A 57,147-nucleotide genomic window follows, 5' to 3' on the forward strand; every position below is an offset into this window, starting at 1 on the left:
TGCCCCAAGCCGCGGCTTGGGGCATCAGCCTTTTCTGTATCCGCTTCTGTGCACTCAGCACAGGCAATCTCAATGAGCCCCGCGCGTGCACTCAGCGGCTTTTCGGAGCCCAGTGGGGTGGGCGGTCAGCCAGAAGCCGTTCGTCATTCGCCCCTCCGGCGCTCTGTCCGGACTCATTGCGGACCGTACGCCGGTAGGCTTCTTTGGCGGCGGCTATACGCGCCCGTCGCCGCTCGTGGTCAACCTCATCGCGGGTCGACTCGGCACCGGACGGATCGCTGTTTCGGTGCGGGGCTCCCGCCGATTCTTCAGCCACTGCGCGCTCAGTCCCGGTCGGCACCGGAGTCGTGACTGCTGCCGGTTTCAGCAGAATCATTGTTCCGGCCGCTGTCTAAAGCTCTGCCGGGCTGAGCTGGCTCGTCGTCACGCAGACCGGCGTCAATGAGATCGGCTTCGCGCAGCAAGCCCGTGTCATAGGCCGGCATAATCTGGTCTTCGACAGCTCCCTCGGGCAGGGCGGCGAGCGATGCCGCCTGCTCTGCAGGCGTCTGAGCCCGCTTCTTGACTGATCCAGACTGCGCACCGGCCGATCGCGACTGCTGTCCGGCAGCACCGGCCGACCCCGGACCGGCACCTCGACCGTCAGCGCCTTGACTGTCAGCACCGGCGGCAGCTTCAGCGTCTTCGGCAGCGCGGATCTCGGCAGCATAGCGTTCGGCCTCTTCGTCGGCCCTCTTGAGAGCCTCGGGGTCTTCGTCCGCGGCAATACCAGCCCACACCTGGTAGATCCGCTCGGTCTGTCCCTGCGGGTCGACAAACGCATCGGTCGACCACACGCGCAAGAACGTCCAGCCCCGGCGCGCAAAACTCAGCGGACGCAGCCGTTCGCGCTGCCGCAGCGACGGCGCGGTCGTGTAGTCAAGACCGTCCGCTTCGACAGCGAGCACCATGCGCGAACCCGCCTGCGAAACCAGCGGCACAGCCAGATCCAGTCCGCCGTAGTTGGCAATGGGCTCCAGACCCTTCGCCTCGACGCGGGCAGAAAGATCGGCCATGAGCGGTGAACGTCCCCGCTCCTCCTGCGACTTCTCAATAAACGACGAACCCGACCGAGCGGCCTCAAACAGCACCGGCAGAAGCGCCGCTCCGTACCGCAGCCGTGATCGGTCCAGTTCGTCCGGGCGCAGGCACGAAACAATCGTCAAACGCTGCTTAGCCGGTGTAACCGCAGCGGCGACCACCTTCTGCCCACCCGGCTGAGACAGTTCGCCGAAACTGTAGAGCACCCGCCCTGCCAGCGAGCGCCCCCAACCGACCGTGAAGATCACCGCATCGCGCGAAAGGGTCTGGGCCCTGTGGGCGTCAGTGATGACAAACGGCTCGTTGCCGTCACCGGTGAAGAAGCTCTTCAGTTCCGGATAGCGGGGCAGCTGCCGGGCAACCGCGAGCGCAATCCGCCGAGCGTGCCACTGCGTGAGTGCAATGACGCCCAGTGTCTGCTCCGGGGAGGTGCGCGCGTGTTCGAAAACCAGCCGCACCACCTCGGCGACCTCGACATCGGGGCTCTCCACCTGGCCGGTAGCCGAATCGGGGCTGCCCTCTCCCCCATCCACGTGGATGAACGACAGACCGGTGGTGCTTCCGGTGTCCGCAATCGGCAAGGACACGAGCTTGTCATCGTAGATGACATCGTTGAGCAGCCCCGCAATCTCCTGCGGAACAACCCGATGGTTTGTGTGCAGCCGCATCCTGGGCACAACCGGGGTGAGCGCCTCAAACACGCTGAAGCCTGCTGATTCCGGCTGTGTGCCTGCCCTGCGGTGGGCCGCTACGGAGAATTCCGTAGGACCCAGCAGCTTGTCATCTCCCAGTGCCAGAGTGTGCTTGGCCATTGCGATCGGCACGAGTGCTTCTGGGACGGACACCCGGGCGGCATCGCCGATGATCACCGTGTCGAACAGGGCGTGTGCCACGAGTGCGGGGTCCGTGCCGAACTCACCGGAGAACTCATCGTCGAAGCTGTCATCGCGGAAGGGGAAGTCCGCATCCGAGGCGCCGGTCGCCTTTGCGCGGTCCGTCACGGTGGACAGGGTCTGGCCGAAGGTGTCGGGGACACTCACCGGGCTCATCATCCACACCGGTGCCAGGGCCAGCAGAACGTGCGGCGCGCGGACGGCCAAACGGTTCAGGTTCAGCCCGTCGCTGAGCAGTTCAGCGCGCAGCAGGGCTGCTTCTTCCGGATATTCCTCAATTGCGCTCTCCCAGGCCTGGGCGCGCGCGTACTGCAGGCGGGAAGCACCAGCGGACACGAACGCCGCGTCAGTGCGCCGGAAATCAGCAGCCAGGCGGTGCAGAGCGTCGCCGTCGTGCTCACCGACCTGCGGATCAGCGGCGGCCATCTGCTGCAGAACCGTCGCCCAGTAGGCAAGGTCGAATTCGCTGCCGACCTCTTCTGGGAGAACACGACGACTGCGCAGATCGTCCATCAGCTCACGCAGACCCGCCGCTTCGAGATCACGGCACAGGGCGGTGCGGTGGGGAAGATCGCCCAGGGCGGCACGATCGTCAGCCATAGCGGCCAAGCGCGATTCGAGTTCCCCAATGTGCATAGCATCGAGGTCTCCCCCGTCCGGGGTTTCCGCCAGGATGAGGGCGAGGGCATCGATGTCCGCGGCCACGCGCTCGTACAGTTCCGACACTTCCGCAAGGTTCGACGGCAGACTGGGGATGCGCGGCCGGCCGGTGATGCGCTCGGCCTGCTTCAGCTGATCCCGCATCACTTTCAAACCGCCGTGCAGATCAACGTCAGCCAAGTCGCTGCGCACCAGGGAGCGGGCGTGGCGCTTGAGTTTGCTGCGTTCGAAAACACCCATATCGACATCGTGATCACGCCGGTATTCAACCGAACCGGTCGCATCGATCAGCTGGTCGAGGTCTTCGCGGTAGGACTCCGGCACGAAAGTGGCCATGCTGCTCTCAACAGAGCGCAGCAGGGCCAGGCTGTCGGCCCATTCGACCATCGTCCACCCGGGCGTCACACCGGCTTCTTCCAACGCTGTGCGCATCATGCGGGTAAGCTTGGGCAGTGCGTCAGCACAGCGTTCTGCCGTAACACGCGCTTTTTCTGCCTGCGCGGCAGTGTCGAAGCGCGCACCGAACCACACGGTGTCTTCGACGCCAAGGGTGAATTCGCCCAGCTGCGCCAACTGAATCAGCTGCGCGCGCAGTTCTGAGCGCTCCTCCTGCGACATCCGCATAACACCAGCGGGCAGGCGCACTTCCGTCCGCGGGCTGTTCTCTCCAGATGTCAGATCCGCCAGGTGCTCAATCGTGGAGTACACCGAAATACCCCACGGGCGCCGCGGTTCGTGAAGCGACCTGGCGTGCTTTGTCAGCTTCTTGCGCTGTTTGCGCAGACGCGAGACCAGTTCGCCGATGTCCGGTTCCGCGGCTTTTTCCACCTGCGAAATCATGGCGATCAGCTGCTTCTTCACCGCCGATTGGCTGCGGCGTGCATCCACGACAAAGCCCGCCAGCCCCGCAGAGGCGAAGCGGTCCCGGTAGTCATCGAGCGTGTCGGAGTCATTCGCCACAAAGAGGCTGGAACGGCCGACAAAGGCCAAACTCGTCGCCGCCGCAACAGCCACCTGGGTCGCCCCGGTGCCGGCGGGAGTGTCAACGGCTGCGGAAGAGTGCTCCATGACCGCGTTGACAACCGCCTGCTGGTCGCCGTCAACGTCAAGCGCGAGGAACTCTTCGCGCGGATCGCGGTCTTCCAGGGGTCGAATGTCGAGGCTGCGCGCAGTGCCGCGCGGGCCGTCTTCGGCTGTTCCGACCTCGGCTGAGTCATCCGGTTCCGGTCTGGAAGCCTCGGCACCCCGCTGCCCGGCAATGCCGACATCTTGGGCTCCTGCCGCGGCGGAAGCGCTCAGTGAGGCAGAGAGCGTGTCCGCGGTCGAGGCGGTGTCGACCGTCCGCGTCCGGCCTTCATCGTCGTCAGCGAAGGCCGAATCATCCGGGTTGACCCCGCCGTTGAGCAGCGGGTGCGTGTCGTACTGAGAAGAATCGTGCGGCTCTGTCCCCGCGGCATCGCCCCACGCTCCGAGGGCTTTGCCGACGTTGTGCTTCTCCGCAGCGGCAACGGATTCCCGGTCTGCCTTTTCGGCATCGAGAACAGCCTGCGCCATGCGGGCCAAGATTGGGTGCTTTCGCGGAAGGTCAACCGTCCCGACGGCAGAAGCGACATTGGCAAAAGTCGACACAAACAGGCAGTACTCAGCGCTCAGCGCCGGATAGTCAGCGACAGCGGCCCGCACCCGTTCCAAAACCGGACGGGCGTCAAAGCGACGCGGCCCGCCGGTGGACTCCAGCCATTCGTCAACATCAACTTCGATGCCCAGTTCAGAACGCAGATACGCGACAAAAGCAGGATTGATGACGATCGTGTCGTCAAGGGTCAGCTCAACATCGTCTTCGCGGCGGCCCACTGTGCGGATCTCCACCCGCCGCAGCACCAGCGGGGCGTGCAGCTGCTCATCCGGACTGGTAAGAGGCGCCGAAAGGCGCACCGCTCCGATGGCGAGGCAGGCGGCGGAAAAGCTGCGCTCATTGCGCAGCTCTCTGGCCTTCTCCGCAATCAAGCGGGCGCGTCGACCGGCGTCCTGACGCTGTTCATCGTCGCGAATGAGGCTGGCCAGCCGAGTGGGTCTGCCCGCCATGAGCTGCGCCATGCCCGAGGGGTGGGCGGTCGTCAGGTCAAGCGAACCGTCGCGGGAGTCTCGATAGCGTAGCATGGTGTCACGCCCGCCGAGCTTTTCGGCACGCGATATCCATTCAGCGAAGACGTCGCTGATTCCCCTCTGCGTATCTGCTTGATCTGCCACGCATCCACCCTAACCGGGCCGGCGCGGGAAACTTCCTAAGCCAAAGAGCGTGGCGGCTCTCAGCCGCGCAGCAGCACCGCGTATGGGATCAGGCCGCGCGGCGCCTGCGCACCGCGTCGTAGATGGTGCGCGCGAAGATCACGACGATAAGCGCACAGCCCACATAGCCGACAGTGCCGTAGACCTTGTCCACCAGGACGCCGAACGGCAAGAAGCCGCAGGCGATCAGAACCGCACAGATGGCGGCGGTGACCGCGAAGTTCCACGAACGCGGCGCAAACGCCATTGCCTGGTTCTTCACCACCCAGTACAGCGGGGTCGCTGTCGAATAGATGCCCAGCATGACGATGACGCCGAAGGCCACCCCAACGGCCGGATGGATCGTCTGCCCGAGGACGAGGGTCGGAACCTCCTTGTCGAGGGCCAGGGTGAAGTTCGTCAGGATGGCCAAGGTGATCATGAGGACGCCGACGCCCAGACCGAGTCCGCCGACAGCACCGGCGATCCCCGCTTCGCGCTTGCTCGTGGCCTCCTTGCCCAGCTGGGAGAAGAACACCATGCCCAACAGCATGTTGAAGCTGACGTACAGAACGGCCGACACCACAAAGTTGCCCGTCACCTGAACGTCTTCAACAGCAGCCTGCGGCAGGTTGCCGAAGATCGGCTGGCTGCCCAGTTGCCCGAAGTCGCGAACGAAGATGATGGTTCCCACAATCACCGTGAACACAATGATGATCGGGCCGATGGTGCCGATGATGTCCACCAGACGCTCAAGACCGGCCAGAACCGTGGCAAAGCCCAGCAGGCCCATGCCGACAACGCCCACCCAGTTGGGCAGGCCGGTCAGCTGGTTGAACACCGCGCCCGAACCGGAGACCATGATGACGGCAACAGAGAATGAGTACAGAACGGCAAACCACTCAAGCGCTGTGCCCAGAAACCGGCCGACGTAAGCGCTGAACACCTCGGAGGACAGTTCCAGCTGCAGTTCGTGGCCCTTGCGCATGATGAGCGCACCGACCACTATGAACAGCAGGGTCGAAATGACTCCGCCCAGCAGACCCACGATCCCAAAGGATGCGAAGAACTGAAGGGTCTCCTGGCCTGTCGCAAAGCCAGAGCCGATCAGGTACGCGATCGAAGCGCCCGCAAAACGCCCGACATTCGTCCAGCGCACCTGCTTAGACTCAGGCTTGACGGGCGCCGCGTTGGCGGTCGCGGCTTCGACGGTTGTCGGTTCGGGGCTATCGCCACCGGCACTGCCGGCAGAATGCGAACCGGCTGCAGGATCAGCCATGAGAATCTCCTTGCTTCACAGGGCAGGCGCAGAAACAGCAGCGCCGCACTCCGACCCCATAGCGTAGTCGACTGCAGCGGTCGGTGCTCTCAGTATCCCCATTAGGCGTTCAGCGACCGCGGTGTCATTCCCACCGGGCACGTCCGCTAAACTGTTCCGCGTTGCCCCCGTAGCTCAGGGGATAGAGCACCGCTCTCCTAAAGCGGGTGTCGCAGGTTCGAATCCTGCCGGGGGCGCCGAACTCTCACCAGGGGAAACTCCCAAACGCAGAAGACCGGGCACTGTCAGCCCGAAAGTCTCACATCCGGCCCACGAGCCGCGCCACCATCACCCAACGGGCTTAGCTGTCCTTTTCGGCGAACGGGTGTTCCGGCGTGGAGCACAGTTCGTCGTGGTAGCCGCGGCAGAAGTATTCTTTGCCCGGTTCGAGCTTCATGCCCTTGAACATGTAGCCGACTGGAACCAGGTAGAAGCCCCTGTCCTGCAGGCCGGAGAAGATTTCGGGCGAAGCATCCACCGTCGTCGGGTGGATGGCGTGCATGAGCACAATCGAGCCCGGTTTGGTGTTCGCCAGCGCTGCTTTCTTGACCCGATCAGCGTTACGGTGCTTCCAGTCGAGAGTGTCGACGTCCCACATGATGATCGCTTTTCCGTGCTCGGCCTTCTCACCGTCGGCTTTCTTGGCCTTACCACCGGCTGGGTCGCCCGATTCACCGCTGCCCTGCGCCACGGTGTCCAAGCGCTTGTTCGAAGCACCGTAGGGCGGGCGCAGCATTGTCGGATATTCACCGCCAGCGTCGTGAATGGCCTTGTCGGTCTTGTCCACCTCGGACTTCTGCTTGTCAGGTGTCAGCTTGCTCAGCACCGGGTGGGTGAACGAGTGGTTTTCGACTTCGTGGCCGGCTTCACGCAGCAGGCGCGAGTTCTCCGGCAGTGCCTCCACAATGCGCCCGATCTCAAAGAACGTTGCACGCACCTTCGCCTTGTCAAGCGCATCGGCCAAGCGCTTTGTCAGCGCGTCATCAGCCGGGCCGTCGTCGTAGGTCATAGCCGCACACGGCAGAAGAGCGCACGTGAAATCCGGCAGGTACGGGCTTTCCTCGGCCTCAATCGTCAGGTCCTCGCCCAGCACCGCGGCGAGGTTGTGCCCGGACTCGCTGAGAACCTCATCATCGGCATCTTCACCGTCGACAGTGATCTTGTCCCCCGCAACGGCAATCTCACCTTCAACGCCTTCGGCTTTGATCGAATCTATGGGCTTGGTGGCGTTGTTCTTGGTGTCGGTCAGAAACTGTCGGCTGGCAGTCTGCCCACCGGAGCGCACGTCGAGCTGAGTGACGAGAAAGTCGCCACCGGCACCGACGATGTGCGACTCGACGCTGCTGGCCTTATCGTCACCGCTGCCGGACTGCTGACCTTCTGCGTCCTCGCCTTCTGTGCTTTCGCTTTCGGGCGAGTGCCCTTCAAAAGCAAGATAGTCGGCCTCACCCCAGCGCTCCTTCGGCGGTGTGACCTCGGGCTGGAACGCCTTCCGCCCCTTGAAAGCACCGGCTTGTTCCAGGGCTTTGAGTGTGGCCTCCTCTAGGGTCTCGTTGAGTGAATCCTGCCCCGGAATGCCGAACAGGTGGACTGCCGCTTCCGGTGTCTGCACCGCGTAGCTGCGCAGCACCTTGGGAAGTTCGTCTTTGACCTGCTCAGCTGGGATCGTCACCTCACTCTTCGGCACGTGAGCTTCTGGTTTGTCATCGTCTTTGGCAGCGCAGCCGGTGAAGACGAGCGAAGCTGCAAGAATGCAGGCAACAGAAGAAAAGCGCACAGCGGATCCTACTGAAAAGGGAGGGTTGGGGTCGGAAGCAACTGTACTCCCGGAAGCTTAAGAGAAGCCGACCGGTGTCCACCGGTCGGCTTCTCTTCAGCTCAGAGTCAGTCGCGCTTGACGCTCACAACCATGGTCGGGCAGTGCGAGTACGGCAGCACAGACTGCGAGGTCGAACCCAGCAGGAGACCGGCAAAACCGCCGCGACCGCGGGTGCCGACTACGAGGACGTCTGCTGTATCAGAGGCGCGGACAAGCGCTTCTGAAGGCTGTCCGTCCAGCAGCATCCAGCCGGCTTCGAGGTTCGGGTGCTTGTCGCGCACAGCCTTGCAGGCAGCCTCGAGTTTCTCAGTTCCGCGCTCAACGAACTTCTTGAGCTCATCTGTGCTCGGCAGCCATTCCGGGCCGACAATCGAGGTGGTGATGACGCCCATAACGGTCAGCGGGGTACCGCGTTCCTCAGCGAGCTCCACTGCTTTCCACAGCGCGGGCGATTCCTTGCCCATGGCATCCACACCCACGACAACACGGCCAGCGAAGTTCGGCCCTTCGATCGTTTCGGAGTCTTCGTCGAACTCAAAGTGTGTAGCGGCGGAATCTGCCAGTGGGAACGACGAGGTCTGCTTGGGTGCACGCTCCTGGTCTTTTGACCAGCCCACGGGAACCACAATCGTCGGGCAGTGCGAGTGTGCAGGCAGAGCCGAGGAGACTGTACCCAGCAGGCGACCTGCGAAGCCGCCGCGGCCGCGTGAACCGACGACTGCGAGCGAAGCCTGCGCGGATTCGTCTACCAAAACACCCGCGGCATCGCCGATCTCAATGACTGCCTCTACTGACACTCCTGCGGCCTTGACCTTTTCAGCCGCGGACTTCAGTGATTCGGTGACAGCTGCCCGCACGGCAGAATCGTCAATCGGCACATAGGACACATCGATTGTCGCTGCGGCGACGGACGGGATGGTGTAGGCGCCGACCAGTCGGATGGAACGGCCCGTGGCCTTTGCTTCGCCGATGGCGAAGTCGAGAGCATTGAGGCTCGCTTCGGAACCGTCGATGCCGACGACGATGGCCTGGGCGTCTGCGACGTCCGGAAGATTGTTCTCAGGTGACACGGCAGGTCCTCTTAGATTGGTTGGCTCAGGCATGCGCCTGCTGATGCTTCGATTCTATCGGCCGGACAGACCGCGTGCGCGGTCGCTCACTATGCGACCGAGGTCAACTCACTGTGATCGGCGAGGTTGAGGAACGGCTGCCAAGCCGGCGCGGGCCTCTCGAGCTCACGCAGCCAGCAGCCCCGGTACTCCGGTGCCCGCGGCGTACTCTGCAGCTGCCAGCCCATTTCCTGCGGGGTCCTGTCCGCTTTGCGGTTATTGCAGTCACGGCAGCAGGCAACGAGGTTTTCCCACGTGTTCTGACCGCCGCGAGAGCGCGGAAGGATGTGGTCGATGGTGCCCGCGGGCTTTCCGCAGTATCCGCAGCTGTTGTGGTCTCTGCGCAGCACGGCTTTGCGCGACGGCTGCGCGATTCGTCCTGCAGGCGGGCGAATGTAACGAGTCAGGAGGATAACGGCTGGCTGTTCAATGTCGAGGTGTTCGCTGCGAACGCGGGCTCCAGAAGCTGCCAGGACCGTGGCGCGGCCTGCCAGAACCAGAACCACCGCCCGCTTAAAGGACACTACCGACATCGGTTCGTATCCGGCGTTGAGAACGAGGGTCTTCATCAGTTCCACCTAGGTTCAGGTCGTACTCGGCCAGCACGACGTGACGAAGACCACGTTACACACGCCACCGTCGGCGTCGACGACATCGACGTAAACGACAGGTGTCGAATAACCGCACAGACAGCAAAAACCCCGAGCGCGAGGCTCGGGGTCTGTGCTGAAGATCAGGTGACTGGAAACTCTGATCAGAGAACGCGAATGAACTGTGCGCCCTGCTTGGTCATCCAGTCGATGGAACGGTAGGTGGTGTCAACTGACGGGTTACCTGCGTCGTACATCATGCCGTTGCCAGCGTAGATGCCCACGTGGCCGGGCGACCAGATGATGTCGCCGGGCTTGGCTGCCGAACGCGGCACAGTGGGACCCGCACCCTTCTGCGCACCCGAGGTGCGCGGGAGGTTCACGCCGACCTTGCCGTAGACGTAGCTGGTGAAGCCAGAGCAGTCCCAGCCGGAAGGTGAGGTTCCACCGGAGACATAGGGCGTACCCACGTACTGCTTGGCGATGCTGATGACCTGCTGCGCCTTCGGGCCATCCGGCACCGACACGCTCTTGGACTCGCCGCTGGACTTCTTAGCGTCCTTCGAGGACGAACCGCTGTTCGAGGCAGGCTGGGCGTTGGCACCGTCATTATCGGAAGCACTGCCGCCCTGCGGAGCATTGGAAGGAGCCTCCGGAGCCTTCGTAGCAGTCACGGGAGCCGCGACAGCAGCACCGTCGACCGAAGCCTTCGAGTCGGCAGTGTCGACCGTAAAGCCGGACTGCGAAACGGTCTCGAGCGAATCCCCCTCCGTGCGCTCGTTCTGCGCTTCCGCATTGGCTTCACCGTCGGAATGCGACGGGATAACAGCGGCAACCAAAAGACCACCGGTGGCAGCCGCAATGGCTGCGCGCTTGCCGAGAGCACCCGAATTGGCGCTCAGAGCTTCTGTAATCTCAGTCAGAGGCGTCTTGACCTTGGTGTCGGCGGCGCGACGTCCTCGCTTCTTTACAGCCACGTGTTCTCCAAACCTTGTTCGCTGGCCCTAGCGGGCATTAGCTGGCACCTGTCAGACAGTAACGGACTTGCAACTAAAAGTCACGTTCAGATCACAGGAAGTGAAAATCTCTCAGGCTTTCAGCCCGGATATTCGGGCCTGTCTGCACTCTCTTCGCAGTTGGACGCGCGTCCTGAGAATTGCGTCACAGAACCCTGATGTAGACGGCATCGCTCATCCACGACGCCGAGGTGTGCACCGTGCCCTTGCGCTTATTGCGGGCGTCGACCATCTTGCCGTTGCCGGTGTAGATGCCCACGTGGCCGGGATGCCACATGAGGTCACCGGGCTTTGCCTGCGAGCGCGGCACGACCTTGCCCGCGCCCTTCTGCGCCCCCGAGCTTCGCGGCAGGTTCACACCCACCTGGCGGTAGACGTAGCTGGTGAAGCCCGAGCAGTCCCAGCCAGACGGCGATGTTCCGCCCCACACATAGGGAGTACCCACGTAGCTCTTGGCGATCGACACGACTTTCTGAGCTTTTGTACCCGACGGGGCAGCCACATTGCCCGAGGACTCGGAACGCTTCGACGAAGCCTTCTCGGCGGAGCCAGTCGAGTCTGTCGAGCCAGAACTGCGCGAAGAAGAAGCTTCCGAAGAGGAAGCGCTGCTCGACTCGCTCGAAGAGCTCGACGCGCTCGGCTCAGGTTCGGGTTCTGGCTCCGGCTCAGGCTCCGGAGCCTTCGCGGCGGTGACAGCTGAGACCTCCGCAGCGCCGGCAAGTGCGCCGTCGGCCTCACCTTCGGCAACGACCTTGTCCTGCGCCTTGAAGTCGTCTTCCACCGGAGTGGTGGAGACCGCCTCGGCCTCCGCTTCGCTACCGGCCTCTGACATCGTGGGAACAGCAACACTCAGAGCCAGTCCCGCACCGGCCGCCGCAACTGCGGCGCGCTTGCCGAGAACATTCGAGTCGGAACGGAGGAGGTCCGTCAGGTCAGACAGCGGGGTCCTGACCTTGGTGTCAGCCGCCCTGCGTCCGCGCTTCTTCTGAGCCACGTGCATCTCCCTGAATGGTCGAGAATCCTACTGAAGTACAGAACCAAACGTTACACAACTGAGACCCGAAAGTCACATTTAAGTAACGCGGGAGAGGCTGTGAGCTTGCTCAGAGCAGCATTTTCGCAGGTCAGAGTCTTTATAAAGGTCGTGTAATTCTTGTTACACAACGATAACGAGGACGTTTTCAGCCATTTCCGCAGGGAGATCCAGCACCTCGTCCGCCCCGGAGACGGCAAAGGTCACGTAGTCCCCGCTTGCCGAGACCGTCACCTCGGCACCGGGAACAATTCCCGTGCGCTCACACTGAGCCAACAGGTTTTCATCAACCTGCAGCGGCTCGGCAAAGCATACGATCCGCACCGTCTTCGCATCTGCGCGCAGTGCCAATTCAGAAGCCGGGACCGCGGAGTCCTCAAGTGCAACATCAGCACCGGGAATCGGATTGCCATACGGGCTGGTGGACGCATCCGGTAGAATATCGACGAGCTTTTCCGTCACTTCGTCGCTCATCACGTGCTCCCACCGGCACGCTTCGTTATGCACCTTGGGCCATTCCAGGCCGATGACGTCCGACAGCAGCCGTTCAGCAAGACGGTGCTTGCGCATAACGCTCGTGGCCAGCTCCCGCCCTTCGGCAGTCAGCTCCAAACGGCGGTCGCGGCCGACAACCAGCAGGCCGTCGCGCTCCAAGCGGGCCACCGTCTGCGACACGGTCGGACCCGAATGGTCCAGACGCTCAGCAATGCGAGCGCGCAGCGGCACAACCTTCTGCTCCTCGAGCTCCGTGATGGCCTTGAGATACATCTCCGTTGTGTCAATCAGATCCTGCATGATTCTCCGTTCACGGCTGTGTCCGAGGGGCTGGCAATACAAATATACGCACAGGCTGATGAATCACATCGGCAACGCCGCCTAGGGCTCCAGACGGGCAGTCGACCACTGGGAAGCATCCGCCAGATCGGCCGGTGCCCCAGAACGGCTGGTGAAAACACACCTGTCGTGCATTCGGTTCTCCATGCCCTGCCAAAACTCCACTTCGAACGGACGAAGCAGGTACCCGCCCCACGAGTCCGGCCGTTCAACCGGGCGGCCGGCAAGCTCCGCCTCGACATCCTGATAGCGCTGCTGAAGAACCGACCTGCTGCGCACCGGCTGGGACTGGTGTGAAGCAACCGCGCCGATCTGCGAACCACGCGGACGCTTAGCGAAATAGGCGTCCGATTCTTCCGGCGAGACCTTTTCGACAACACCGCGCACCCGCACCTGCCTGCTGAGTTCGTGCCACGGGAACACGAGCGAGGCGCGCGGTGACTGAGCAAGCTGCGCACCCTTGGCGGACGTGTAGTGGGTGTAGAAGACAAAGCCGCGCTCATCAAAGCTCTTCAACAGCACCAGACGGGCAGTCGGCCCCGTGTCGTCCGCGGTCGCCACGACCATCGCATTGGGTTCGCGCAGGTTTTCGTGGGCACAGTCGTACCACGCGGCAAACTGCTCAAACGGGGTGTCCTCAAGATGGTCAAGATCGTCAGCACCGTATTCAATGCGCTGCTGTGCGAGTTCGGCCAGGGAATCCGGGATGTCGATCATGGCTCCAGACTACCCGCGCGCCCACTGGCCTCCGGGGGCTGTCCGGTCGGCGGGCTGTGCCTGACTACGATAAAAGCGTGATCACAATTCCAGAAGAGCTGCTGCCCGCCGACGGCCGTTTCGGCGCTGGCCCCGCTCGCATTCGCCCCGAACAGATGACCGCCCTGGCAGACGCTGCCACAACCGTTATGGGCACCTCGCACCGCCAGGCGCCCGTGAAGAACATCGTCGGGCGCATCCGCGCCGGACTGACCGAACTGTACAACCTTCCCGAAGGGTACGAGGTGGTGCTCGGCAACGGCGGTTCCACCGCCTTCTGGGACGCCGCTTCCTTCGGACTCGTGCGCAGAAAAGCAGCTCACGGTTCTTTCGGCGAGTTCGGCAGCAAGTTCGCAAAGGCCACCGACACGACTCCTTTCCTCGACGATTCCGCTGTATTCGAAGCACAGCCGGGCTCGGTTGCCGTTCCCACTGCGGTCGACGGCGCTGACCTCTACGCGTGGCCGCACAATGAAACTTCGACGGGAGCAGCCGCACCGGTGAAGCGGCCAGAGGGCATCGCCGATGACGCTCTCGTCGTCATCGACGCGACTTCAGCCGCCGGCGGTCTGAACGTCGACATTGCCCAAACCGATGTCTACTACTTCGCGCCGCAGAAGAACATGGGCTCTGACGGCGGTCTGTGGATCGCCATTATGAGCCCGCGGGCAATCGAGCGCGCACGGTCACTCAAGAGCTTCGGCCGGTGGATTCCCGCTTCGCTGGACTTGGTGACGGCGATCGACAATTCGGCAAAGAACCAGACGTACAACACCCCGGCAGTGGCCACGCTCATCATGCTGGCCGAGCAGATCGACTGGATCAACGGCAACGGCGGACTGGCCTGGGCTGCAGAGCGCACCAGCACTTCAGCCAGCCTGGTCTACGACTGGGCCGAAAAGAGCGATGTCGCCCGACCGTTCGTGAGTGACCCGGCTGACCGTTCCAACGTCGTGTGCACTGTTGACTTCGACGATTCCGTCGACGCAGCCGAGATCGCCAAGACCCTGCGCGCAAACGGAATTGTCGATGTCGAGCCCTACCGCAAGCTCGGCCGCAACCAGCTGCGGATCGCCACTTTCGTTTCGGTCCCCCCGGAAGACGTCAAGGCGCTGCTCGACTGCATCGACTTCACACTCAGCGCCCTGCGCGGCTGACGTCGCGTCAGGCGCAGAATTGGCGAGGCTCCCGATATTTGGGGGGCCTCGCCATTTTTGCCTGCTCAAGCCGGGGTTTCTGCAATCTAGTCGGAATACTGAGGCAAAAACGCACGGATCGCCTCGTTTTGTCGACTAGATGTACTGACCGGGTACGTTGGTCAAGCGTGAGAAGGGCGGCTGGTTCCCGCAAGCGGTGTGGGGCCGGTGGTGGTTGTAGTAGTGCAGCCAGCCGTCGAGTTCTCCGCGGCGTTCGGTCTCGCTGGTGTAGCAGCGGGCGTAGGCCCAGCCGTCGGCCAGGGTGCGGTGGAAGCGTTCGATCTTCCCGTTGGTCTGCGGCCGATAGGGCCTGGTGCGCTTGTGCCGGATGCCGAGCTCGTGGCAGGTGTCTCGCCACAGGTGTGAGCGGTACGCGCCGCCGTTGTCGGACAGGACCCGCTCAACGGTCACCCCGCGTGCGTTGAACCACTCGACGGCCCGAACGAGGACCGCGGTGGCGGTGAGGGCGGTTTCGTCGTCGTGGATCTCGGCGTAGGCGACGCGGGAATGGTCGTCGATGACGGTGTGGACGTAGGCCTTGCCCATCAACGGGTCGCTGTACTTGTTCTTGGGCTTGCCCGGGGTGGCGGCGCGGTTCTTCTCGCCCTGCTGGCGGCCGACGTAGCGCCAGCCGCCGCCGTCGGGGATGTTGCCGAGCTTCTTCACGTCGACGTGCAGCATCGCCCCGGGGTGGCCGTGCTCGTAGCGGCGGACCGGCTCCCCGGTTGTCCGGTCGACATGCGAAAGCCGGTTCAGGTGCGCGTCGACGAGGATCCGGTGAACCGTCGACGGAGCGATCCCCAGCCGGCAAGCGAGCTGCACGGGTCCTTCTCGAAGACGGAGACGGAGCTGGATGCAGCGCTTCGTCGTCTTCGCGTTGGTCTTGTTCGGCGAGTGATGCGGCCGTGACGAGCGGTCCTGCATCGACTGGCCGGCGCGATAGCGGTCGGCCCAGCGCTTCACAGTGGGCCAGGAAACCTGGAACCGGGCGGCGACCTCGCTGATCGGCCAGCCCTGGTCGACCACGAGCTGGCCGACGATCAAGCGGTGGCGCGGGGTCAGTGCTGCGTTGGCGTGGAGCAAGAGCGTCCCCTTGGAATAGACGGAGGGGGCCGATAGCTCGACCCCCTCACGGTTGTTAGCGTGGGTTCCTCTGTGGACCGCTGGCCCTAGGCCAGACCCTTTGCCAGCTCGATGGCGGTGAAGTGATGTACGGCGCTGGGCTGCTCGAGCTCGTCGAGCACCGCTAGGGCCAGGTCCGCAGGGGTGATCCGCGACGTGCCATCGTGGTTGATGAGGAGCGTGTCACCGCTACGGCGATAGGCGCCGGTTCCCTGTCCGGGCTCGAAGACTGCCGACGGACTCAGATAGATCCAGTTCTGGTTCGGATGTTCGGTACACGCGTTGAACTGGTCGAGGCTGGCCAACGCGACGTCACGCCACTGGGTCGGCACGAAGGCGGGGTCGTCCAGGACGAGCAACTCTCGATCGTGAGGTGAGCGCAAGGGCGCTGCTCCTCCCACGACCAAGACCCGGACCCCCGCGACGGCGGCGTGGTCGAGGACACGGCTGGTCAGCGGAGCCACACGGCTTTCGTCGCCGGGGGCCATGCGCACGGTGAGCACGACGGCGTCTGCGTCGTTCAGGACGGGCTGCAAGGGTGCCTCGAGGTCTGTCAGATCGAGACGAGTGACGGTGGTATGCGGGTCGTTGGTCTCCTGTGGGTTCCGCGATACGGCAGTGACGTGGTGGCCGCGGCGTGTGGCCTCCTGCGCGATCGCTGCGCCGGCCATGCCGGTGGCTCCGAGAACCGTGATGTTCATGAATTGTCCTTTCGACGATGGGTGGGTGCGGGGAGCTGGCCACAGACCATGGCGGCCAGGGCGATCGCGAAGCCGAGGTACTGCTCGGCTCCGAGGTGTTCGTGCGCGATCAGGACGCCGAGCAGGGCGGCGACCAACGGCGAGAGAAGTCCCAGGAGGGCTGTGGACGTGACGGGCAGGCGTCGGATGCCGGTGAACCAGAGGCTGTAAGAGATTAGTGCCCCGACCAGGCCGAGCCAGGCGTACCCAAGCCAGCCACGACCGGAAATCACTGCCGGTGGCCCCTCCACCAGCAGCGCCGGGATCGCCAGCAGAAGGCCGGCGGCCGTCAGCTGCCAACCGGCCAATGCGATGGGCGAGACACCTTGGGGGAGCTTCCACTTCTTGGTCAGGACCACGCCCGTGGCCATGGCCCCTGTGCCACCGAGTCCTGCAGCCACACCCACCGGGTCCAGGGCGGCGCTCGGCCCAAGGACCACGAGAGCCACTCCCACGACACCCACGACACCCCATCCCAGGCGCCAGCCGGAGAGTTGCTCGTGGAGGACAGCCACGGCCAGCAGGGCAACGATGATGGGCTGCACCGCACCCAGCGTGGCCGCGACCCCGCCCGGAAGACGCTGCGCCGACAAGAACAGCAGGGGGAAGAACGCGGCCATGTTCAGACCGCCCAACACGAAGCTCTTCCACCACCACGAGCCGCGCGGCAGCTGCCTCGACAGGCCCACCGCGATGATCCCTGCCGGCAGCGTCCTCATGAACGCGGCGAACAAGGGGTGTCCGGCTGGGAGGAGGTGGGTGGTCACGATGTACGTTGTCCCCCACGTAGCGGGGGCCAGCGCCGTCAGACAGGTCCACAGCAACGAACTGCGGGCCCCATGGGAAGAAGTGTTCATAGATCCATTGTCAGTCGCCCACCAGCGGTGAGTCCAACACATTGTTCTCACTCAAACAATGACCTACAATCATGGTTTAGTGGAACTCCAACAGCTCAGGTACGTCGTGGCGATCGCCGAGGAGCGCAACTTCACGCGAGCAGCAGAACGCTGCTTCGTCGTGCAATCAGCACTGAGCCACCAGATCAAGGCCCTCGAACAGGAACTCGGCACGGCACTGTTCGTGCGCTCATCCCGTCGGGTGGAGCTGACCGCCGCCGGCGAAGCCTTCCTCACGGAAGCACGCGCCAGCCTCGCAGCCGCCGACCGTGCCGTGGCGGTCGCTGCCGAGGCCGTGGGCCAGGTCCGCGGAAGCCTATCGGTAGGTGTCATCCCGACGGTCACAGCCGTCAGCGTGCCCGACATCATCGCGGCCTTCCACGCCAGCCATCCCCACGTGGACCTCACCGTGCGGGGCGGGGGAAGCAATGAGTTCATGCGCGACCTCGGCAACGGGAGACTCGACGTGGCCTTTCTCGGCATGGACGCCGACGTCGCCCCAGCGTCCGGACTCGCCGCGCACGAGATCGCCCGAGGGCGTCTCGTCGCCGTCATGGCGTCACAACACCGGCTAGCGCACACGGGCACCCTGGCCCTGGCTGACTTGGTCGACGAGACGTTCATCGACTTCCCGGCCGGGTCACCAGGCAGACTCCAAGGCGATCGGGCATTCGCTGCCGCAGGCCTTCAGCGCCGCGTGGGCTTCGAGGCGATGTCGACCGAGTTCATGCTCGCCCTCGTCGAACGTGGGTTGGGCGTCTGCCTGCTGCCCGTCGAATGTGTGCCGGCTAACCCAGCGCTGCGAGCAGTTCCCGTGGCCGATGGACCCTGCCGGGCCGAGTACGTCGCGTGGGGCTCTTTCAATCCGAGCCCCGCGTCTCGGGCGTTCATCGAACAGGTCAAGGAATCAATCGCCCTGCACATGGTCGGCTGATGCCGGTCCCATCGATCAACGTCTCCGGTCCGTACAACTAGACGGCAGAGTAACTTTTGGCGGCCGGGAGGGCTAAGGGGACGAGGTGCCGGCGGGGTAAGGACGGGCCACTCACCCCAGCGAGGTGCCGGCAAGGTTGCGAACGCTCCACCGGCTGGGCCACACGCCACACCCGACCGCGGCTCACACAGTGGTGAAGTGCAGGAAAACACCCATTGTCAGCGCGATGAAAGCCGCACCGGCGCACAGGAGTTCAATGCCCAGGCCAATGCCGACGGCAACGAGGGTGCCCTTCGTGGTTGCGAGAGCTTCACGCGCCGTTGAGTGCCGCACCCATTCGGCAATGAACAGGCCGACGACAAAGCCGATGAGCAGCCCCGGCCCCGGCAGCGCGAACATGCCGACAACAGCGCTGAGCGCGGCTATCGCGATCACACGGTTGGGCACCTCGAGCTTTTTCAGCCGATTGCCCGTCAACACCCACGAGGCCGCTATGCCGATGATCGTCAGAAGGATCCCGCCTGCAGCACCCGACCAGCCCATAGTGGAGTTCACCGCAACACCCCAGCCGATCAGCACAAACAGATTCAGAATCGAACCCGGAATCACCGGCACGATAATGCCCGCGCACCCGATCACCAGGCCGACATAGGCGATGACAGTGGCCCAGACCTGAGCGTCAGTGCTCAGCATTATGGCCTTCGTGTTCGGCATCGGCAGCCGAGGTGTCGCCGCCCTTATCAGCAACCTCGCCGCCGACCATTTCGAAGTCTTCGGCGCGGTCGTCGATAACGGGTTCGGCAGTGTCATCGTGTTTGCGGACATCGGTTTCTGAGTGCGCTCCGCAGCCGTTGTTCAGGGAAACCACGCGCCCGTCAAACGGTGATGCGGCGTTGGCGCACAGGCCGAACTGGGTGCGCACAGAGCCAGCGATGGGCATGAGGAAACCGCAGGTGCGGCATTTGGCAGACGCTTCGGAAGCGTATTCGGAGTCCGGGCCGGAATCGGATTCCGCCCAGCGGGCAGCCGCCGCTGCGATCCCATCGCGCGACAGCACGCGCTTGCGTCCCAGGCCGAACTCAAAATTGGGGATCTGGTCGATGTCGTCCTCGACTTCGACCTTGACCTGCTCCAAACCCAGTTCGAGGTTCGGATCGTCTTCGTCTTTCGGCAGAACGTCGCGAGCGCCGATGTCGGAGGGGCGCAGCCTGTCTCTCCACGGCACCCAGTCGGGTGCGACCAGTGCGTCTTCGCCGGGCAGCAGAGCGGTTTCGGACACCGTGACGCGCTCCGAGCCCGGTGCCAGTGCGAGGATCGCCGTCCAATACCAGCCCGGGTAGCCCGGGGTGCGGCACTGAAAGATGTGGGAAGCCGCGTAGGCGCCTTCGGCCACCACGCCCAGGTGCTCGCCGATGGACGATTCGTCGGTCATGTCGGCAATCGCTGTGCGCGCGGTGTCGACCGCCTGGGCCAAGATCGGGTTGATCTCCCCCAGCGCGGCTCTCCATTCGGCGTAGCAGCTGGTCATCAGCCCTCCAGGTCGTCGGCAACGTGGCGCAGGACCTCGGCGACTTTTGCGGAGAATTCCGCGTCCGGGTAGCGGCCCTGTCGCAGTCCAGCCAGTGTGTCATCGAGCATTGTGATGACGTCTTCAATCATATCTGCCGTCTTGTCCGGGTTGGGACGCACGCGCGGAGGGGCGTCCAGCAGGCGGGCCCGCAGCACCTGACGGCCTCGGCGGGAGTCCACGATGTCGAAGTCCAGACGAGACCCTTTGTGCACCGTCACGCCGTCGGGCAGCGACGACGAGTGCATAAAGAACTCTTCACCGTCGTCACCGGTGACGAAGCCGAATCCCTTGTCCGGGTCAAACCACTTCACGCGTCCTGTGGGCATTGTCAGTCCTTTTCTCAGCGCACTTTCGTGCGGGTCTGTTGGGGTGTATGCGGGCCGGAGCTTACGAGGCGCCGGTTCGGTCCGCTTGTATGTTGGGGTGCGCCTGGGATCAGCGAGCGCTGTATCCGCGGGGCGTTCCTGCCTGGTCTAGGTGTGTGCTCTAGGTGCGGCGGCGGAAGAACGCGCTTGTCAGCCACGCCAGGAACAGGATGAACGATGCGCTCGGGGCAATCATTCCCACCCAGGTCAGCACTTTCGAGGGATGCCCCACGGTGAGGCCTTGGACAATCACCACGACCAGTGCGATGGCGCCCAGGAGCATGAGCACAAGCGCGGCGATCAGCGTCCACGATGTGCGCTGCTCGTTCGTGCTGGGTGTCACTGTGGGCCTTTCGGTGTTGTGTCTCTGCCGACGGGTGAACCACCCATTCTAGCCGCCTGTTTTTCGGGTGCCGTCTAGACTCGGAGGGATGAAGGGCTTTCAGACTTTCACCGGTTGGCTGGGCAGTGCTCCTGCCGACTGGTTTGCGGATTTTGTCCGCACTCGGCGCGATCTGGTTCGATCCGATACGGCAGCGCTCAGCCGCCTGGCCGGTTCGGCCGCCACTCGCAAAGGGATGGCCGTTGCCCTGGAAGCGCTCAACGCCGATGAGCTGCAGGCGGCTCTGCGCGCAGCGAAGGCGGCGCGTGTTGATCCCGTTGTTCCCCGTGGGGAACTCAACGCCGGTTCGGATGTTCTCAGCCGTCTGGTTCTTCTGGGCCTGCTGTGGCCAGCACGTGCTGGAAGCACAGGGGAGGCTGAACAGAGCGACCCGGGCGATGCCGAGTCCTTCGGCTTCCAGTCCGAGGCAATTGCCCTGCTTCCCACTTCCGCGGCAGAATCCGCCCACCCGCCGGAGTGGACGGAGTACACCCAGCCGAATGAACCCGTCCTCACCCCTATTCCCGAGTCTGTTGCCCGCAACGCCCAGGCGGCTGCTGCCGGGGCTGCAGGCGGCACAATCGCGGCTGCTGTGCGCGCAATCGAAGCGGACCCGCCCAGCCAGCTGATGTCCGGCGGTGTCGGCAAACGCGATGTGCAGCGGCTGTCATCGGCCCTTGACCTCGAATACGCGCAGACGATCTTCGTGCTCGAACTGTGTGGTTCTCTCAACCTCGTCGGCGTCGACAGCTCCAACATCGACCCCGTGTGGCTGCCCACCGCCGAATACGACGTCCTCAAGCGCACCGACCGCGGCAGCCTGCACGCAGCACTCGTGCGCGCCTGGCTGCGCATGGGCGAAGACATCACCCACATCGCCGCCGGTCACACCCCTCGCGGTGACCGCGTGCACCCGCTTAACTCCGTTGTCAAACCCACCACCGCCAACCCCTACGGCGGCCACCCCTCGGCCCTGCCGCCAGTCCGCTCAACCCGCTTCCGCCTGCTGCGGGCCCTGCACTCGCTGGAATCACTGCTGCCCCAGCACGACTGGGGCACCGCTGCCGGGACCTCGGCAGACTCCGGCACCTCGACCGCTCTGAGCATCCGGCTTGCCGACCTCACGGCGGCACTCCGGTGGCGCTATCCCCTGGCACCCGCGTTCAACCGCGACACCCTCGCCCAAATGCTGACCGAAGCGGAGTTCCTCGGACTTGTCGCCACACCCCTGAGCGCCCCCGATTCCTACGGGCTGACCCCTTTGGGCCGCGCACTGGCCGAACACCTGGATGCGTCCCTGCCCGCGGCAGCCCAGCCGCTGGACTACGCGGGATCAGCAGCCACTGTGCCAGCCGACTTCCCCGAAACAGTTGGGCAGCTCCTGCCGGACTACGCCGTAAGCGTCGTCATCCAGTCCGACCTCACCGCCGTGGCCACCGGCCCCGTCCACCCGGACCTGGCACAGAAACTCGATTCGATTGCAGACATAGAAACCCGCGGCCAGGGAACCGTATACCGATTCACCGAAAAGAGCATCGAGCGGGCCCTGCACGCGGGGCTGAACCGCACAGACATCGTCGACACTCTGCGCGCATGCTCCTCGACCGGAGTGCCGCAGCCGCTGGAATTCCTCATCGACGGGGTCGCCTCCCGGCTCAACCGCGTGCAGGTGGCAGGCGCTCGCGGCGCCGTCATCGTCGACGACCCCGACGAACTCGACGCCATGCTGGCCGACCCGCTGCTCACCCCGGCCCAGCTGACCCGTGTGGCGCCCACCGTCGCGCTGTCCGGCATCAGCTCCGACCGCCTGCGCGTCCTGCTGGAAGGCGCGGGCACATCGACCCTGACCGAAGCCCCCTCAGCACAGCCGCGGCGCGCCCCCAGACAAACCGCGCCAGCCGTCACCCGGCGCACCGCCCGCATTGCAGATGCCGACCTCGACCGCTACATTGCCGGAGTTCGCAGCACAGCAGAAGCGACCGAGGGCGACCCGGCATCCACCTCGGGCATTCTGCGCAGCGCCATCGACCGGCAGCAGAGCGTCACCGTCACACTCGCCCGCGCCGACGGCAGCAGCACCACCATCACTCTGACCCCAACGGCAATCACCGGCGGGCGAGTGCGCGGAATCCGCAACGGCAGCGAAATCGCAGCCTCACTGTCGCGGATCATCAGCGTCTCCCCCGCCGAGGAAGGCACACAGTGACAGGCCCCCTCGTCGTCCAGTCCGACAGCACAATCCTGCTGGAATCAGGCCATCCCGACGCCGCCGAAGCCGCAGCGGCAATCGCCCCGTTCGCCCAGCTGGCGCGCACGCCCGAATACATTCACACGTACACCATCACGCCGCTGGGACTGTGGAATGCCCGCGCTTCCGGCCATGATGCCGAATCCGTCATCGACACCCTGCTCGAATACGCCAAATACCCCGTCCCTCACGAACTGCTGCTGGAGATCGTCGATCTCATGGACCGCTTCGGGGTGCTGGTGCTGACCAGTTCGCCGGTGCACGGTCTGGTGCTCGAATCCTCAGACACCGCACTGTTGGACAACCTGGCCGAACAGCCCGAGCTCCAGGGCATCTTCGGCACCCGGATCGACCCCGGCACCATCGAGGTGTACCCCTCCGAACGCGGCGAACTGAAGTTCCGCCTGCTCAAACTGGGCCACCCGGTGGCCGACCACGCCGGCTACGTCGACGGTGAGGCACACACCATCGAACTGAACTACCACGAGGCGCCGTCAGGGGCCGCTGGTTCCCCCGACTCCCGTGAGGGGTCGGGAGGCTCCGGTGAGGCTCATGAGAGCGCAGGTGCCGCCGGTGGCCCTTCTGGTGGCGAAGAGTGGCGCCTGCGGCCCTATCAAGAAGACGCTGTGCAGACGTTTATGCGCGGTGAATCCGGTGTTGTCGTCCTGCCCTGCGGTGCGGGCAAAACAATCGTGGGCGCAGCGACGATGGCGCAGGTGCGCACCACCACTCTCATCCTGGTGACCAATTCGGTGTCCGCCAAGCAGTGGAAGGCCGAACTGCTGCGGCGCACCAACCTGACAGAAGACGAAATCGGCGAATACTCCGGGGCGGTCAAAGAGATCCGGCCTGTCACCATCGCCACCTACCAGGTGCTCACCACCCGCCGCAAAGGCTCCTACCTGCACCTGGAGCTGCTCGACGCCCGTGACTGGGGCCTGGTCATCTACGACGAAGTCCACCTGCTGCCGGCACCCGTCTTCCGCCTGACCGCGGGCCTGCAGGCGCGCCGCCGCCTGGGACTGACTGCGACGCTCGTGCGCGAGGACGGCCGTGAAGACGAGGTATTCAGCCTCATCGGCCCCAAGCAGTTCGAAGTTCCGTGGAAGGAAATCGAAGCCGCCGGCTACATCGCCACCGCCCACTGCGAAGAAGTGCGGGTCCGCCTGGACCGTTCAACCCGAGTGGCCTATGCCAGTGCCGAAGGCGAAGACCGCTACCGGCTGGCCGCCACCAGCGATGTCAAACTTCCCGTGGTTCGCCGCTTGGTGGAGAATCACCGTGATCAGCAGGTGCTCGTCATCGGCCAGTACCTCGATCAGCTGGAAGAACTCGGCGAAGAGCTGAACGCGCCCGTGCTGACGGGCAAAACCGGCGAAGCAGAACGCGAAAGACTCTACGAAGCGTTCCGCACGGGCGAAATCTCGGTGCTCGTGGTGTCAAAGGTCGCCAACTTCTCCGTCGACCTGCCAGAGGCCTCCGTCGCCATCCAGGTGTCAGGGTCCTTCGGCTCACGCCAGGAAGAAGCACAGCGGCTCGGGCGGATCCTGCGGCCCAAGGAAAGCCGCCAAGCGGCATCGTTCTACACCGTCGTGGCAGCCGAAACGGTCGACGAGCAGTTCGCCGGCCACCGCCGGAGGTTCCTCACAGAACAGGGCTACAGCTACACCATCAGCAATGCCTGAAGCCACCGCGCTGTCCACCTGACCAGAGCAGAGCCGTCAGCTCTCCGGGGCCTCTTCTTCGACGACCAAGTGAATTTCCGCGGTTTCCGGGTGAACGTTCGTCCGGGCAATCACTCGGCGGCGCTCCTGTCGCTTCTCGCCGAGCTTGACGAAGACCACGCCGATGAGCACAAAAACACCGCCGATGGCCTGAACGGCAACGGGAAGGTCGCCCAGCAGAATCCAGGCCATGACCACCGACATCGGAACCTCAATCAGGTTCATGAAGCTTGAAATGGTCGAACCGATGTAGCGCACGCCCACAACCGCCGTGGTGTAGGCCCCACCTGTGCACAGCAGCAGAGCCAGCGCAACCGCCCACCAGGGAAGGACGGTGCCGTTGGCGTCGAGATCCTGCGTGGTCATACCTGCCGGGATGAGGCCCACCGCTGTGATGAGAGCGACTACAACAGCGCCGATGCCCATTGTGATGCAGATGAGAGTCACCGACGGAAAGCTGAGATCGGCCTTGGCGGACATGACGAAGAACGCGGCCAGGCACACCGCAGCGGACAGAGCGAAGAACACACCCAGCAGATCAACGGAAGAACCGCGCGGATCCAGGATGATGAGCAGGCCCACCGCCGCGGCGACAATGCCGATGAACGTCAGAGTGGACGGGCGGAAGCGGGTGCTCGCCCACACCCACAGCACAATCATGAGCGGGGCGGTCATCTCCAGAAGCAGCGCAATAGGCGGGCTCATGCGCTCAATCGCCAAAAAGAACAGCAGCTGCACACCGGCCATGCAGACGACACCGTAGGTCAGCACGTACCAGCGGGCCTGCCACACTTCGCGCCAGCGGCCGCGCATCTGAATGAACATCGGAATCGCCAGCAGGAGGCAGCTTCCGGCCAGGCGCACAAACGTCACCGGCCCCGGAGTCCAGTCACCCGCATACATGAGCTTGCCCAAGGGTGCGCAGATGGCGAACAGAAAGCACGACACCAGCGTGATGAGCAGGCCGAGAATGAAGTTCCGATTCACCGAATCATCCTGGGGGCTGGCCCGAGTTGAAGTCAAGACGGGTGGAGGCCGCACTTCCCCGACATCACGCCTGAGAAGCCCCGCTGAGGTGCTGCCGAAATCGGCTCGGACTCGACGGGGTGAAAGTCACCGTCGGGCGGTAACGTTGTATCCATGTTTGCCATTCTCACGATCACAGCTGTCGCGCTGCTGTTCCTCGGCAGCATCGCACTGGCAATTCTTCACACTCTCTGGTGGCTCGTAGCCGTCGTCATCTTCGGGGCTCTGCTGGCGCTGGCGATCTACGACGTCGTCCAACCCCGACTAGCCGTGCTGCGCATCTACCCCCTGCTGGGCCACATGCGGTACCTCATGGAAGAGATCCGCCCCATGATCCAGCAGTACTTTGTGGAAAGGAACTGGGACGGTCGGCCCTACGACGCCGACGCCCGCGCCCTCATCTACGAACGCGCACGCGGCATCCACGCTGAAAAGTCCTTCGGAACGGAACTGGAAGTCCGCGACTCCGGCTACGAATACCTGCTGCACTCCGTTGTCCCCGGCAAGCGCCCCCAAGGCGAACACCGGGTGGTCATCGGCGGACCACAGTGTTCCCAGCCCTTCGACGTTTCGCTGCTGAACATCGCCTCCATGTCCTACGGTGCTCTGTCCGTCAACGCGGTGCGCGCCATGAACCGCGGGGCCCACAAGGGCGGATTCTTCCAGGAAAGCGGTGAGGGCGGCGTGACTCGCTACCACCTGGAATCCGGTGCGGACATCGTGTGGGAGTTCGGATCCGGCTACTTCGGCTGCCGCACTCCCGAAGGCAACTTCAACCCCGAAATGTTCGCCCAGAGGGTCGTCCACCCCCACATCAAGGGCGTGCTCATCAAACTGTCACAGGGCGCTAAACCCGGCCTCGGCGGTGTTCTGCCGGCTGAGAAGATCACGCCTGAAATCGTTGAGGCCCGCGGTGTAGTGCCCGGCAAAGACTGCATCTCCCCGCCATCGCACACGGCGTTCACAACTCCGACCGAACTCATGCAGTTCGTCGGTCAGCTGCGCGAACTGTCCGGCGGCAAGCCGATCGGCTTCAAACTGTGCGTGGGCCTGCGCACGGACGTTCTGGCAATCGTCAAGGCCATGCTGGAAACCGGCATCCTGCCGGACTTCATCGTGATTGACGGCTCCGAGGGCGGAACAGGCGCCGCCCCGCTGGAATACGAAGACCACGTGGGCACGCCGCTGACCGAGGGCCTCATCCTCATGCACAACGCGCTCGTGGGCGCGGGGCTTCGCAAACACATCAAGATCGGCGCAGCTGGCAAGATCGTCGCCGGCACCGACATCATCCGCCGCATTGCCCAGGGCGCTGACTACTGCCTGGCTGCGCGCGCCATGATGATGGCCACCGGCTGCATTCAGGCCCAGCGCTGCCACACCAACAAGTGCCCCACCGGCGTGGCCACTCAGAACCCGCGCCTGTACCGCGGGCTCGATGTCGATGACAAGGCCGAGCAGGTGTACCACTATCACAAGTCGACCGTTGCAGAAACAGCGCAGATGATAGCCACGATCGGCTTGGACAGTCCCGATCAGCTTCGCCCCTCGCACGTGTTCCGCCGCGTTTCGCAGTCGCGCACCGAGTCCTACGCCGAGGCCTATGACTGGCTGGAAGAAGGCGAACTTCTGGGCACACCGCGCCGCAGCTGGGCCGAAGACTGGAACCACGCCGACCCGCACCGGTTCGGCCCGCCCATTTCCGCTGGCTTCCGCGGGTCCGCCTAAGGCTGCCAGGGCTCGGAGTTTGAGAATCCTCTTAGACTCCGAGCCCTTTCTGTGTGCCGCGCTCTCAGCCTGGTCCACAGATGGGCCCCTGCATGCACAGCACTGAACGAATACGCACTCAATGTGACCCATGCAACAATGACATTCAGGCAGCTTCCAGCAAACATTCAGACTTGAAGAGCAGACTGATGGCATGACGACTCCCATCACCCCAGACCAGGACACGCAGGAAGTCGAAGCAACCCTGCTCGTTGTCGACGATGAACCCAATATTCGCGAACTGCTGTCCACCAGCCTCCGGTTTGCCGGCTTCGAAGTCATTTCGGCAGCCAACGGGGCCGAAGCCCTGCGCCTGGCCGAACAGCAGGTGCCGGACCTCCTGGTGCTCGACGTCATGCTCCCCGACATGGACGGGTTCACCGTCACCCGCCGTCTGCGCCAGTCCGGCCTCCACATTCCGGTGGTGTTCCTCACCGCCCGCGATGACACCTCGGACAAGATCACGGGCCTGACCGTCGGCGGTGACGACTATGTGACCAAGCCGTTCAGCCTCGAAGAGGTCGTCGCTCGCATCCGGGCAGTCCTGCGCCGTACCCACGCCGCAGAAGAAGAAGAGACCGCCGTCATCGAAGTCGGCGAACTCGAACTCGACGACGACACCCACGAAGTGCGCCGCGCGGGCATCCTCATCGACCTGTCCCCTACCGAATTCAAACTGCTGCGATACCTCATGCTCAACGCCAACCGCGTGCTGTCGAAATCGCAGATCCTCGACCACGTGTGGGAGTACGACTTCGGCGGCGACACCGGGATCGTGGAATCCTATATTTCGTATCTGCGCCGCAAGATCGACGTAGCCCCCAAGACAGACGAAGCCGGCAACCCCATCGACCTCGAATGGACTCCCATGATCCAGACCAAACGGGGCGTGGGATACATGCTGCGCACGACAGACTCCAAGTAAACATGCATCGACAAGGGGCGGGACCGACAGGCTCGCCCCTTTGCATTGGAAAGCACACTGACTTTGACCACCCCCGCTCAGCGCCGCTCATCACACGTCCTGTGGCAAGACTGGTCGCTCACCGGCAAGCTGCTGGCGATCATGATGACCCTCATGCTGCTCGTACTCACCGGCACGAGCGCATGGGTCCTTGAGAACCTTCGCGCATCGCTCATCGAGCGCACAGACCAGCGCCTGGTCACCACATCGCAGGCACTGGCCATCAAAGCTGCCGACGAAGTCATGACGCGCACCCCGCTGCAGAACACCTCGCAAGACCAGATCATCAGCTCAATGCTGCCGGGAACCTACTACGTGCAGTTCTACACGGCAGACGGCCGCAAAGCATATGACCCGGTCGCCCCCTCGGAGACCAACGTTCCCTACCTGCCGGAAGTCAACACGCAGACGGTTGCAGAGAACCGCAGCCAGCCATTCACCGTTCCCGGCAGCACGTCGCAGTGGCGGGTGCGCACCCTGCCGCTGAAGAACTCCGACATGCTCGTGGCGATCGCCCTTCCGTTTGACAAGGACATCGACGACATCAGCGAGTACGCCCGCAATACGATGATCGGCATCGGTGTACTGGCGCTGGCGATCGTCGGCGGCGTCGGCTATTTCGCCATCACAAACACCTTCCGGCCTCTGCGCGACATCGAAAAAACGGCCTCCCGCATTGCCGCCGGCGACCTCTCGCAGCGCGTGACTGAATACCCCAGCTCCACAGAGCTCGGGCGCCTGTCCAGTGCCCTGAACACCATGCTCGGGCACATTGAGGACTCCTTTGACGGGCGCAAAGCCTCCGAAAAGCGCATCCGACAATTCGTTTCGGACGCGTCCCACGAACTGCGCACACCGCTTGTCACCATCCGCGGCTACGCGGAGCTCTACCGGCAGGGTGCTGTGCAGAAGCCCGAAGACGTCGGCCAGATCATGGGCCGGATCGAAGCTGAGTCCATCCGCATGGGCGATCTCGTCGAAGACCTCGTGGTGCTTGCCCGGCTCGACAGCGAGCGCCGCGCTGAAATCGGTCCCGTAGACATGGCCGCCGCCGTCCGCGACACCGCAGCCGACACTGCCGCCCAGGCACCCCAGCGCGAAATCTCGTTCATAGGCCTCGACGGCGAAGACGCACCCGAACTTCCGCTCATCGAAGGCGCTGATTCCAAACTCCGACAAGTCGTCAGCAACCTGGCGGGCAATGCCCTGCGGCACACGGCGGACGATGTCGCAATCGACTTCGCCGTCGGAGTCGTAGATGTTCCCGAAAGCAGCGACGCTGCCGACAATACTGACGAAACAGCCAAGCAGTCCCGCGGTGCACTTGATTTCGTCACCGGGCCGGTCCGCATATTCAAACGCGACAGCAGCCGCACCGACGCCAAAACCCAGGGCAAGGGCCAAAGCAAGGCTCAGGACAAGGCCACAGCGAAAAACGGTGCGACAAACACGGCAAAAGCTCCGGAAAAGGCCCAGGCCAGCTCGGCAGGCCAGAAGACGAGCACTGCTGCAGACAACAGCGCAAGTGCGACTGCCGAGGCGCAGACGGCTGCCGGCGAACAGCCGCTGGCACCGCCGGGCACCGGGGGCATCATCGTTCCCGACATTCTCGAAGGATTCCCCGCGGGACGCGTGCGCATTGAAGTGCGCGACCACGGCGAGGGAATTGATCCTGAGATAGCTCCCCGAGTGTTCGAAAGGTTCTACCGTCTGGACTCATCCCGCGACCGCTCCACCGGCGGGTCCGGCTTGGGGCTGTCAATCGTCAAGGCGATAATCGACTCCCATAAGGGCGAAATCTCCGTCCACGAAACTCCCGGCGGCGGAGCAACGTTCCGCGTCGACCTGCCCATTCCGCCGGAGGGCGTGCTGCCTGAAACCACCAGAAAGGACCGCTCATGACCGATCCGCGCCACCCCGATAAGCCCAACGACGGCACGCACGGCACAGGCGAGCGCCCGCAGAACAGCAGCTCTCAACAGCCACCGCGAGTCGGCCAGCAGGGCCGGGCGAACCCAGGCAAGCCAGCGGGGCAGGCCCAACAGGAAAAGCCAGAACAGCCGTCCAAGCCGAATCAGCCGGCAGGGCCAGGGCGTCCGGCAGGGCAAGAACACCCGACAGGGGCAGCGGGGCCAGATCAACCAGCAGGGCAACAACGTCCGGCGGGGGCTGCAGCCCCCGCCGGACGACAGCCCGGAGGGCAGGCCGGAGGCTTTGGAAATCAACCGCCTGGGCCCGCCGGGCACCCGCAGCAGGGCCAGCAGCCGGGCAACCCGGCTCTGCCGCACGCCCCCGGGCCGAACCCTCGCGCCCACCACCCAAGCAGCCAGGCTCCTCACGCCCGGCAGCAAGTGGGCAGTCAAGTCCCTCCGCAGGCCACTCAGCATCCTCCGCATGCGGGACAGCAGCAGGGCAATCGACCTTTGCAGCCCACCCCTCAACCGGGCGGCCGTCCGCCTTTCGGCCCACAGGGGCCGCCTCCCGTCCCGCCGCGTCCGGCTCAGCCTCCTCGACGCGGGCCCGGCTGGGGAGCGCTCATCGCCACCGGCGTCATCGCGGCACTCATCGGCGGCGGCACGGCAGTGGGTGTCACCGCGGCAACAGGCGGAATCGGCGGCAGCCGCGATGGACATTCGGAAATCGAGACGTCAACCAGTGACCAGGAAGTCAAAACCGTCGACAGCCCCGACTGGACGGCGGTCGCTGCTGACGCGTCGAAGTCAGTCGTCTCGATCCAAGCCCGCGGTGCCGAAGGCGAAGCCCTCGGTTCGGGCTTCGTGTACAAGGACGACCACATTGTGACCAACAACCACGTGGTTGCCCCCGGCGATTCCGCACAGTCGCAGATCAGCGTGGTGTTCAGCAACGGGTCCTCCGTTGCCGCGAAAATCGTCGGACGCGACCCCATCACCGACATCGCGGTGCTGAAGCTGTCCACCAAGCCCGAGGGGCTGTCCCCTCTGCCGATCGGCGACAGCAGCGGCCTCACAGTCGGTGAGCCCGTAATGGCGCTGGGCAATCCACTCGGTCTTGCTGACACCGTCACCACAGGGATCGTGTCCGCGCTCAACCGTCCGGTCGCCACCCAGCAAAAGGGTTCCGGCGGCGAAGCGGACATTTCGACGATCACCAACGCCATTCAGGTCGATGCAGCCATCAACCCCGGAAACTCCGGCGGGCCGCTCATCAATGCGGCAGGCAAGTTCGTCGGCGTGAACTCGTCAATTGCCACCATGCCCACTTCCGAAGGAGAGCAGGCCGGGTCGATCGGCATCGGCTTCGCAATCCCCGCCACACAGGCGGTGTACATCGCCGATCAGCTCATCAGCTCAGGGAAGGCCAAACACGCCTACCTCGGCGTGAACATCACGTCGGGATCTGTGGAAAACGACGGGATCACGATGGGCGCAGCCGTCGTGTCAAAGGTTGAAGACGGCTCCCCCGCAGCCGCTGCAGGTGTGCGCAAGGACGACGCCATCGTCAAAGCCGGCGGCACCACCGTCAACTCCGCCATATCACTGCAGGCTCTTGTCCGAGCGCAGAAAGACGGGCAGGAACTGCCCTTGACGATCATCCGCGACGGCAAGACAAAAGAAGTCACCGTTTCACTCAAGGCCCGCTGAGCCGACCGCTTGCGGCACGGGCCACTTGCGCGCGAAAGGCTGTGGAGACACGGGACTGTTTCCACAGCCTTTCTTCTTGCCTTTTCCTGCCTTGGGTGCCCGGCGCATTCTCGTGATGACACCACCCGGTGCTCATCGACAAAGAAGGAGCCTCATGTCCACTATCAACATTGACGCCGAACGCATCACCCAAGCCGCTTCCAGCGCTTCGCACAGCGCAGCCAATCTGCACAGCGAAGTCGATCGGCTGATGCACCAGCTGCGCGCGCTCCAGGAATGTTGGACCGGCACAGCATCCGCCGGCTTCCAAACCGTGGTGGCCGACTGGCAGCAGGTGCAGACCAAAGTCCACGAATCGCTCACGGAAATTCAGAAAGCGCTGGCTCTTGCAGGCCAGCAGTATGCGGAGGTCGAGAGCGCCAACACCAAACTCTTCCGCGCCTGACCTTCCGGAGGCCTATCGACCGGACACAGGTTTCGCTGAATGCACAAAATCACGGTCCCGGCTGAGCAGAACTCGGGTTTTCTCAGCCGGGACCGTTAGGCTTGGGCAGAAGACATGCCAGGCAGTCACTGCAAGGAGTAATCTGCGCCCATGAGCATTATCCAGCGGATCAAGATGATCTTCGGCGCCAAGGCCAACAAGGCCCTCGACCGCGCTGAGAACCCCAATGAAACCCTCGACTACTCGTACCAGAAGCAGCTCGACCTGCTGCAGAAGGTCCGCCGCGGTGTTGCCGATGTCGCCACCAGCCGCAAACGCCTGGAACTGCAGATCAGCCAGCTTGAATCACAGTCAGCCAAACTGCAGGGCCAGGCCCAGAAGGCACTTGAAATGGGCCGTGAAGACCTCGCCCGCGAAGCCCTGACGCGCAAGTCCGGGCTGGCGCAGCAGATCGAAGACCTCCAGGCGCAGCACCAGAATCTGCAGGCGGAAGAGCAGAAGCTCACGCAGGCCTCCCAGCGTCTGCAGACTAAGGTCGAATCGTTCCGCACCCGCAAGGAAACCCTCAAAGCCAACTACAACGCCGCCGAAGCCCAGACCAAGGTCAGCGAAGCCTTCAGCGGGATTTCCGACGAATTCGGTGATGTCGGCCTGGCCATCCAGCGCGCAGAAGACAAGACCAACGAACTTCAGGCGCGTGCCGGGGCGATGAACGAACTGCTCGAAACCGGCGCGCTGGAAGACTTCAGCGGCACCGGCGGTGACGACATCGACCGTCAGCTGGCGGCCATGAGCTCCGACAACGACGTCGAAATGGAACTGCAGCGCATGCGCGAATCCCTTCCGGCGTCCAAGCCGCAGGGACAGCTCGAAGACGTTCAGGACGCAGAAGAAGCCGACCAGCCGACCGGCGCTTCGGCAGAAGAGAACAACACCCAGCAGGGCTGACACACAGCGCGGCGGGCCGGGACATCGGCCCGCCGCGCACACCAAGAGGAGCACAGTGGCCAGAAACAGGTTCGTCAAAGACCGCGGGCTGTCCATCCGCATGGGGTGGGCTATCTTTCTCAACGGCCTGATCTACGTCATCCTGATTCTGGCCATTTGGTGGATCCTGGGGCAGTCCCTGGGCGGTGTGGTGATCGCGCTGCTCATCAGCTTCGGCGCTTTCTTCTTCCAGTGGTACTCATCTGACAAACTCGCCATGCGCGCCATGGGCGCCTACGAAGTCTCTGCCGAACAAGCACCGGAACTGCACGCCATCGTCGACCGGCTGACTCAGCTGGCCGACTCTCCCAAACCGCGCGTCGCCTTCGCAGACACTCCCGTGCCCAACGCCTTTGCCACCGGCCGCTCGCCCCAGCACTCCGTCGTGTGCGTAACCCGCGGCCTGCTGGAAACTCTCGAACCGGCAGAAGTCGAAGTGGTGCTCGCCCACGAACTTGCCCACGTTGCCCACCGTGATGTCACCGTCATGACCGTCGCCGGAGTCACCGGCGTCGTCGCAGGCCTCATGGTTCGCTCCGGCATGTACGTCCGCTATGGCGGGCGCAACAACAACGGCGCGGCCGTCATGATCGCCATGATGCTGGTGGGAGCCGTCGTCTACGGCATCAGCTTTGTGCTCATCCGCACCCTCAGCCGGTACCGCGAACTGGCCGCTGACCGTGCCGCCGCCTATCTCACGGGGCAGCCGTCAACACTGGCCAGCGCTCTTATGAAGATCTCCGGTCAGATGACCAAGGTGCCTGACCAAGACCTGCGAGAAGCAGGGGCGGCCAATCACCTCGCACTCATTCCCGCCGTCAACGGAAAGTCCGTCAGCCAGCTGTTCTCCACCCACCCCAGCCTGGAGAAGCGCCTGGCCCAGCTGCAGGACATCGCCCGCAGCCTTTCACAGCGCTGAGGCCTCATGGGATTCTTCGACGCTCTGCTGGGACGCTCCAAGCCGGTCAAGCCAAACCTCGATGCTCTTTTCGGCCTGCCGCCGGCAGCACTGACCCTGGAGGCCGCAACCGACTACGCACCCACGGGTGTTGCGTCCGTGGCCTACCGCGCAGTTGAAGGCGGTGCATCTGCCGATGCTGTGCGCGAAGCATCGGCGCTCATAGCCAAAGATGCCGAACTAGAGGTCCGCACCGACCAGGACGACTATGGCTATTCGTGGCACGTATTGAGAAGCCCGGCACGGGACATCCCCGGTTTGGTGACGAACCTTCACGCCGTGAACAGCTCAATTGAAAACGCGGGATTCGGCCCCATGCTGCTGTGTTCGTCCCTGTACTTCAGCACGCCCGCCGGTGCGCGTGCCGCTCTGGTCTACCTGTACAAGCGCGGCACGTTCTACCCGTTTGTGCAGACGGGACCGCACCGCAGGGACAATGCAGAAGAGTTCAACATCAAAGCGGCAATCGGCGCGGAGCTCCGCTTTGAGGAGGACATCTCCAAGTGGTCTCCCCTGTGGGACGCGCCGGGTATGAACGACTGAGGTCGGCTGAGAGCTCAGCTGACACGCAGCGCTGGGCAAATGCGCCCGCTTGCCTGCGCGGCGGCCTCAGCCCCGTGTGATTGTGAATTCGACGTCGAGTGCGGGCACGGCTATGACATCGCCGACGTTGACGTTTGAGCTGCGTCGCGAATTGAGGTCGCCGTTGACGAACACCTGGCCGTCCTGAATGAGCTCTTTGGCCATGACTCCGTCTTCAACGAAGCCGGAGAGTTTGAGCACTTGACCCAGGCGAATGCTGTCGTCGCGAATCCAGACTTCTTCCACTGTTCTCCTTCTGCTGTCTGATATCAGTCAATCAGAAGCCGAAGTCGAAATCGCCCATGTCTGCGCCCATGTCTCCGCCCATGTCGCCGCCATCGCCGATACCGCCGTCAGCGGCCAGACCGTCCTGGTAGCCGTCGGCGTAGGAGCCGTCCCAAGCTCCCATGCCGCCCATCATCGGCCCCATGAGCATCGCACCCATGAGCACACCCGGAAGCATGCCGGAACCCGCGTAGTTCGAATAGTAGCCGCGGTTGTATTCGGCATAGGCCGGACCGGCTTCCCAGTAGGCTCTGCGCGACATTCCGTCTGCGAGCGTCACCTTGCGCACTGAGGGCTCGGCCCCGACTGCAACGCGCTCGGCGTCTGCGGCGCACACGGGAATCGGGCGCGGCTGTCCACCGGCAGGCGCCCAGTCGATGTCTTCAACACTGGGACCGTGCTGCGGATTGAAGAAGCACGGAGGGCGGCGAGTGGGCAGCGGTTTGCCTTCCACGCGGGCACGGACGCAGCTGGCGGCGTAGCGGCCGTCTTCCAGGGCTTCTGTCACGTGGCGGATGTCTTCGGGCCGGTTGACCTTGCTCAGAAGATCCTTTGCGAGGTCGTAGCAGCTGATTGCCTTTTGGTAGTCCTGCCGACCCCCGTCGCCGAGATCCACGCCGGCGGTTTCAAGATCAAGAGCCTGAACTTCTTCACCGAACTGCGTGACGTCTTCTTCTGACGCTTTGGCAACGATTGCCAGTTCGCTTTGCCGAGCTGCTTCTTCGTTCTTCTTGTTGCTGCGTGCGATGGCAAACGCCGCAGCACCTCCCACAACCAGAATGACGAGGAAAGCGAAGCCCATGAAAGTCCCTTCTCCGCGTGCGGTGTACGGGGCTCATTATGGTCACCGAATCTGCGAAGAAACTGAGCCTCACATCTGTGCCGCTCGTGTAGACAACAGAAAAACCGCGGGCGCAGACAGTGCACCCAACCAGAACGAGAACACTCACCATTGAACTCGGGTCCGCACTGGCCGAATCAATCCACCAAGCACACCCATGCCCGCGGCTGCTAAAAACGCTGCCTGCAAATCTGCAAGGTCAGCCAACCCGCCGAGGACAAAGGCTGACAGAGACTGGCCTGCAGCAATTGCCAGAAAGGCCAAGCCGACCCCCGTTGACGCTCGACCGCGATACAACCGGGTTCCCCAAACGAGCAGCACACCGGTTAAAGCGATGTAGACCGCACCGAACACGCCTGATGCCACCACTGCAACCACAGCGCTGTGGGGCCATAGCGCCCATACCACCGTTGCCCCGGAAAGTGCGATCATCAACACCCGCCACGCGGTCTGCAGAGATAGACGTGCCACCAGATCCCCAGCGGCTGCACCTGCCAACCCGCACACTCCCAGGACAATCCACGCTGCCGTGGTCAGACTCGGACCATGACCGCCAGCGTCCTGCAGCAGGGCCGGTCCGAACGTCCAACCGGCCGTGCTGGCTGCCCCCATGATCATTGACCCGCCAAGCAAAGCCCACGCGCCAGCGGGGAATAGACCGCGCCACTCGCCTTGACCCTCTGCACCTGCCGAGCGAGCTGCACCGATCGGGCCAGCGGGAACCGCCTTCCACGTCCAGAACGACACCACGGCGGCCGCCAAAGCAAAGGCCCACCAGCCTGCGCGCCAGTGCTCATGCGTGAGCAGAGCGACAGGACCTGAGACTGCCACGCCGAAACCGGTTCCGGCGTTTACCACGGTCTGGACTCGATCCTGCCGTCGCGCTGCAACATGGTCTGCGACCGCCCTGGCCAAAGGGGGTGAGGCCACGCCCGTACTGGACCCTGCGACAGTCACGCCTATTCCAAGCACCAGCGCTGAAGGTGCGGCAGCAATTGCAGCACAGCCAGCCGTCGCAAGCAGCCCAGCAGACACGGCGACCGTACGTGCGCCGAACCGTGCAGTCAGGGCAGTTGAGGCTGCTATACCGGCGCAGTAGGCGGCATAGCTGGCGGCTGCGATCACCCCAGAAGCCGTTGACCCGAGTTCAAGATCGTCCTGAAACGCAGGCAAATACAGTCCGTAGGCGAATCGGGCAAGCCCGTAGCAGACAGCTATGAGGCACGCTCCCGCAGCACCCAATGCAGCTGTTGAGCAAATGGAAAGAGGCTGCTTATCGCCCTCAGATTCTGCGACCTGCACCAAAGCGCAACTCCCTTCGTGCGAAGGTAGACAATTCGAGCCACCTTTACCGATCAGTGAAACTGATTCTAGGTACACTGGTCAGTGAAAACAACCGAGGAGTGCATATGGACCGCAGTGCCCTGACCAACCTCACCCCCGGGGCGCACCGTATTCTCGATGCCGCTGAGCGGCTGTTCTACACCCATGGCATCCACGCTGTGGGGGTTGAAGCCATCGCCGCGGAAGCGGGCATGACAAAGCGCACTCTCTACAATCGATTCGGGTCCAAAGAGCGCCTGGTGGAGGCCTATCTTCAGCAGCGCAATCAACGCTGGCAGACACGCCTGGACAACCGGTTGGCCGAAGCGCCGCGCCCACGGATCAACGCTGTATTCGAGGCTTACACCGACGATGCTGACGGCGCTGTTCACGGATGCGCATTCCTCAATGCGGCAGCTGAGTTGCGAGGGAACCACCCCGGGATCGAAGTCATCCGAAGCCACAAACAGGCTGTACTGAGTGCAGTCCGACGCTTGGTCACAGAAGAGGTTGGCAGTGAGGCTGGAGAAGCTCTGGCAGATTATGTGTTTTTGCTGCTCGAGGGCGGGATAGCCCAACACGGGGTGAATCCGGAAAGCGGCAGCCTCGAAACGGCGAAGCACGCCGCAATGGACCTTCTGAGTGCGAAAACACCATGAATTCGTGACGCCCACCTTCGCCGTCCGCAGCGCGATTCAGGCTAGAGGCCGTGCCACAGGCCGGGTCACTGCCAATGCATAGAACGCGGTCGATGCCAACAAAAAGCCAGCCACCCCAGACACAGAAAAACCGCGGGCGCAGACAGTTCGTCTGCGCCCGCGGCCTGTGCCCTAGGAGGGCGTGTTCACGGTTGGCCGGATCAGAAGCCCATGCCGCCCATGTCGCCCATTCCGCCGGTGGGATCACCCGCGGGAGCGGGTTCCGGCTTGTCGGCCACGACGGCTTCCGTCGTGAGGAACAGGCCGGCGATCGAGGCGGCGTTCTGCAGAGCAGAGCGGGTCACCTTGACCGGGTCGTTGACACCGGCTGCCAGGAGGTCTTCGTATTCGCCGGTTGCGGCGTTGAGACCGTGGCCGGTTTCGAGTCCGCGCACCTTTTCGGCCACAACTCCGGGTTCGAGGCCGGCGTTGATGGCGATCTGCTTGAGCGGAGCTTCGATGGCCACCTTGACGATGGCAGCACCGGTGGCTTCGTCACCTTCGAGGTTGAGGTTTTCGAAGGCCTTGTCGCTTGCCTGGATGAGGGCCACACCACCGCCGGCGACGATGCCTTCGTCCACAGCCGCCTTGGCATTGCGGACGGCATCTTCGATGCGGTGTTTGGTTTCCTTGAGTTCGACTTCGGTTGCGGCTCCGGCCTTGATGACTGCAACACCGCCGGCCAGCTTGGCCAGGCGCTCCTGCAGCTTCTCGCGGTCGTAGTCCGAGTCCGAGTTTTCGATCTCGGTGCGGATCTGCTGCACGCGGCCGGCGATTTCGTCGGCGTCGCCTGCACCTTCGACGATGGTGGTTTCGTCCTTGGTGACAACGACCTTGCGGGCGGTGCCCAGCAGGTCCAGCGATGCGTTCTCCAGCTTCAGCCCGACCTCTTCGGCGATGACCTGGCCGCCGGTGAGGATCGCGATGTCTGCAAGCTGGGCCTTGCGGCGGTCGCCGAAGCCGGGGGCCTTGACGGCAACCGACTTGAAGGTTCCGCGGATCTTGTTGACCACGAGGACGGCGAGGGCTTCGCCTTCGACGTCTTCGGCAATGATCAGCAACGGCTTGCCGGACTGCTGGATCTTCTCAAGAACCGGCAGGAGGTCCTTCACGTTCGAGATCTTCGAGTTGACGATGAGGATGTAGGGGTCCTCGAGCACTGTTTCCTGGCGCTCTGCGTCAGACACGAAGTAACCGGAGATGTAGCCCTTGTCGAAGCGCATGCCTTCGGTCAGTTCGAGTTCGAGTCCGAAGGTGTTGGACTCTTCGACGGTGACGACGCCTTCCTTGCCGACCTTGTCGATGGCCTGGGCAATGAGTTCGCCGATTGCCGGGTCGCCAGCGGAAATGCCGGCGGTGGCAGCGATCTGTTCCTTGGTTTCGATTTCCTTAGCGGAGTCGAGCAGAACTTCGGTCAGGGACTCAACGGCCTTTTCGATGCCGCGCTTGAGGCTGAGCGGGTCTGCACCGGCTGCGACGTTGCGCAGACCTTCGGACACGAGAGCCTGTGCCAGAACGGTAGCGGTGGTCGTACCGTCACCTGCGACGTCGTCGGTCTTCTTGGCGACTTCCTTGACGAGTTCGGCGCCGATCTTTTCGTAGGCGTCTTCGAGCTCGATTTCCTTGGCGATGGACACGCCGTCGTTCGTGATGGTGGGTGCGCCCCACTTCTTTTCGAGAACAACATTGCGTCCGCGGGGACCGAGCGTCACCTTGACTGCATCAGCCAGGGTGTTCAGGCCGGTCTCCAGGCCGCGACGAGCTTCTTCGTCGAATGCAATGAGCTTTGCCATAGTGGCTGGCTTCCTCCCTGTAAGGGGTGGCAGTTGACTAGCACTGCCAGGTGCCCGCGACGGCAGGAAGCAGAGCCTGAATCCCTTCTTCAGGCCCGGCGTCCTCTGCCTGGGCAGTGCGTTTCACCACCACTAGATTTAGCACTCTCGACCTGAGAGTGCAAATACCAATCCCCTGCCGCTGGCACCTCGCAGGGCCCACTGGGCTCCCGTCTAAGGAACACGACGAGGGGGAGGGACAGAAGACCTGTTCCTCCCCCTCGTGAGCAGTTCAGTTCGGCTGCGGCGGCTGTCAGTCGAGCGGTTCGACGTTCTCAGCCTGCGCGCCCTTATCCCCCTGCACAATGTCGAACTGCACGCGACCGCCTTCGGCCAACGACCGGTAGCCCTGCATCTGAATTGCCGAATGGTGGACGAAGATTTCGTCGGAAGAGTCGTCTACGGCGATGAAGCCGTAGCCCTTTTCCGCGTTGAACCATTTGACGGTTCCCTGTGTCATGTCATCTCCCAAGTGTGGAACGAAACTTCAGTCTACCGCCCGCAGGGAGCTTCACCGGCCCGGTTTCCAGGCCAGCTCTCGGTCAGCCCTCGGCGGGATCGCTGTCGGCGACATCCGGGCCCATGAGGATTGTCACGCCCACCTGGTAGCGACGGGACTGTTCGACGCTCACACCGCCAAGCCCCTCGGCCACGCGCTCAGCAGCATCGCTGTACTCCGAGGACGAATAGTAGACGGTCGTAGATGACACCCGGGTGCCCGCGTTGCTCACGCGCCCCATCTTCCAGCCCTGTGCTTCATACTGGTCGGCGAACTTCCTGGCCGCACCGTTGACGCCGGATGCGTTGAGGATCGACAGATTGGGATCGCCGCTTTCAGCTTCGACGGTCGTCACTCCCCCGCCGGTTGATTCGCCGTCACTCGGGGTGCTTTCACTCTGCGTGCTCTCACCGGGCTCGCCTGACTGTGACGATTTGTCCTTGGCATCGTCGCCTGCTCCAGGTTCCTTCTGCTGCTGTTCTTCGACTTTGGCTTCCGGGTCTGAGCCTGCGGAGCGGATGATGTTGACCGCACCGACGATCAGGAGAACAGCCACCAGCGCAAGAACGATGACAACAGCGGTCGCCGCTTTATGGCTGCCTGCCGATGAGACGGCCCGGTGGGCTCCGCCTCGGCGGTTTGCAGCGTCTGCTGCACGGCGTTCTGCACGGGTTTCGTACTGGTGTTTGTCTGCCATCAGCGCGGGATCCTCGCCTGTGCTCCGGTTTCCTGTCGTGAGTCGCGGATTCTGCGAAGCCGTTTGATGAGAACGGGATCTTCAGCATGGGCCGCGGGGCTGTCGAGGAGTCTGCCGAGCACCTGGAAGTACTGGGCGGCGGACATGTCGAACTGTTCGCGGATCGCGTGGTCCTTGGCACCCCCGTAGGTGTGCCACTGTCCTTCGAAGCGCAGAATCTGCGCTTCGAGTTCCGAAAGCTCCTGTGACATTCGTCCTCCTCTGCACCCGCAATAATACCGGCGGCAGACCTTCCCGCCAGGCCTCGTCCGAGACTATGGGACCGGGCAGTTCACTTTCCCCGCCGTTTAGGGGCAACCACAAGGGCAAGAAAAAAACTGGAGGCGAACGACAATGTCCCGTTCCCGCAATGTAGTGTCACGGCAATGCTGGCAGCGAGGCCAGCAGCCGACTGAATGGAGGCTCAAATGCTGGCCAAGACCATGATGCCGAAGACACAGGGTGCACGCACCGTCTTCATTATTCTGCTCTGCGCGGCAGGCGCATTTCTGCTCATCAGCATCGGCGCAACCGTGTGGTCGCAGGCCGGGGACGAGGGCTGGGTTGCGAAGGCCGTCATCGCGTTTGTTTCGTGGGCGATGACAATTCCGCTGATCCTGGCCTCCGCGGTGTGGGCCCTCGTCAACTTCTTTTCTTCACCGGCCGGAGGCTCACAAGGTCGGAACACTGCCACACCGCGGGCACACTGACGAACCCCGATCAGGCATGCACAGCAACCAGAGCGGTCCGAAAGACAAAAGCACATAAGCGGCAGCCGAACTGAACAGCAGCCGAATGGCGGCACAGAATAGTGCCCCGGCACTTCGTGTGAGGCGCCGGGGCACTTACTGTCTCAGCGAGTCAGATCAGTTGATCTTGACGTTGATCTGCTTGATCTGGGTGAAGCCCTCGAGCATGCCCTCAAGCGATGCTTCGCGGCCGAAGCCGGAAGTCTTCATACCGCCGTAGGACTGGCCTGCAACCTGGCCGCCACCCTGGTTGACCTGCACCCAGCCGGATTCGATCTTGTCAGCCACCCGCAGCGCGCGGTCGACGTCCTTGGTGAAGACATAGGCGGCCAGACCGTAGTCGGAGTCGTTGGCCATTTCGACGACCTCTTCTTCCGTCTTGAACTTGATGACGGTGAGAACGGGGCCGAAGATCTCTTCGCGCGAGGTCTGCCATTCGTTCTTGGCGTTGGCGAAGATGATCGGCGCGTGGTAGAAACCGGATTCGCCGACCTCGAGCCTGTCAGCGCCGTCATAGGCGATTTCGACGCCCTCGTTGGACTTGCCCATCTCAATGTAGTTCGCGATCTGGTCGTACTGTTTTTTGTTGATGACGCAGCCGATGTCGCTGTCTTCATCGCGCGGATCGCCGACCTTCATCTGGGCCACGCCGTCAACGAGCTTGGCCAGGAAGTCGTCGTAGATGTCTTCGTGCAGGAACAGGCGCGAACCCATGGTGCACGACTGCCCCTGGCGGGCAAAGCGAGTCGACAGCAGCACCTGCTGGAGCGTGTAGTCGTCATTGGCATCCGGGAACACGATGTTGGGGCTCTTGCCGCCCAGCTCCATCGAGGAATGAGCCAGACGAGAACCCGCAACCTCGGCCACGTGGCGGCCCACACCGGTCGAACCGGTGAACGAAACCTTGTCGACATCGTTGTGCTGAGTAAGAGCCTCACCGATGACCGAGCCCTTGCCGGTCACCACGTTGAGAACACCGGCGGGCAGGAACTCCTGGATGATTTCGGCCATTTTGAGAATGGTCAGCGGAGCGTCCTCGGCAGTCTTGAGCACAATCGTGTTGCCTGCTGCCAACGCTGCCGGGGTCTTGAACGCAGCAATCATCAGCGGCGAGTTCCACGGCAGAATGCCGGCCACAACGCCCAGCGGAACACGGCGGGTGAACTGCAGCTGCGCATCGCCTGCCGGGAGCGTGTTGCCCTTCACTTCACCGGCCACACCGGCCATGTAGCGGAACAGGTCGACCAGGGTCTGCGCTTCGGGGCGAGCCTGCGTGCGCAGGGCATTGCCGGTGTCGATTGCCGTCAGCTGGGCAAGCTCTTCCGCCTGAGCTTCCAGCGCATCCGCGCACTGTCCAAGCGCCTTCTGGCGCTCCTTGAAGTGCAGAGCAGACCACGCGGGGAAAGCAGCCCGGGCGGCCTTGACCGCACGGTCGGCGTCTTCTTCTTTGCCGTCGGGAACGCGGGCGATCACGCGGTCGCGGTCAATCGGGGTGATGACGTCAGCCCGCGAACCGTCAGCGGCATCAACCCATTCGCCGCCGATGAGCATCTTCCAGTCTTTGACCCCGGGGAAGTCCCGTACCTGTGCCATAGTCGTCGTTGTCCTTTCGGCATCCGTGCATTAGCGCTGTGTCCCGCCGAAAATGTGGGAGGGAACACTCTCGGACTCAGCATAGCCGTGCGCACGCGGTCCACGCAGGCCGCGGTCTGCCCGATTGCGCACAGCCCGTGTGCGTCCGCGCTAGGGTCGTGTGCATGACGATCAACCTGTTGGAAAACGTCAGCCCCGACTGGCTGGAAGCGCTGGGTCCCGCCGTTGCCAAAGTGCGCGAACTCCAGCAGACGGTCCAGCGCGATGCCCAGCACCACCTCGTGCTCCCCCGGCCCGAACAGGTCATGCGCGCATTCTTCGAACCGCTTGCGAACGTGCGAGTGCTCATCGTGGGCCAAGACCCCTACCCCACACCCGGGCACCCCATCGGGCTGTCTTTTGCTGCCGAGCGCCACGTCAGGCCGCTGCCGCGCTCGCTGGCCAATATCTACCGCGAACTCGCAGACGACCTCGGCATACCCCCGGCCGAGCACGGCGACCTTTCGGCCTGGCAGCGCCAGGGAGTCATGCTGCTCAACCGAGTGCTCACAGTCCGCGCTGGTAACGCCGGGTCGCACCGCGGCATGGGCTGGGAGGCCGTCACCGAACAGGCTGTGCGCGCACTCGCCGGCCGGGGCGGGCCGCTGGTGGCGATCCTGTGGGGCCGTCCCGCGCAGACGCTGACTCCCCTGCTGGGCAGCGTGCCGATCATCGCCTCACCCCACCCGTCACCGCTGTCCGCCCACCGCGGCTTCTTCGGTTCGAAGCCGTTCAGCCGCTGCAATTCGCTGCTGGAACAACAGGGTGCAGCACCCATCAACTGGCAACTGGACTGAAGCAGCTGGACTGATCAGGCGGAACTCGGCTGAATTCCAGCATCCTCTCGCAGGGCTTCGAGTTTCTCTTCGGCTTTTGCGCGAGCCCGCGCGGCACGGCGGGACTTCGCGTAGCGCGACATGGGCCGCGACAGGAAATCACCGAGCACAGCACCGGCGGCAATGGCCGAGTTCGCAGTGATCGCCGCAAACAGAGCGCCCAGTCCAACGGCCAGGGGAACTTCTTCGCCCGGCACCGGGATCATCCGGTAGACGGACGCGAAGATCGACAGGCCCTGCAGCAGCGGGAAGATGGCAGGGACAATGAGCACAATCGCCGGTGATCCCAGCCGCGAGGCCACCGGTCGGCAGAACAGACCGACAACCGTCGAAGCGATGAGCAGAGCGAGGATGTTCTCAATGCCCAACAGCGTGGCGCCCACGTAGACGAGGAATCCCACCAGGCCGATGAGCGCAGCCGGTATCACCAGCCTGCGGGCACAGTAGAACCCAATGGCGCCGCAGGCCCCGACGAGGAAAGCGGCGATGACGGCGATGATGGTGGTCAGAACGCTCACACCGCTGCTCTGCACTGTGATTTCAATGGGTTTGAGTTCGAGTGTGTTGCCGATGACAACGGCGCAGGCAATACCGGAGACGATCCCGGCGAAGCCCATGCCCGTTTCAACCATGCGGCCGGCCGCGGTCAGCGGGAAGTTCGACAGCGCGTCCTGCACAGCTGAGACCAGCCCGAGGGTCGGCAGCAGCAGAACGATGCCTGCGGCGACGGAGTACTGCGGCGAGGAAATGAGCTCGAAGTGATGGGCGAGCATCGCTGCCAGCGTGGCGACCGCCGATTGGGCCATGACGAGGAAGAACGTCGGCAGGCCCGTCTTGCCGATCACCCGGCCCACCCAGTCGATGAAGATAGCCAGGCCGAAGCCCAGAACAGCTGACGGCAGGCGACCGCCGATGAGCGTGACAAAGCACCCTACAAGAACACCCCACGCGAGTGTCACAAGCCACTGTGGGAAGGGCCTGCGCTGGGCGCGAATGGCGTCCAGTCTGCTGCGCGCCTGTGCGTAGTCGACTTTGCCTGCAACCATGTCCGATACCAGTCGGTGCAGGGAAGAGACTTTGGCGAAGTGCGGGGAGAGTTCGCGCACAACCCGCACCACCGTCATCTGCTTGCCGTCCGGGTCCGCGTAGTGGATGGTCAGCGCCGTGGCGGTGAGGTCGACTTCTGCGTTCGGCAGACCCATCGAGGTGCACGCGGCAATGACGCTGACCTCGACATCCGAACTTCCCCCACCGGCGCGCAGCACCATGGCCCCGATGTCGACGGCCAGGTCCAAGATCATCCGGGCCTCGGCATCGTTCTTCGCCTTCGCCTGCACCGGCGCCTGGTACGGGGTGCCCTCGAGAACTTTGACGATCGGCACCGGCTGGGTGGTCGGGGCCGGGTCAGAAGCGAAGCGCGCCACCGTGCGCTGTGCAATGCGCTGCGCGGCCCGACGCTTTGAACGTGAGCTGCGGTGTGTCTGCTGCCCGGCACTCTTCTTGGTGCCCTTGGACTTCGCGGTGGCAGCACTGCCGGTGGGCCGTGGGGCAGCCCCATGAGGGCGCCGAGGTGCCTGCCCGGCTGCCGTCGGCTGTTCCGGCACTGCGGGCTGTGCGGAAGGCACGCTGGCGGCACGGTCTGCAGCACGGTCGGCGGCCTGCTGTCGGGCCACGCCTTCGCGCACCTGGTCGACGCTGAGCGAAGCGGTCTGAGCGGCACCGGCACCGGTGCTTTTCGCATCGGGTTCGCCGCTGTCAGCGGCAGGTTCCTCGTCGAAGTGCTCGACTTCCTGCGCTGGCTTGTCGAAAGCGCCGGCCTTCTTCAGGTCAGACAGGAGGTCTCGGGCCCGGGCCGACCGCGCGGGAGGTTCAGAGGCGTGTTCGTTCGACTTCCACGCGGTCGCAGTTTCATGCTGCGGGTCTCGCCCTGTAGTCGATGCCTCCGAGTGCGGTGTGGCGGTTCCGCCGTTTCCGTTGCCGTCGCCGCTTTCTGCGCCGCGGTCGGAAGCGGAGCCGCTGAGGTCCTGAGAATCCAGTGTCGACACGCCTTCCTAGTACTGTTGAGCTATGAGCAGATACATCATTGTGGGAGCCGGAGCCATTGGCGGAATGCTCAGCGCGGGATTCTGCCGCGCTGGGGTTGACCACGTGCTGGTTGCGCGGGGGAGCCAAGCCGATGCTATCGAAACGGCGGGGCTGACAGTCCGCACTCCGCACGAAACTCTGACTGCACATCCAACAGTAGTGCGCTCATCAGCACAGGTGAATCTCCGTGCCGGCGATGTGATCATCCTGGCAGTGAAAACTCAGCAGCTGCCCACCGCATTGGCCGAATGGGCTGACCTTGCCGTCACTGACGAGCACGGCAGCCAGCTGGGCACCGCCGGCGAGCGCCTGCCGCTGATGCTGTTCCTCAACGGCACGGATGCGCAGGAACAGGCACCGCGCTGGTTTGCGACAGTATCGACGACCGTCATCTACACACCGGCGGTCTACACCGAGCCGGGACAGCTGGCGGTGTTCATGGAAGACCGGTGGGCCGGACTCATCACCGGTCCCGTGTGCGGACCGGACGCGCCCCGACCGCAGGCTGGCGAGACTGACGGCACAGCCCTGCCGCAGTACCTTCAGCAGGCGGACGGCGACTTCACGGCCGGGAACTTCGCGTCGGTCATCGTGCCTGAGCCTTCGCCCTACACCTACGGGAAGCTGTTGGCGAACCTCGACAACGGCATCGACGCCCTCGTGGGATCCCTCGACCACAGCGACCTGCTGGAGCAGCTGCAGGACGAAGCCCGCGCCGTCTACCAGGCTGCGGGCATTGTGCACTGCCCGAACCCTCCCGAGGAGCTCGGCTTTGCCGACCGCATTCCCCAAGCCCCCATCGACGGGGTGCAGAACCTGTCGTCCACCTGGCAGTCCATGGCTCGCGGGACCGGCAATATAGAAGCTGACTACCTCGGCGGTGAGATCGTCCGCCTGGCCCACCTGAACGGCATCCGAGCACCCAAGAACAGCCTCGTCATGCAGTGGTGCCGCCGTGTCATGGCCGGAGATCCGACCATTCCCGCCGACCCCAAGGCGCGGGCTGAAAGCCTGCGCGAAGCCTTCACCCACCTCGACCGGGAGAGCCTATGACTGAACGCGACGACCATCGGATCCGCACCTACCTGGCCCTCGGAGATTCGTTTTCCGAAGGGCTCATGGACGAGTCCGCACTGGAAGACGGCCGTTTCATCGGCTGGGCTGACCGGTTTGCGCACGCCCTGACCCAGTCCCCCGTCGGCAGCCCGGACCTGCTGTATGCCAATCACGCCATCCGGGGTCGGCAGCTCGGCGCCATCATCGACGAACAGGTGCCGGTCGCTCTCGATCTCAAGCCCGACCTCGTGTCCTTTGTGGCCGGAGGCAATGATGTGCTGCGCCCAGCCGCCGATGTTGACGGCCTGGCCGAACAGCTGGAGCGGGCGATCTCGGCAATGCGGGCCGAGGGCATCGAGGTGCTGCTGGGCAACGGCTTCGACACAGCCGCCTTCAGCCCCGTGCTGCGCGCACTGCGCCCCCGCGTGGCCGTGTACAACGCGCACATGTGGACCCTGGCCGGACGCCACGGCTGCTACATGCTCGATCTGTGGGGCATGCGCCCCATCTACGCGCAGGAGTACTGGGCACCCGACCGCATTCACCTGAGCACGCAGGGGCACACCATGGTCGCCCAGTCTGCGCTGGGGGTCCTCGAAGAGGACCGGGTGGGCATCCGAGGATTCCGTCTGTCAAAAACCTCCAAGCCGCTTCGCGACCGGATGGAAGACGAAGCCGAATGGCTCAAAGAGCACCTGGCCCCGTGGGTGGGACGGCGACTGCGCGGAACATCGTCGGGGGCCTATCTTGACCCGAAATACCCCGAATGGGTTCGTGCTGCCGAGCTTCCTCTCGAAGCGCGCAGTCAAAGCGGTCACCACGTGTCACCGGCGGCCCACCGCGCTGCCGCTGACGATGCGGCGTCTGCCGACACCGCGGAGACGCCCGGCACCTCGGGAGATCAGGGAGCACCCGATTCTCCTGGCACTTCGGAAGCACCGGGCAGTTCGGGGCCCTGATCGACTGAAACAGCGAAACGGCTGCTGAGCATGTGCTCAGCAGCCGTTTCGCTGGAGTTACGGCCAGCCGCAGCCGAGGCGGTGCGCGGCTTTACGCGCCGCTCGGGCTCAGTGCGGTGCGGTCAGCGGTCGTGCTCGACGCCGAGGCCGTCCTCTTTGACCTGGTTTGTCGCCAGCATCGTGTTGCGGATTTCCTCCGCGAGACCGCCCACTGCCCCGGGGTTGTTCGGCATGAACATGACGTTGGACTTTCCGTTGCGCGCAACGTCCTGCATGGTGTCGAAGTACTGGGTCATGAGCAGCAGCTGTTCGGCGGTCTGCTCAATGCCCACACGGCGCAGGGCTTCGTACTGTTCGGCAATGCCGTTCGCGATTGCCTTGCGCTGGGCGGCGACGCCCTCACCCTGAAGGCGACGCGATTCAGCTTCCGCTTCGGCCTGCGTAACGCGCTTGACCTTGTCAGCTTCAGCCAGGGCCTGTGCCGCAACGCGGTCGCGCTGTGCGGCGTTGATCGAGTTCATCGAATCGCGCACACGCGAGTCCGGGCTGATGTCAGTCACGAGCGTGTTGACAATCCGGAAGCCGTAAGCGGCCATCGATGTCGACAGTCGCTGTTCGACCGAGGTGGCGATGTCGTCCTTCGATTCGAAGGCCGAGTCCAGGGTCAGGGTCGACAGTGCCGAACGGACGGTGTCGAAGACGTAGGAGCGGATCTGCTCTTCCGGGTTCGACAGGCGGTAGTAGGCGTCAACAACCTGGTTTTCGCCGATCACGTACTGCACCGCAACCGGCACCATGACGAACACGTTGTCCTGGGTTTTGGTTTCGATGTTGACTTCGAGCTGGTGCACGCGCAGCGAAATCGGCTTGGTGGTCGTGTCGACGAACGGCGCCTTCATGTTCAGGCCCGGTTCGCAGACTTTGCGGTACTTGCCGAAGCGCTCGACGATGACGCGCTCCTGCGTTTTGACGGTGAAGAAGATCGATGTGCGCAGCCCGCCGAACAGCAGGAACAGCAGCACCACGATGATGATGACGGGGATGAGCGGAATCAGAATGTACAGGGGTTCCATATCTGCGTCCTCATGGTGTTTTCCGATGACGGCAACACTCTATAGGAGCCGCCTCACACCGAAAAGAACTGCGAGTTCGACCAGGTGTCACTCGCCGAGGTGCCGAACCGGCGCTGTGGGCAACGCCAGCTGGGGGCCGGTGGCAACGGCGGCTGGGGCCGGTGACCTGTCAGCAGGCCACGAGCGCTTGGATCGGCCCGGATGCGAAGTACACGATGAACAGTGCGGCAGTGAGGTACATGAGCGGGTGCACTTCGCGGAACTTGCCGCGTGCGGCCTTGAGCACGACGTAGGACACGAAGCCCGCACCGATGCCGTTGGTGATCGAGTACGAAAACGGCATGAGAACGATCGTGAGGAACGCGGGGACTGCAATCTCAATGTCCGTCCAGTTGATGCGCACAACCTGCTGCATCATGAGGAAGCCGACGAAGACCAGTGTCGGCGCTGCCGCCTCGGAGGGGATGAGTGCGGCCAGAGGAGCGAGGAACACCGTCAGCAGGAACAGCGCACCGGTCACAACATTCGCCAGACCGGTGCGAGCACCAGAGCCAACACCCACGGTCGATTCGACGAAGCCGGAATTCGACGAGGTTCCGCCCAGACCGCCGACGATGGCACCGAGAGCATCGGCCACCATGATCCGCTTGGCGCCTTCTACCTGACCGGACTCGTCAACGAGTTTCGCCTGCGTGCCGACGGCCATCATGGTGCCCAGCAGGTCGAAGAAGTTCGTCAGCAGCAGGGTGAACACCACGAGAACAGCGGTGATGATGCCAACCGACTGGAATGAGCCCAGCAGGTTGAACGAACCGAGGATCGACAGGTCTGGCGAATGGAACCAGCCGCCTTCGATCTTCGGCACCGTCAGACCCCATCCGCCCGGGTTGGCGACCTCGCCGTCAGCTCCGGTCTTCGGTCCCAGGTTGAACACCGCTTCGAGTGCGAACGCGATGACGGTGGCAATGAGGATCGTGTAGAGGATCGCGGCGCGCACGCCCCATGCGTAGAGGACGAACAGCAGCAGAAGCGCGACCGTGAACAGCAGCACCGGCCAGCTGGCAATCGACCCGCCCTGGCCCAGTTCAAGCGCTGTGCCGCCGGAGTTGCTGATGAAGCCGGCGTTGATCATGCCGATGAGCGCAATGAAGAAGCCGATGCCCACACCGATTGCGGATTTCAGCTGGCCTGGCACCGCGTTGAAGATCGCGGTGCGGAAACCGGTGACCACCAGCAGAAGAAGAATAATGCCTTCAATGACCACCAGGCCCATCGCATCGGCCCACGTCATACCTGGAATGACAACAACCCCGAACGCCATGAACGCGCTCATGCCCAAAGCTGAGGACACCGCCATGGGGAAATTGCCCACCAGGCCCATAAGCAGGGTGAGAAGACCCGAAATGAGCGATGTCGCAGCAGCCACCGCGGCCAGGTTGGGAGTGTCTCCCCCGCCGAGGAACGCACCCGTCGAATCAGCGGCCGCACCGATGAGGATCGGGTTGAGCACGATGATGTAGGCCATTGCCAGGAAGGTCGTCAGACCACCCCTGATTTCGGTGCCCACAGTGGAGCCGCGCTGAGTGATTTTGAAGAAGCGGTCAAGGCCGCTGAGTCTGCTGTCTGCTGCGTTCGTCACACGGGAAGTCTAGGTGAGACTCAAAACAGAAACGGGAAGCACCTCGTGCTGAGGTGCTTCCCGAAGAAGCTGAGCCCCCTGTCAGACTCGAACTGACGACCTTCGCTTTACAAGAGCGGTGCTCTACCAACTGAGCTAAGGAGGCGGACGGAGGGACTCCCTCCGATCGTGAGCAGTTTAGTCCAACAGCCCACACAGCCCAAATCAGTGTGCGTGCGGTCTGCGGCTGGGGTTACCCGCAAAAAGGTATTGCAGACGATGGTGCGACTTGAGGATGACAATCGCCTGGACTTTCAGGCGCGTCCCTGATTCCTCAAGTCCCGCAATTTTTTTAGATACGCGTTTTCCGCTTCCAACCGCGCAATCTGACGGCACAGCTTGTCTTCTTCTGTAAGCCGCTTCGGTGCAGCCGAGCCTTTGGGCCTGCCCTTCGGCTTCGGTTTCAACGCGTCATCGCCGCCTGTACGCCATGTCCTGGTCCAATCTTTGACGAGCTGGTCTGATGACAGGCCAAACTCGCGGGCAAGATCCATTCTTGTCTCGCCGGCAAGGTAGCGTTGGACAACTTCCTTCTTGATTTCAAACGAGTACTGCTGCTTTGTCGGTTTCTCCACAAGACATAGCCTGCCATGCAGCTTAAACCGACGATAGAGCATACGGGCGGCATACTTGGAGACACCAAGGGCATTGGCAGCGGCTGTATAACCCATGCCTTGCTCAAATAGTTCGACCAATTGCTCGCGCTGATGCTGACTTAGCGAACTTCGTGCTCTCAATGACAACTACTCCCCACTAGTCGGTAACTGATTTCTCAGTCCAACTAATGGGGAGCAGTTCACATTTGTTGCGGTAGGGGGCCTATTTTTTCTTATTGGCGCCCACGCTTTCCGCTTGGCTGCAGCGCCAGCGAAATGTGAGATTGTGCGAGCGCAGTGCTGGGGGGATTGCGTCACGGGAGGCGCCGGCGCCCTATTTGGCGGCGTGAGGATGTGCAGATGTCGCTAGACCGGGAATGCGTGGCCGACGGCGCCGTATTTGGGGCGCTAGCAGGGGTGAATGTCGCTAGAACGGGAATGCGTTAAAGACACTGATTTGCAGCTCCGCAAAACTGCAGGTCAGGGAATTGTCGCAAAATTCGGAGGCGCGCCTGTGTTGACAGATTCCCGTTCTAGCGACATTTCGACCTTCGAAGTGCAACTTTTCCGACAGTTGGTGCCACGAGTTGCAATAGCGCGAGCATCTCGGCACTGAGAGCCAGGGTGGCTAGGGTGGCCAGCGTGGCGACGGTGGCCAAGGTGGCGATGGAGTCGGTAGCGGCCGAGCAGGAAGCGGACTAACTTAGGGTAGCCTATTGTGTGGTTAGCCTTACCTGTGTAGTATCGACCCGATTGCTGTGTTGGCCGTAGCCGAAAGAGGCCATCAGTCTCTTGGGGCTACGGGTACTTTACAGCGTTTCAAAGAGTTCCTTACGCGTTAGGATTTCACATGTTTCGAAACAATTCGCTGACCCGTCGAGCGGCGCTGAAGACCGCCGCTGTCTTGGCAGCATCCACTCTTGTTCTGTCTGGTTGCTCCCGAGGCGACGACGCGGCGGCGTCAAAAAATGAGGGCACCGGGGACGAGCGCATCGCCGCAGTTGGCCTGGGAGACAGCGATACCTTGCTCGCTCTAGGCATCCAACCAGTCCTCGTAGCGCCCTGGGGTGCTGAGGGAGATGTTGATGCGTCTGGCGTCGGCCCATGGGCTACCGAAAAGCTCGGCGACAACAAGCCTGAAGTGGTTTACGGTACTGCCAACGGATTCACTGCTGAAATCCTGGAGAAGATCTCCGCCGCTGATCCGGACAAGATCATTGCGGTGAACTCTGCCGTAGACGCGCAGGCGAAGAAGGCGCTTAATGACATCGCCCCAACCACCGTTAAGCCAGACGGTGCCACGGACTGGCAGATCCCCTGGCGGGATCAGGTCAACCAGATCGCCGGCGCTGTAGACAAGCAAGAAGAAGGCGACAAACTCGTCGAAGAAACGCAGAAGGCCTTCGATGATTTCCAACAGCAGCACCCTGAGCTCAAAGGCAAGCGTGCGGCTATCGTCATGCCTTATCAGGGAAAGATCGGCCTGTACACCTCCGGTGACGGTCGCGGGCAGTTTATCAAGAGTCTGGGCTTCGAGATCCCGAAGGAGCTCGAAGGTAACGGGGGCGAGTTCTACCGCGACATCGCACCTGAGAACTACAGCGACCTCAACAACGTCGATTACCTCTTCATCCTTGATTACCAGGGTGCCGCCGATACCTTGAAGAAGGATCCAACATTCAGCAAGCTGGACGTTGTTCGCGAAGGCAAGGTCCGCTGGATGGACGAAAACGTGGGCAATGCAATGAGTATGCCAAACCCATTGACCATCCCCTGGGCAGTCGACAAGTTCTCTGACGCAATTTAATTGAAAGTGTCCGTTTCAAGGACTCGACATTCTTTGGTGTTTTCCCGGCGTTTGCTTACTTCGGCCGCACTCGTTGGCTTGGCTTTGCTGCTGCTTGCCTCCCTGTACTTGGGTTCCAAAGATCTTTCCATTGGCGAAGTGACCAGCATCCTCATGCATGGTCCGCACCCATCTACGCAATCCGGCATCAATGCTGAACAGTCCGGCATCATTTGGGACTTGCGCGTTCCGCGCACCCTCTTGGCTGTGATCACAGGCGCAGCCCTGGCTATGGCGGGTGCCATTGCTCAGAGCTGGACCCGCAACCCCCTGGCAGATCCCGGCATTATCGGCGTGAACGCTGGAGCAAGTTTCGCAGTCGCTGCGGCACTGACCTTGGGCTGGGCAACGACGGTCGGGGAGCGGACACTTGTAGGGCTCGTCGGGGCGGCCGTCGCTGCCTTAATCGTGCTGTTGATTTCCCGCGTATCGCGTAACCCGCTAACTCTGGTACTCGTGGGCGTGGGAGTTACCTTCGCCCTGCAAGCAGCCACGAATATGCTGAGCCTCTATTCTTCCGACACCCTGGAAGGGCTCCGCCGCTGGACCGTTGGCTCTACGGCTGGGCGGGGTATGGAAGACGTGGCCTTAGCTGCTTTAGGTCTAGCACTAGGTGCTCTATGTGGTGCGCTTGCAGCACGCCCGCTGGATCTACTTGCGATGGGAGAGGACTCCGCCCGTTCCCTTGGCAGCTCGCCCACGAGAACCCGCTTGTTGGCTGCCGCAGCGGTGATCATCCTCGCCGGCTCGGCGACAGCCACTGTGGGGCTTGTGACATTCGTGGGCTTCGCCGTGCCACACCTACTACGCCCGTTTACCGGCCCGTCCCTGACTCGCCTCTTGCTGCCGACCGGCATTGTTGGTGGCGCGGCTGTGTTGCTAGCCGATATTGTGGGCCGCTTCGTCCTGCAGCCTAACGAGCTGGAAATGTCCATTGTCTTAGCTATTGTCGGTGCCCCAGTGATGATTCTGGCGGTGCGACGTAAGAAGAGTTCACCGACCTCGAATGACTCGGAGCTGACGATATGAGCGATATGACGTCTATCCGTAGTCTTAAGCGTTCACGAAGCAGACGCGTCCTGGCGGCTTCGGCAGGGTTCGCCCTCATAGCGGCTCTTTGTTACTGCTTAATCCTGGGGCAAGGAGCGGTGAAGCTCAGCCCGATGGAAGTCATCGAGGTTCTCACCGGTGGGGGCACACAGCAAGCAATCAACGTGGTGTGGGATCTCCGCCTGCCTGTAGCAATCGCTACCGTTCTGGTCGGCGCGGCTCTAGGGCTGGCAGGTGCGTGGACTCAGACCATGGCCCGCAATCCGCTGGCCAGCCCGGACATTCTCGGTGTATCCGGCGGCGCGGCGGTTTTGGTTGTGGCGGGCACCGTAGTTACCCGCCCTGCATGGAGTGAGGGGGTGCCGACGTTCTGGTGGCGTGCTGCACTCGCTTTGCTTGGCGCACTAGTGATCGTTGGTTTGCTCGTTCTACTCGGTGGCTTCGGGACGTCGCAGCGCGTAGTGGTCATCGGCCTGGCACTGTCTTTCCTCACGCAGTCTTTAGTGCAGTATCTCCTGCTCCGGGCTGACTTAACTCGTGCCACGGATGCCCAAACTTGGCTCGCTGGGTCTACCGGCTTTGTGCGTATGGAAGCTTTGTTGCCTATGGTGTTGGGCCTGTTGCCCTTCGTAGTTTTAGGCCTCTGTGTTACGCGCGATGTCCCTCTTCTTTCTCATGATGACGCCACCGCGTCCACACTTGGGGTAAATGTCACGAGGGTGCGCGCTATTTTGCTCATTGCCGCAACGGGCATTGTCGCGGTGGTGGTTTCCTTTGTCGGCCCAATTGGATTCGTGGCACTATTGGCTCCTCAGCTGGCCAAGCTGGTGGCCGGAACGCCCACGCCCCATCCGTTGTGCTCTACTTTTGCAGGCGCTGCTCTATTAGCTGCGTGCGCCGTCGTGGCGGGCGCACTGCCATTTACATCCCCTGTGGGTTTGGTTACCGCCATCATCGGTGGCCCCGCGTTGGTGTTGCTTGTGTGGTTGGCGGCCCGTCGCGGAACTCTGAAAGGAATGGTTCAATGAACGTTCAAGCTGATCACGTCACCGTGGGCTACAACGACGGCCCAAGCATTGTTAAGGACGTGTCTTTCACTGCAGAGCCCGGGAAGGTCACCACGCTCTTAGGCCCCAATGGTTGTGGCAAGTCGACGTTGCTCAAGACGCTTTCTCGGCTGCTTGCTCCCGCCGAAGGACGGGTTCTTGTAGAGAAAAAGGACGTGCATAGTTTGCGGTCGCGCGAAGCCGCCCAACTAATTGCGCTTTTGCCACAACACCCGCTGTGTCCGGCGGGATTGACCGTTGGAGAACTTGTGGAGCGCGGACGGCACCCTTATCGTCGATCGCTCTGGGGTGCGGGAGCGACGGCGTCAGAAGATAAAGAAAAAGTGCGCGAGGCGCTGAAGAAGACGAAGGTTGACCATCTTGTTGCCCGCGACGTGGCGGAGCTTTCTGGCGGCCAGCGGCAGCGGGTCTGGATGGCGATGGTGTTGGCGCAGGATACGCCAATTGTGCTGTTGGACGAACCGACTACCTACCTAGATCCGGCACATGCGATAGAGATTCTAAGTATCGTGCGGGAGCTCGCTCAAGAGGGCAAGACGGTGATTACCGTACTTCATGATCTTGGCCTGGCGGGAACTTTTAGCGACGAGATGATCGTCATGAAGGAAGGGGAAAAGATCGCCGAGGGTTCTCCAAAGGAGGCTCTGACGGTGGATGTGTTGCGCGAGGCATATGGCCTGAATGCCGAGGTGTGGGAAGATCCCCGCGGTATGGCTCCGATTATTGTGCCGCGAGGGATTGTGGCTAATTAAGGCCGTGCCCTGCCTAGGAACCAATAGGGGCACCACTGCACGGATTCGCTATTGAGGCCCCAGGTGTGAATTGCGTGGCGCCGTACTTCCTTGCAGAGCTGTCCTTCACCCGCGACCCAGACGTACTTCGACTGTGTTGCGGGGTGTTCGGCACGGTCCAGTTGCTGTAGGTGGGACATCACTGCCGTGCTGAAGTCCGTTGTAGCGCTAAACAGCACTTCTAGGCTGCCCAGCTTGCTCTCCCAGTCGGCGACGAGGGATGGCTCGAGGTCACCATGGTTCTCGGCGACCACTACGAGGTGTATGTCGCGCAACTGTTCCGGGGTAAACGCATCCGCGTAATCCAAAATGGCGCGAACGGAAGGTACGGCAGATGGGTCTGCGATAAGTGTTTGTGAACTTTGCGCGCGGTGCCAGAGGCCCTGGCATGTCCAGATGCCTACCTGGTCGCCAACACGAGTTGCAAGAGCCCAGGCGAGCCCTGGTCCGACGTGCTCATCCTTTGGATTTTTGACGCCATGTGTCGCCACGTCGAAAGTTATCTGTCCGCACTCGGGATCGAGTGAGCGTACGGTGTACCAACGTAAATTTGGGCGTTGGGTCTCCGGCATGGCTGTAACGCTTGCGCGGATATTGGCGCCACCTCCGT

At 63.0% G+C, this 57,147-nt stretch carries 52 protein-coding genes, 2 tRNA genes and 1 pseudogene (1 of these 55 only partly in view); 23 read left to right on the top strand and 32 right to left on the bottom strand.

Features of this window, described 5'->3' with window-relative positions:
• Positions 1–91 precede the first annotated feature (91 nt).
• From HMPREF2757_RS07235 to HMPREF2757_RS07245, 3 genes are all read right to left on the bottom strand, one after another.
• Positions 92–316, bottom strand: coding sequence for a hypothetical protein (locus tag HMPREF2757_RS07235; RefSeq protein ID WP_176745908.1), 225 nt, complete (start codon positions 314–316; stop codon positions 92–94).
• Between the two features lie 7 nt (positions 317–323).
• Positions 324–4,883 carry a DUF4011 domain-containing protein gene (locus tag HMPREF2757_RS07240; RefSeq protein ID WP_070574717.1) on the bottom strand — a complete coding sequence of 1,520 codons (4,560 nt, stop codon included), beginning with the start codon at positions 4,881–4,883 and terminating at the stop codon, positions 324–326.
• A gap of 88 nt (positions 4,884–4,971) precedes the next feature.
• Positions 4,972–6,180, bottom strand: a complete 1,209-nt coding sequence (locus HMPREF2757_RS07245) for a YkvI family membrane protein (RefSeq protein WP_083304170.1) — start codon at positions 6,178–6,180, stop codon at positions 4,972–4,974.
• A 163-nt stretch (positions 6,181–6,343) separates the two neighbouring features.
• On the opposite strand from HMPREF2757_RS07245, the gene HMPREF2757_RS07250 reads away from it, so the two are divergent.
• A tRNA-Arg gene (locus HMPREF2757_RS07250) sits at positions 6,344–6,416 on the top strand.
• A 104-nt stretch (positions 6,417–6,520) separates the two neighbouring features.
• Here HMPREF2757_RS07250 and HMPREF2757_RS07255 read toward each other — a convergent pair.
• Positions 6,521–7,996, bottom strand: coding sequence for a polysaccharide deacetylase family protein (locus HMPREF2757_RS07255; RefSeq protein WP_070574719.1), 1,476 nt, complete (start codon positions 7,994–7,996; stop codon positions 6,521–6,523).
• On the opposite strand from HMPREF2757_RS07255, the gene HMPREF2757_RS12230 reads away from it, so the two are divergent.
• Positions 7,971–8,057 (top strand): hypothetical protein, encoded by an 87-nt coding sequence (locus HMPREF2757_RS12230; RefSeq protein ID WP_370919393.1) that lies wholly within the window; start codon positions 7,971–7,973, stop codon positions 8,055–8,057. The two genes, HMPREF2757_RS07255 and HMPREF2757_RS12230, sit on opposite strands and share 26 nt — an antisense overlap.
• A gap of 46 nt (positions 8,058–8,103) precedes the next feature.
• On the opposite strand, the gene HMPREF2757_RS07260 is transcribed toward HMPREF2757_RS12230, so the two are convergent.
• From HMPREF2757_RS07260 to pdxH, 6 genes are all read right to left on the bottom strand, one after another.
• Entirely contained in the window at positions 8,104–9,108 is a 1,005-nt protein-coding gene (locus HMPREF2757_RS07260; protein WP_070574721.1) for a universal stress protein, read from the bottom strand.
• A gap of 89 nt (positions 9,109–9,197) precedes the next feature.
• On the bottom strand, positions 9,198–9,716 hold the full coding sequence (locus HMPREF2757_RS07265) for an HNH endonuclease (RefSeq protein ID WP_070575323.1): 519 nt from the start codon (positions 9,714–9,716) through the stop codon (positions 9,198–9,200).
• Between the two features lie 185 nt (positions 9,717–9,901).
• Positions 9,902–10,714 (bottom strand): C40 family peptidase, encoded by an 813-nt coding sequence (locus tag HMPREF2757_RS07270; protein WP_070574723.1) that lies wholly within the window; start codon positions 10,712–10,714, stop codon positions 9,902–9,904.
• 184 nt (positions 10,715–10,898) lie between these two features.
• A complete protein-coding gene (locus tag HMPREF2757_RS07275; RefSeq protein ID WP_070575326.1) occupies positions 10,899–11,747 on the bottom strand; it encodes a C40 family peptidase in 849 nt (282 codons plus the stop codon).
• A 162-nt stretch (positions 11,748–11,909) separates the two neighbouring features.
• Entirely contained in the window at positions 11,910–12,581 is a 672-nt protein-coding gene (locus HMPREF2757_RS07280; protein ID WP_070574724.1) for a metal-dependent transcriptional regulator, read from the bottom strand.
• A gap of 81 nt (positions 12,582–12,662) precedes the next feature.
• Positions 12,663–13,337, bottom strand: coding sequence for a pyridoxamine 5'-phosphate oxidase (pdxH, locus tag HMPREF2757_RS07285; protein ID WP_070574728.1), 675 nt, complete (start codon positions 13,335–13,337; stop codon positions 12,663–12,665).
• A gap of 77 nt (positions 13,338–13,414) precedes the next feature.
• Between pdxH and serC the strand changes: the two genes are divergently transcribed.
• Positions 13,415–14,533, top strand: coding sequence for a phosphoserine transaminase (gene serC / locus HMPREF2757_RS07290; protein WP_141750217.1), 1,119 nt, complete (start codon positions 13,415–13,417; stop codon positions 14,531–14,533).
• A 135-nt stretch (positions 14,534–14,668) separates the two neighbouring features.
• Here serC and HMPREF2757_RS07295 read toward each other — a convergent pair whose 3' ends face one another.
• From HMPREF2757_RS07295 to HMPREF2757_RS07305, 3 genes are all read right to left on the bottom strand, one after another.
• Entirely contained in the window at positions 14,669–15,655 is a 987-nt protein-coding gene (locus tag HMPREF2757_RS07295; RefSeq protein ID WP_070574731.1) for an IS481 family transposase, read from the bottom strand.
• Positions 15,656–15,741: 86 nt separating this feature from the next.
• Positions 15,742–16,395: an NAD(P)-dependent oxidoreductase gene (locus tag HMPREF2757_RS07300; RefSeq protein WP_070574732.1), complete on the bottom strand. Its 654-nt coding sequence runs from the start codon at positions 16,393–16,395 to the stop codon at positions 15,742–15,744.
• The gene (locus HMPREF2757_RS07305; protein WP_070574733.1) at positions 16,392–17,291 is read right to left on the bottom strand and encodes an EamA family transporter; all 900 of its coding nucleotides are present in this window, start codon (positions 17,289–17,291) and stop codon (positions 16,392–16,394) included. The genes HMPREF2757_RS07300 and HMPREF2757_RS07305 overlap by 4 nt, the downstream gene beginning before the upstream one ends.
• Positions 17,292–17,370: 79 nt before the next feature.
• Between HMPREF2757_RS07305 and HMPREF2757_RS07310 the strand changes: the two genes are divergently transcribed.
• Positions 17,371–18,264, top strand: coding sequence for a LysR family transcriptional regulator (locus HMPREF2757_RS07310; protein ID WP_218079082.1), 894 nt, complete (start codon positions 17,371–17,373; stop codon positions 18,262–18,264).
• A gap of 183 nt (positions 18,265–18,447) precedes the next feature.
• Here HMPREF2757_RS07310 and HMPREF2757_RS07315 read toward each other — a convergent pair whose 3' ends face one another.
• The 4 genes from HMPREF2757_RS07315 to HMPREF2757_RS07330 all read right to left on the bottom strand — a co-directional run bounded on the left by HMPREF2757_RS07315 (position 18,448) and on the right by HMPREF2757_RS07330 (position 20,542).
• Positions 18,448–18,957, bottom strand: a complete 510-nt coding sequence (locus HMPREF2757_RS07315) for a DUF456 domain-containing protein (protein ID WP_070574737.1) — start codon at positions 18,955–18,957, stop codon at positions 18,448–18,450.
• Positions 18,944–19,792 (bottom strand): DUF3027 domain-containing protein, encoded by an 849-nt coding sequence (locus HMPREF2757_RS07320; RefSeq protein WP_070574739.1) that lies wholly within the window; start codon positions 19,790–19,792, stop codon positions 18,944–18,946. Before HMPREF2757_RS07320 ends, HMPREF2757_RS07315 begins: the two co-directional genes overlap by 14 nt.
• Positions 19,792–20,160: a cold-shock protein gene (locus tag HMPREF2757_RS07325; protein ID WP_070574741.1), complete on the bottom strand. Its 369-nt coding sequence runs from the start codon at positions 20,158–20,160 to the stop codon at positions 19,792–19,794. The genes HMPREF2757_RS07320 and HMPREF2757_RS07325 overlap by 1 nt, the downstream gene beginning before the upstream one ends.
• A 160-nt stretch (positions 20,161–20,320) precedes the next feature.
• The gene (locus HMPREF2757_RS07330) at positions 20,321–20,542 is read right to left on the bottom strand and encodes an LPXTG cell wall anchor domain-containing protein (RefSeq protein ID WP_070574743.1); all 222 of its coding nucleotides are present in this window, start codon (positions 20,540–20,542) and stop codon (positions 20,321–20,323) included.
• Between the two features lie 88 nt (positions 20,543–20,630).
• On the opposite strand from HMPREF2757_RS07330, the gene HMPREF2757_RS07335 reads away from it, so the two are divergent.
• Both HMPREF2757_RS07335 and HMPREF2757_RS07340 read left to right on the top strand, forming a co-directional pair.
• Positions 20,631–22,787: a helicase-associated domain-containing protein gene (locus HMPREF2757_RS07335; protein WP_070574745.1), complete on the top strand. Its 2,157-nt coding sequence runs from the start codon at positions 20,631–20,633 to the stop codon at positions 22,785–22,787.
• Positions 22,784–24,514 carry a DNA repair helicase XPB gene (locus HMPREF2757_RS07340; RefSeq protein WP_070574747.1) on the top strand — a complete coding sequence of 577 codons (1,731 nt, stop codon included), beginning with the start codon at positions 22,784–22,786 and terminating at the stop codon, positions 24,512–24,514. Before HMPREF2757_RS07335 ends, HMPREF2757_RS07340 begins: the two co-directional genes overlap by 4 nt.
• Before the next feature lie 36 nt (positions 24,515–24,550).
• On the opposite strand, the gene HMPREF2757_RS07345 is transcribed toward HMPREF2757_RS07340, so the two are convergent.
• Entirely contained in the window at positions 24,551–25,540 is a 990-nt protein-coding gene (locus tag HMPREF2757_RS07345; protein WP_256278290.1) for an EamA family transporter, read from the bottom strand.
• A gap of 153 nt (positions 25,541–25,693) precedes the next feature.
• Between HMPREF2757_RS07345 and HMPREF2757_RS07350 the strand changes: the two genes are divergently transcribed.
• The 8 genes from HMPREF2757_RS07350 (at position 25,694) to HMPREF2757_RS07385 (ending at position 34,866) form a co-directional block, all read left to right on the top strand.
• The gene (locus HMPREF2757_RS07350; RefSeq protein WP_070574748.1) at positions 25,694–27,307 is read left to right on the top strand and encodes an FMN-binding glutamate synthase family protein; all 1,614 of its coding nucleotides are present in this window, start codon (positions 25,694–25,696) and stop codon (positions 27,305–27,307) included.
• Between the two features lie 193 nt (positions 27,308–27,500).
• Positions 27,501–28,271: a response regulator transcription factor gene (locus HMPREF2757_RS07355; protein WP_070574750.1), complete on the top strand. Its 771-nt coding sequence runs from the start codon at positions 27,501–27,503 to the stop codon at positions 28,269–28,271.
• A 63-nt stretch (positions 28,272–28,334) separates the two neighbouring features.
• Positions 28,335–30,212, top strand: coding sequence for an ATP-binding protein (locus HMPREF2757_RS07360; RefSeq protein WP_070575332.1), 1,878 nt, complete (start codon positions 28,335–28,337; stop codon positions 30,210–30,212).
• A 521-nt stretch (positions 30,213–30,733) separates the two neighbouring features.
• The gene (locus HMPREF2757_RS11475; protein ID WP_070777476.1) at positions 30,734–31,933 is read left to right on the top strand and encodes a S1C family serine protease; all 1,200 of its coding nucleotides are present in this window, start codon (positions 30,734–30,736) and stop codon (positions 31,931–31,933) included.
• Positions 31,934–32,087: 154 nt separating this feature from the next.
• On the top strand, positions 32,088–32,378 hold the full coding sequence (locus HMPREF2757_RS07370) for a WXG100 family type VII secretion target (RefSeq protein WP_070574754.1): 291 nt from the start codon (positions 32,088–32,090) through the stop codon (positions 32,376–32,378).
• A 150-nt stretch (positions 32,379–32,528) separates the two neighbouring features.
• A complete protein-coding gene (locus HMPREF2757_RS07375) occupies positions 32,529–33,326 on the top strand; it encodes a PspA/IM30 family protein (RefSeq protein ID WP_070574756.1) in 798 nt (265 codons plus the stop codon).
• Between the two features lie 55 nt (positions 33,327–33,381).
• Positions 33,382–34,284 (top strand): zinc metalloprotease HtpX, encoded by a 903-nt coding sequence (gene htpX / locus HMPREF2757_RS07380; RefSeq protein WP_070574758.1) that lies wholly within the window; start codon positions 33,382–33,384, stop codon positions 34,282–34,284.
• Positions 34,285–34,290: 6 nt separating this feature from the next.
• Positions 34,291–34,866, top strand: a complete 576-nt coding sequence (locus HMPREF2757_RS07385; RefSeq protein WP_070574759.1) for a PspA-associated protein PspAB — start codon at positions 34,291–34,293, stop codon at positions 34,864–34,866.
• Positions 34,867–34,932: 66 nt separating this feature from the next.
• Here the strand turns inward: HMPREF2757_RS07385 and HMPREF2757_RS07390 are convergent, their stop codons facing one another.
• From HMPREF2757_RS07390 to HMPREF2757_RS07400, 3 genes are all read right to left on the bottom strand, one after another.
• A complete protein-coding gene (locus tag HMPREF2757_RS07390; RefSeq protein WP_070574761.1) occupies positions 34,933–35,151 on the bottom strand; it encodes an RNA-binding S4 domain-containing protein in 219 nt (72 codons plus the stop codon).
• Between the two features lie 31 nt (positions 35,152–35,182).
• Positions 35,183–35,992, bottom strand: coding sequence for a hypothetical protein (locus tag HMPREF2757_RS07395; protein WP_070574763.1), 810 nt, complete (start codon positions 35,990–35,992; stop codon positions 35,183–35,185).
• A gap of 144 nt (positions 35,993–36,136) precedes the next feature.
• Positions 36,137–37,333 carry an MFS transporter gene (locus tag HMPREF2757_RS07400; protein WP_070574765.1) on the bottom strand — a complete coding sequence of 399 codons (1,197 nt, stop codon included), beginning with the start codon at positions 37,331–37,333 and terminating at the stop codon, positions 36,137–36,139.
• 107 nt (positions 37,334–37,440) lie between these two features.
• Here HMPREF2757_RS07400 and HMPREF2757_RS07405 point away from each other — a divergent pair, with 107 nt between their 5' ends.
• A complete protein-coding gene (locus tag HMPREF2757_RS07405) occupies positions 37,441–38,013 on the top strand; it encodes a TetR/AcrR family transcriptional regulator (RefSeq protein WP_070574767.1) in 573 nt (190 codons plus the stop codon).
• Positions 38,014–38,213: 200 nt separating this feature from the next.
• Here HMPREF2757_RS07405 and groL read toward each other — a convergent pair whose 3' ends face one another.
• From groL to HMPREF2757_RS07425, 4 genes are all read right to left on the bottom strand, one after another.
• Entirely contained in the window at positions 38,214–39,845 is a 1,632-nt protein-coding gene (groL, locus tag HMPREF2757_RS07410) for a chaperonin GroEL (RefSeq protein WP_070574769.1), read from the bottom strand.
• A gap of 292 nt (positions 39,846–40,137) precedes the next feature.
• Positions 40,138–40,344: a cold-shock protein gene (locus tag HMPREF2757_RS07415; protein WP_070574771.1), complete on the bottom strand. Its 207-nt coding sequence runs from the start codon at positions 40,342–40,344 to the stop codon at positions 40,138–40,140.
• A gap of 82 nt (positions 40,345–40,426) precedes the next feature.
• Positions 40,427–41,080: a LytR C-terminal domain-containing protein gene (locus HMPREF2757_RS07420; protein ID WP_070574773.1), complete on the bottom strand. Its 654-nt coding sequence runs from the start codon at positions 41,078–41,080 to the stop codon at positions 40,427–40,429.
• On the bottom strand, positions 41,080–41,331 hold the full coding sequence (locus HMPREF2757_RS07425) for a DUF3263 domain-containing protein (protein WP_070574775.1): 252 nt from the start codon (positions 41,329–41,331) through the stop codon (positions 41,080–41,082). Before HMPREF2757_RS07425 ends, HMPREF2757_RS07420 begins: the two co-directional genes overlap by 1 nt.
• Before the next feature lie 216 nt (positions 41,332–41,547).
• On the opposite strand from HMPREF2757_RS07425, the gene HMPREF2757_RS07430 reads away from it, so the two are divergent.
• Positions 41,548–41,829 (top strand): hypothetical protein, encoded by a 282-nt coding sequence (locus HMPREF2757_RS07430; protein ID WP_070574777.1) that lies wholly within the window; start codon positions 41,548–41,550, stop codon positions 41,827–41,829.
• 156 nt (positions 41,830–41,985) lie between these two features.
• On the opposite strand, the gene HMPREF2757_RS07435 is transcribed toward HMPREF2757_RS07430, so the two are convergent.
• A complete protein-coding gene (locus HMPREF2757_RS07435; RefSeq protein ID WP_070574780.1) occupies positions 41,986–43,461 on the bottom strand; it encodes an aldehyde dehydrogenase family protein in 1,476 nt (491 codons plus the stop codon).
• Positions 43,462–43,625: 164 nt separating this feature from the next.
• Between HMPREF2757_RS07435 and HMPREF2757_RS07440 the strand changes: the two genes are divergently transcribed.
• The gene (locus tag HMPREF2757_RS07440; RefSeq protein ID WP_070574781.1) at positions 43,626–44,297 is read left to right on the top strand and encodes a uracil-DNA glycosylase; all 672 of its coding nucleotides are present in this window, start codon (positions 43,626–43,628) and stop codon (positions 44,295–44,297) included.
• A 14-nt stretch (positions 44,298–44,311) separates the two neighbouring features.
• Here HMPREF2757_RS07440 and HMPREF2757_RS07445 read toward each other — a convergent pair whose 3' ends face one another.
• Complete coding sequence (locus tag HMPREF2757_RS07445; protein WP_070574784.1) at positions 44,312–46,381, bottom strand: threonine/serine exporter family protein; 2,070 nt, start codon at positions 46,379–46,381, stop codon at positions 44,312–44,314.
• 22 nt (positions 46,382–46,403) lie between these two features.
• Between HMPREF2757_RS07445 and HMPREF2757_RS07450 the strand changes: the two genes are divergently transcribed.
• Both HMPREF2757_RS07450 and HMPREF2757_RS07455 read left to right on the top strand, forming a co-directional pair.
• Positions 46,404–47,474 carry a ketopantoate reductase family protein gene (locus HMPREF2757_RS07450; RefSeq protein WP_070574786.1) on the top strand — a complete coding sequence of 357 codons (1,071 nt, stop codon included), beginning with the start codon at positions 46,404–46,406 and terminating at the stop codon, positions 47,472–47,474.
• Positions 47,471–48,436, top strand: coding sequence for an SGNH/GDSL hydrolase family protein (locus tag HMPREF2757_RS07455; RefSeq protein ID WP_070574788.1), 966 nt, complete (start codon positions 47,471–47,473; stop codon positions 48,434–48,436). The genes HMPREF2757_RS07450 and HMPREF2757_RS07455 overlap by 4 nt, the downstream gene beginning before the upstream one ends.
• Before the next feature lie 122 nt (positions 48,437–48,558).
• On the opposite strand, the gene HMPREF2757_RS07460 is transcribed toward HMPREF2757_RS07455, so the two are convergent.
• The 4 genes and pseudogenes from HMPREF2757_RS07460 to HMPREF2757_RS07475 all read right to left on the bottom strand — a co-directional run.
• The gene (locus HMPREF2757_RS07460) at positions 48,559–49,509 is read right to left on the bottom strand and encodes an SPFH domain-containing protein (RefSeq protein ID WP_070574792.1); all 951 of its coding nucleotides are present in this window, start codon (positions 49,507–49,509) and stop codon (positions 48,559–48,561) included.
• Positions 49,510–49,678: 169 nt separating this feature from the next.
• Positions 49,679–51,148 (bottom strand): NCS2 family permease, encoded by a 1,470-nt coding sequence (locus HMPREF2757_RS07465; RefSeq protein WP_070574794.1) that lies wholly within the window; start codon positions 51,146–51,148, stop codon positions 49,679–49,681.
• Positions 51,149–51,220: 72 nt separating this feature from the next.
• Positions 51,221–51,293, bottom strand: a tRNA-Thr gene (locus HMPREF2757_RS07470).
• Positions 51,294–51,391: 98 nt separating this feature from the next.
• Positions 51,392–51,771, bottom strand: a pseudogene (locus HMPREF2757_RS07475) (helix-turn-helix domain-containing protein); the annotation flags it as partial.
• A gap of 862 nt (positions 51,772–52,633) precedes the next feature.
• Here HMPREF2757_RS07475 and HMPREF2757_RS07480 point away from each other — a divergent pair.
• Genes HMPREF2757_RS07480 through HMPREF2757_RS07495 form a run of 4 tightly spaced genes read left to right on the top strand, consistent with a single transcriptional unit; the run spans position 52,634 to position 56,498 of the window.
• Positions 52,634–53,590: an iron-siderophore ABC transporter substrate-binding protein gene (locus tag HMPREF2757_RS07480; RefSeq protein ID WP_016421885.1), complete on the top strand. Its 957-nt coding sequence runs from the start codon at positions 52,634–52,636 to the stop codon at positions 53,588–53,590.
• A gap of 36 nt (positions 53,591–53,626) precedes the next feature.
• Positions 53,627–54,658, top strand: a complete 1,032-nt coding sequence (locus HMPREF2757_RS07485) for a FecCD family ABC transporter permease (protein WP_141750228.1) — start codon at positions 53,627–53,629, stop codon at positions 54,656–54,658.
• A gap of 5 nt (positions 54,659–54,663) precedes the next feature.
• Positions 54,664–55,707 (top strand): FecCD family ABC transporter permease, encoded by a 1,044-nt coding sequence (locus tag HMPREF2757_RS07490; protein ID WP_070575334.1) that lies wholly within the window; start codon positions 54,664–54,666, stop codon positions 55,705–55,707.
• A complete protein-coding gene (locus HMPREF2757_RS07495) occupies positions 55,704–56,498 on the top strand; it encodes an ABC transporter ATP-binding protein (RefSeq protein WP_070574802.1) in 795 nt (264 codons plus the stop codon). The genes HMPREF2757_RS07490 and HMPREF2757_RS07495 overlap by 4 nt, the downstream gene beginning before the upstream one ends.
• On the opposite strand, the gene HMPREF2757_RS07500 is transcribed toward HMPREF2757_RS07495, so the two are convergent.
• Positions 56,495–57,147, bottom strand: partial view of a siderophore-interacting protein gene (locus HMPREF2757_RS07500; RefSeq protein WP_070574804.1) — the 3' portion only. It continues 271 nt past the right edge of the window; the window shows 653 of its 924 coding nt (coding positions 272–924); the start codon falls outside the window, past its right edge — the gene reads right to left on this strand; the stop codon is at positions 56,495–56,497. The genes HMPREF2757_RS07495 and HMPREF2757_RS07500 overlap by 4 nt on opposite strands.

The sequence above is a fragment of the Brevibacterium sp. HMSC063G07 genome (genome assembly GCF_001810665.1).
Classification (GTDB): Bacteria; Actinomycetota; Actinomycetes; order Actinomycetales; family Brevibacteriaceae; genus Brevibacterium.

Bases quoted from the DNA above. Each gene is read 5' to 3' on its own strand.
- HMPREF2757_RS07245 (WP_083304170.1), bottom strand. From the start codon at position 6,180: ATGGCTGATCCTGCAGCCGGTTCGCATTCTGCCGGCAGTGCCGGTGGC.
- HMPREF2757_RS12230 (WP_370919393.1), top strand. From the start codon at position 7,971: ATGCAGGCAACAGAAGAAAAGCGCACAGCGGATCCTACTGAAAAGGGA.
- HMPREF2757_RS07265 (WP_070575323.1), bottom strand. From the start codon at position 9,716: ATGAAGACCCTCGTTCTCAACGCCGGATACGAACCGATGTCGGTAGTG.
- HMPREF2757_RS07280 (WP_070574724.1), bottom strand. From the start codon at position 12,581: ATGCAGGATCTGATTGACACAACGGAGATGTATCTCAAGGCCATCACG.
- pdxH (WP_070574728.1), bottom strand. From the start codon at position 13,337: ATGATCGACATCCCGGATTCCCTGGCCGAACTCGCACAGCAGCGCATT.
- HMPREF2757_RS07300 (WP_070574732.1), bottom strand. From the start codon at position 16,395: ATGAACATCACGGTTCTCGGAGCCACCGGCATGGCCGGCGCAGCGATC.
- HMPREF2757_RS07305 (WP_070574733.1), bottom strand. From the start codon at position 17,291: ATGAACACTTCTTCCCATGGGGCCCGCAGTTCGTTGCTGTGGACCTGT.
- HMPREF2757_RS07315 (WP_070574737.1), bottom strand. From the start codon at position 18,957: ATGCTGAGCACTGACGCTCAGGTCTGGGCCACTGTCATCGCCTATGTC.
- HMPREF2757_RS07320 (WP_070574739.1), bottom strand. From the start codon at position 19,792: ATGACCAGCTGCTACGCCGAATGGAGAGCCGCGCTGGGGGAGATCAAC.
- HMPREF2757_RS07325 (WP_070574741.1), bottom strand. From the start codon at position 20,160: ATGCCCACAGGACGCGTGAAGTGGTTTGACCCGGACAAGGGATTCGGC.
- HMPREF2757_RS07335 (WP_070574745.1), top strand. From the start codon at position 20,631: ATGAAGGGCTTTCAGACTTTCACCGGTTGGCTGGGCAGTGCTCCTGCC.
- HMPREF2757_RS07350 (WP_070574748.1), top strand. From the start codon at position 25,694: ATGTTTGCCATTCTCACGATCACAGCTGTCGCGCTGCTGTTCCTCGGC.
- HMPREF2757_RS07355 (WP_070574750.1), top strand. From the start codon at position 27,501: ATGACGACTCCCATCACCCCAGACCAGGACACGCAGGAAGTCGAAGCA.
- HMPREF2757_RS07370 (WP_070574754.1), top strand. From the start codon at position 32,088: ATGTCCACTATCAACATTGACGCCGAACGCATCACCCAAGCCGCTTCC.
- HMPREF2757_RS07375 (WP_070574756.1), top strand. From the start codon at position 32,529: ATGAGCATTATCCAGCGGATCAAGATGATCTTCGGCGCCAAGGCCAAC.
- HMPREF2757_RS07385 (WP_070574759.1), top strand. From the start codon at position 34,291: ATGGGATTCTTCGACGCTCTGCTGGGACGCTCCAAGCCGGTCAAGCCA.
- HMPREF2757_RS07395 (WP_070574763.1), bottom strand. From the start codon at position 35,992: ATGGGCTTCGCTTTCCTCGTCATTCTGGTTGTGGGAGGTGCTGCGGCG.
- HMPREF2757_RS07405 (WP_070574767.1), top strand. From the start codon at position 37,441: ATGGACCGCAGTGCCCTGACCAACCTCACCCCCGGGGCGCACCGTATT.
- groL (WP_070574769.1), bottom strand. From the start codon at position 39,845: ATGGCAAAGCTCATTGCATTCGACGAAGAAGCTCGTCGCGGCCTGGAG.
- HMPREF2757_RS07415 (WP_070574771.1), bottom strand. From the start codon at position 40,344: ATGACACAGGGAACCGTCAAATGGTTCAACGCGGAAAAGGGCTACGGC.
- HMPREF2757_RS07420 (WP_070574773.1), bottom strand. From the start codon at position 41,080: ATGGCAGACAAACACCAGTACGAAACCCGTGCAGAACGCCGTGCAGCA.
- HMPREF2757_RS07425 (WP_070574775.1), bottom strand. From the start codon at position 41,331: ATGTCACAGGAGCTTTCGGAACTCGAAGCGCAGATTCTGCGCTTCGAA.
- HMPREF2757_RS07430 (WP_070574777.1), top strand. From the start codon at position 41,548: ATGCTGGCCAAGACCATGATGCCGAAGACACAGGGTGCACGCACCGTC.
- HMPREF2757_RS07435 (WP_070574780.1), bottom strand. From the start codon at position 43,461: ATGGCACAGGTACGGGACTTCCCCGGGGTCAAAGACTGGAAGATGCTC.
- HMPREF2757_RS07440 (WP_070574781.1), top strand. From the start codon at position 43,626: ATGACGATCAACCTGTTGGAAAACGTCAGCCCCGACTGGCTGGAAGCG.
- HMPREF2757_RS07450 (WP_070574786.1), top strand. From the start codon at position 46,404: ATGAGCAGATACATCATTGTGGGAGCCGGAGCCATTGGCGGAATGCTC.
- HMPREF2757_RS07455 (WP_070574788.1), top strand. From the start codon at position 47,471: ATGACTGAACGCGACGACCATCGGATCCGCACCTACCTGGCCCTCGGA.
- HMPREF2757_RS07460 (WP_070574792.1), bottom strand. From the start codon at position 49,509: ATGGAACCCCTGTACATTCTGATTCCGCTCATCCCCGTCATCATCATC.
- HMPREF2757_RS07480 (WP_016421885.1), top strand. From the start codon at position 52,634: ATGTTTCGAAACAATTCGCTGACCCGTCGAGCGGCGCTGAAGACCGCC.
- HMPREF2757_RS07490 (WP_070575334.1), top strand. From the start codon at position 54,664: ATGACGTCTATCCGTAGTCTTAAGCGTTCACGAAGCAGACGCGTCCTG.
- HMPREF2757_RS07495 (WP_070574802.1), top strand. From the start codon at position 55,704: ATGAACGTTCAAGCTGATCACGTCACCGTGGGCTACAACGACGGCCCA.